The sequence below is a fragment of the Dickeya undicola genome, from assembly GCF_000784735.1.
Lineage (GTDB): Bacteria > Pseudomonadota > Gammaproteobacteria > Enterobacterales > Enterobacteriaceae > Dickeya > Dickeya undicola.
Genome location: NZ_JSYG01000004.1, coordinates 173,015 through 230,685, shown reverse-complemented (window position 1 = coordinate 230,685; position 57,671 = coordinate 173,015). Strand labels below are relative to the sequence as shown.

General features: G+C 50.8%; 53 protein-coding genes, 5 tRNA genes and 2 pseudogenes (2 of these 60 running past the window's edge). 38 read left to right on the top strand and 22 right to left on the bottom strand.

Going from position 1 to position 57,671, the window contains the following annotated elements:
• Nucleotides 1-2,129, top strand: the 3' portion of a protein-coding gene (locus tag OB87_RS01930) for a nitrate reductase (RefSeq protein ID WP_033567741.1). 520 nt of this gene lie to the left of the window's left edge; 2,129 of the gene's 2,649 nt are visible here — the last part of the coding sequence; the start codon falls outside the window, past its left edge; its stop codon occupies nucleotides 2,127-2,129.
• A 27-nt stretch (nucleotides 2,130-2,156) separates the two neighbouring features.
• Nucleotides 2,157-2,987 carry a uroporphyrinogen-III C-methyltransferase gene (cobA, locus tag OB87_RS01925; RefSeq protein ID WP_033567740.1) on the top strand — a complete coding sequence of 277 codons (831 nt, stop codon included), beginning with the start codon at nucleotides 2,157-2,159 and terminating at the stop codon, nucleotides 2,985-2,987.
• A 42-nt stretch (nucleotides 2,988-3,029) separates the two neighbouring features.
• On the opposite strand, the gene OB87_RS01920 is transcribed toward cobA, so the two are convergent.
• From OB87_RS01920 to OB87_RS01910, 3 genes are all read right to left on the bottom strand, one after another.
• Entirely contained in the window at nucleotides 3,030-3,575 is a 546-nt protein-coding gene (locus OB87_RS01920; protein WP_033567739.1) for an NADPH-dependent FMN reductase, read from the bottom strand.
• A 315-nt stretch (nucleotides 3,576-3,890) separates the two neighbouring features.
• A complete protein-coding gene (locus tag OB87_RS01915) occupies nucleotides 3,891-4,667 on the bottom strand; it encodes an ABC transporter substrate-binding protein (RefSeq protein WP_033567738.1) in 777 nt (258 codons plus the stop codon).
• Nucleotides 4,668-4,764: 97 nt separating this feature from the next.
• On the bottom strand, nucleotides 4,765-5,937 hold the full coding sequence (locus OB87_RS01910) for a pyridoxal phosphate-dependent aminotransferase (protein ID WP_033567737.1): 1,173 nt from the start codon (nucleotides 5,935-5,937) through the stop codon (nucleotides 4,765-4,767).
• A gap of 346 nt (nucleotides 5,938-6,283) precedes the next feature.
• On the opposite strand from OB87_RS01910, the gene OB87_RS01905 reads away from it, so the two are divergent.
• Nucleotides 6,284-7,180 (top strand): LysR substrate-binding domain-containing protein, encoded by an 897-nt coding sequence (locus OB87_RS01905; protein ID WP_033567963.1) that lies wholly within the window; start codon nucleotides 6,284-6,286, stop codon nucleotides 7,178-7,180.
• Here the strand turns inward: OB87_RS01905 and OB87_RS01900 are convergent.
• Nucleotides 7,171-8,187, bottom strand: coding sequence for a S66 family peptidase (locus tag OB87_RS01900; protein ID WP_033567736.1), 1,017 nt, complete (start codon nucleotides 8,185-8,187; stop codon nucleotides 7,171-7,173). The two genes, OB87_RS01905 and OB87_RS01900, sit on opposite strands and share 10 nt — an antisense overlap.
• A gap of 452 nt (nucleotides 8,188-8,639) precedes the next feature.
• Between OB87_RS01900 and OB87_RS01895 the strand changes: the two genes are divergently transcribed.
• Entirely contained in the window at nucleotides 8,640-10,241 is a 1,602-nt protein-coding gene (locus OB87_RS01895) for a methyl-accepting chemotaxis protein (RefSeq protein WP_033567735.1), read from the top strand.
• Between the two features lie 116 nt (nucleotides 10,242-10,357).
• Here the strand turns inward: OB87_RS01895 and ggt are convergent, their stop codons facing one another.
• The 3 genes from ggt to OB87_RS01880 all read right to left on the bottom strand — a co-directional run bounded on the left by ggt (nucleotide 10,358) and on the right by OB87_RS01880 (nucleotide 14,652).
• The gene (gene ggt / locus OB87_RS01890) at nucleotides 10,358-12,121 is read right to left on the bottom strand and encodes a gamma-glutamyltransferase (RefSeq protein WP_033567734.1); all 1,764 of its coding nucleotides are present in this window, start codon (nucleotides 12,119-12,121) and stop codon (nucleotides 10,358-10,360) included.
• A gap of 436 nt (nucleotides 12,122-12,557) precedes the next feature.
• A complete protein-coding gene (locus OB87_RS01885) occupies nucleotides 12,558-13,805 on the bottom strand; it encodes a glycosyltransferase (RefSeq protein ID WP_033567733.1) in 1,248 nt (415 codons plus the stop codon).
• 771 nt (nucleotides 13,806-14,576) lie between these two features.
• A tRNA-Asn gene (locus OB87_RS01880) sits at nucleotides 14,577-14,652 on the bottom strand.
• A 384-nt stretch (nucleotides 14,653-15,036) separates the two neighbouring features.
• On the opposite strand from OB87_RS01880, the pseudogene OB87_RS01875 reads away from it, so the two are divergent.
• Nucleotides 15,037-15,303, top strand: a pseudogene (locus OB87_RS01875) (LysR family transcriptional regulator); the annotation flags it as partial.
• 63 nt (nucleotides 15,304-15,366) lie between these two features.
• Here OB87_RS01875 and cycA read toward each other — a convergent pair.
• Nucleotides 15,367-16,770 (bottom strand): D-serine/D-alanine/glycine transporter, encoded by a 1,404-nt coding sequence (gene cycA / locus OB87_RS01870; RefSeq protein WP_033567732.1) that lies wholly within the window; start codon nucleotides 16,768-16,770, stop codon nucleotides 15,367-15,369.
• Nucleotides 16,771-17,096: 326 nt separating this feature from the next.
• Between cycA and OB87_RS01865 the strand changes: the two genes are divergently transcribed.
• Nucleotides 17,097-17,172: transfer RNA gene (locus tag OB87_RS01865), tRNA-Lys, on the top strand.
• Nucleotides 17,173-17,471: 299 nt separating this feature from the next.
• Here the strand turns inward: OB87_RS01865 and OB87_RS01860 are convergent.
• Nucleotides 17,472-17,696, bottom strand: coding sequence for a DUF2594 family protein (locus OB87_RS01860; protein ID WP_033567731.1), 225 nt, complete (start codon nucleotides 17,694-17,696; stop codon nucleotides 17,472-17,474).
• 649 nt (nucleotides 17,697-18,345) lie between these two features.
• On the opposite strand from OB87_RS01860, the gene uvrY reads away from it, so the two are divergent.
• From uvrY to OB87_RS01830, 6 genes are all read left to right on the top strand, one after another.
• Entirely contained in the window at nucleotides 18,346-19,002 is a 657-nt protein-coding gene (gene uvrY / locus OB87_RS01855) for a UvrY/SirA/GacA family response regulator transcription factor (protein WP_033567730.1), read from the top strand.
• Complete coding sequence (uvrC, locus tag OB87_RS01850) at nucleotides 18,995-20,827, top strand: excinuclease ABC subunit UvrC (protein ID WP_033567729.1); 1,833 nt, start codon at nucleotides 18,995-18,997, stop codon at nucleotides 20,825-20,827. Before uvrY ends, uvrC begins: the two co-directional genes overlap by 8 nt.
• A 57-nt stretch (nucleotides 20,828-20,884) precedes the next feature.
• Nucleotides 20,885-21,433: a CDP-diacylglycerol--glycerol-3-phosphate 3-phosphatidyltransferase gene (gene pgsA / locus OB87_RS01845; protein WP_033567728.1), complete on the top strand. Its 549-nt coding sequence runs from the start codon at nucleotides 20,885-20,887 to the stop codon at nucleotides 21,431-21,433.
• 141 nt (nucleotides 21,434-21,574) lie between these two features.
• Nucleotides 21,575-21,650, top strand: a tRNA-Gly gene (locus tag OB87_RS01840).
• Nucleotides 21,651-21,675: 25 nt separating this feature from the next.
• A tRNA-Cys gene (locus OB87_RS01835) sits at nucleotides 21,676-21,749 on the top strand.
• 8 nt (nucleotides 21,750-21,757) lie between these two features.
• Nucleotides 21,758-21,844: transfer RNA gene (locus tag OB87_RS01830), tRNA-Leu, on the top strand.
• Between the two features lie 209 nt (nucleotides 21,845-22,053).
• On the opposite strand, the gene OB87_RS01825 is transcribed toward OB87_RS01830, so the two are convergent.
• The 5 genes from OB87_RS01825 to OB87_RS01810 all read right to left on the bottom strand — a co-directional run bounded on the left by OB87_RS01825 (nucleotide 22,054) and on the right by OB87_RS01810 (nucleotide 23,972).
• Complete coding sequence (locus tag OB87_RS01825; protein WP_033567727.1) at nucleotides 22,054-22,350, bottom strand: TM2 domain-containing protein; 297 nt, start codon at nucleotides 22,348-22,350, stop codon at nucleotides 22,054-22,056.
• A 259-nt stretch (nucleotides 22,351-22,609) separates the two neighbouring features.
• Nucleotides 22,610-22,861, bottom strand: coding sequence for an Rz1-like lysis system protein LysC (gene lysC / locus OB87_RS20950; protein WP_235425225.1), 252 nt, complete (start codon nucleotides 22,859-22,861; stop codon nucleotides 22,610-22,612).
• Entirely contained in the window at nucleotides 22,746-23,186 is a 441-nt protein-coding gene (lysB, locus tag OB87_RS01820; RefSeq protein WP_033567726.1) for an Rz-like lysis system protein LysB, read from the bottom strand. Before lysB ends, lysC begins: the two co-directional genes overlap by 116 nt.
• On the bottom strand, nucleotides 23,183-23,671 hold the full coding sequence (locus tag OB87_RS01815) for a glycoside hydrolase family 24 protein (RefSeq protein WP_033567725.1): 489 nt from the start codon (nucleotides 23,669-23,671) through the stop codon (nucleotides 23,183-23,185). Before OB87_RS01815 ends, lysB begins: the two co-directional genes overlap by 4 nt.
• Nucleotides 23,661-23,972: a phage holin family protein gene (locus OB87_RS01810; RefSeq protein ID WP_033567724.1), complete on the bottom strand. Its 312-nt coding sequence runs from the start codon at nucleotides 23,970-23,972 to the stop codon at nucleotides 23,661-23,663. The genes OB87_RS01815 and OB87_RS01810 overlap by 11 nt, the downstream gene beginning before the upstream one ends.
• Nucleotides 23,973-24,662: 690 nt before the next feature.
• Here OB87_RS01810 and pelL point away from each other — a divergent pair.
• Complete coding sequence (gene pelL / locus OB87_RS01805) at nucleotides 24,663-25,940, top strand: pectate lyase PelL (protein WP_033567723.1); 1,278 nt, start codon at nucleotides 24,663-24,665, stop codon at nucleotides 25,938-25,940.
• Nucleotides 25,941-26,007: 67 nt separating this feature from the next.
• Here pelL and OB87_RS01800 read toward each other — a convergent pair whose 3' ends face one another.
• From OB87_RS01800 to OB87_RS01790, 3 genes are all read right to left on the bottom strand, one after another.
• Entirely contained in the window at nucleotides 26,008-27,288 is a 1,281-nt protein-coding gene (locus OB87_RS01800) for a cellulase family glycosylhydrolase (protein WP_033567722.1), read from the bottom strand.
• A 396-nt stretch (nucleotides 27,289-27,684) separates the two neighbouring features.
• Entirely contained in the window at nucleotides 27,685-28,062 is a 378-nt protein-coding gene (locus OB87_RS01795; protein WP_033567721.1) for a cytochrome b562, read from the bottom strand.
• Nucleotides 28,063-28,299: 237 nt separating this feature from the next.
• Complete coding sequence (locus tag OB87_RS01790) at nucleotides 28,300-29,736, bottom strand: EmmdR/YeeO family multidrug/toxin efflux MATE transporter (RefSeq protein WP_033567720.1); 1,437 nt, start codon at nucleotides 29,734-29,736, stop codon at nucleotides 28,300-28,302.
• Nucleotides 29,737-30,154: 418 nt separating this feature from the next.
• Between OB87_RS01790 and OB87_RS01785 the strand changes: the two genes are divergently transcribed.
• Nucleotides 30,155-30,640 carry an anti-virulence regulator CigR family protein gene (locus tag OB87_RS01785; protein ID WP_033567719.1) on the top strand — a complete coding sequence of 162 codons (486 nt, stop codon included), beginning with the start codon at nucleotides 30,155-30,157 and terminating at the stop codon, nucleotides 30,638-30,640.
• Between the two features lie 256 nt (nucleotides 30,641-30,896).
• Nucleotides 30,897-31,097 (top strand): protein DsrB, encoded by a 201-nt coding sequence (dsrB, locus tag OB87_RS01780; RefSeq protein ID WP_033567962.1) that lies wholly within the window; start codon nucleotides 30,897-30,899, stop codon nucleotides 31,095-31,097.
• A 40-nt stretch (nucleotides 31,098-31,137) separates the two neighbouring features.
• On the opposite strand, the gene OB87_RS01775 is transcribed toward dsrB, so the two are convergent.
• Both OB87_RS01775 and OB87_RS21130 read right to left on the bottom strand, forming a co-directional pair.
• On the bottom strand, nucleotides 31,138-32,865 hold the full coding sequence (locus OB87_RS01775) for a methyl-accepting chemotaxis protein (protein ID WP_033567718.1): 1,728 nt from the start codon (nucleotides 32,863-32,865) through the stop codon (nucleotides 31,138-31,140).
• Nucleotides 32,866-33,306: 441 nt separating this feature from the next.
• A pseudogene (locus tag OB87_RS21130) lies at nucleotides 33,307-33,417 on the bottom strand (iron-containing alcohol dehydrogenase); the annotation flags it as partial.
• Nucleotides 33,418-34,221: 804 nt separating this feature from the next.
• On the opposite strand from OB87_RS21130, the gene flhD reads away from it, so the two are divergent.
• The 14 genes from flhD to OB87_RS19580 all read left to right on the top strand — a co-directional run bounded on the left by flhD (nucleotide 34,222) and on the right by OB87_RS19580 (nucleotide 49,304).
• Nucleotides 34,222-34,572, top strand: a complete 351-nt coding sequence (flhD, locus tag OB87_RS01770; protein WP_033567717.1) for a flagellar transcriptional regulator FlhD — start codon at nucleotides 34,222-34,224, stop codon at nucleotides 34,570-34,572.
• A gap of 2 nt (nucleotides 34,573-34,574) precedes the next feature.
• Complete coding sequence (gene flhC, locus OB87_RS01765; RefSeq protein ID WP_033567961.1) at nucleotides 34,575-35,153, top strand: flagellar transcriptional regulator FlhC; 579 nt, start codon at nucleotides 34,575-34,577, stop codon at nucleotides 35,151-35,153.
• A 133-nt stretch (nucleotides 35,154-35,286) separates the two neighbouring features.
• Nucleotides 35,287-36,174 (top strand): flagellar motor stator protein MotA, encoded by an 888-nt coding sequence (gene motA / locus OB87_RS01760; protein ID WP_033567716.1) that lies wholly within the window; start codon nucleotides 35,287-35,289, stop codon nucleotides 36,172-36,174.
• Complete coding sequence (gene motB, locus OB87_RS01755) at nucleotides 36,171-37,307, top strand: flagellar motor protein MotB (protein WP_033567715.1); 1,137 nt, start codon at nucleotides 36,171-36,173, stop codon at nucleotides 37,305-37,307. Before motA ends, motB begins: the two co-directional genes overlap by 4 nt.
• A 17-nt stretch (nucleotides 37,308-37,324) precedes the next feature.
• On the top strand, nucleotides 37,325-39,355 hold the full coding sequence (gene cheA / locus OB87_RS01750; protein WP_200884265.1) for a chemotaxis protein CheA: 2,031 nt from the start codon (nucleotides 37,325-37,327) through the stop codon (nucleotides 39,353-39,355).
• 35 nt (nucleotides 39,356-39,390) lie between these two features.
• The gene (gene cheW / locus OB87_RS01745) at nucleotides 39,391-39,888 is read left to right on the top strand and encodes a chemotaxis protein CheW (protein WP_013318523.1); all 498 of its coding nucleotides are present in this window, start codon (nucleotides 39,391-39,393) and stop codon (nucleotides 39,886-39,888) included.
• A 118-nt stretch (nucleotides 39,889-40,006) separates the two neighbouring features.
• Nucleotides 40,007-41,710: a methyl-accepting chemotaxis protein gene (locus tag OB87_RS01740; RefSeq protein ID WP_033567713.1), complete on the top strand. Its 1,704-nt coding sequence runs from the start codon at nucleotides 40,007-40,009 to the stop codon at nucleotides 41,708-41,710.
• A gap of 711 nt (nucleotides 41,711-42,421) precedes the next feature.
• Entirely contained in the window at nucleotides 42,422-43,294 is an 873-nt protein-coding gene (gene cheR / locus OB87_RS01735) for a protein-glutamate O-methyltransferase CheR (RefSeq protein WP_033567712.1), read from the top strand.
• Nucleotides 43,294-44,346: a protein-glutamate methylesterase/protein-glutamine glutaminase gene (locus tag OB87_RS01730; RefSeq protein WP_013318520.1), complete on the top strand. Its 1,053-nt coding sequence runs from the start codon at nucleotides 43,294-43,296 to the stop codon at nucleotides 44,344-44,346. The genes cheR and OB87_RS01730 overlap by 1 nt, the downstream gene beginning before the upstream one ends.
• 34 nt (nucleotides 44,347-44,380) lie before the next feature.
• The gene (gene cheY, locus OB87_RS01725; RefSeq protein ID WP_012884205.1) at nucleotides 44,381-44,770 is read left to right on the top strand and encodes a chemotaxis response regulator CheY; all 390 of its coding nucleotides are present in this window, start codon (nucleotides 44,381-44,383) and stop codon (nucleotides 44,768-44,770) included.
• Nucleotides 44,771-44,779: 9 nt separating this feature from the next.
• Nucleotides 44,780-45,424, top strand: coding sequence for a protein phosphatase CheZ (gene cheZ, locus OB87_RS01720; protein ID WP_022634093.1), 645 nt, complete (start codon nucleotides 44,780-44,782; stop codon nucleotides 45,422-45,424).
• Nucleotides 45,425-45,650: 226 nt separating this feature from the next.
• Nucleotides 45,651-46,802: a flagellar biosynthesis protein FlhB gene (gene flhB / locus OB87_RS01715; RefSeq protein ID WP_033567711.1), complete on the top strand. Its 1,152-nt coding sequence runs from the start codon at nucleotides 45,651-45,653 to the stop codon at nucleotides 46,800-46,802.
• The gene (gene flhA, locus OB87_RS01710) at nucleotides 46,795-48,882 is read left to right on the top strand and encodes a flagellar biosynthesis protein FlhA (RefSeq protein WP_033567710.1); all 2,088 of its coding nucleotides are present in this window, start codon (nucleotides 46,795-46,797) and stop codon (nucleotides 48,880-48,882) included. Before flhB ends, flhA begins: the two co-directional genes overlap by 8 nt.
• Entirely contained in the window at nucleotides 48,879-49,304 is a 426-nt protein-coding gene (locus OB87_RS19580; RefSeq protein WP_235425218.1) for a flagellar protein FlhE, read from the top strand. Before flhA ends, OB87_RS19580 begins: the two co-directional genes overlap by 4 nt.
• Nucleotides 49,305-49,367: 63 nt before the next feature.
• Here OB87_RS19580 and OB87_RS01705 read toward each other — a convergent pair whose 3' ends face one another.
• The 3 genes from OB87_RS01705 to flgA all read right to left on the bottom strand — a co-directional run bounded on the left by OB87_RS01705 (nucleotide 49,368) and on the right by flgA (nucleotide 50,922).
• Nucleotides 49,368-49,805: a flagella synthesis protein FlgN gene (locus OB87_RS01705; protein WP_033567709.1), complete on the bottom strand. Its 438-nt coding sequence runs from the start codon at nucleotides 49,803-49,805 to the stop codon at nucleotides 49,368-49,370.
• 4 nt (nucleotides 49,806-49,809) lie between these two features.
• Entirely contained in the window at nucleotides 49,810-50,109 is a 300-nt protein-coding gene (gene flgM / locus OB87_RS01700; protein WP_033567708.1) for a flagellar biosynthesis anti-sigma factor FlgM, read from the bottom strand.
• Between the two features lie 144 nt (nucleotides 50,110-50,253).
• On the bottom strand, nucleotides 50,254-50,922 hold the full coding sequence (flgA, locus tag OB87_RS01695; RefSeq protein ID WP_033567707.1) for a flagellar basal body P-ring formation chaperone FlgA: 669 nt from the start codon (nucleotides 50,920-50,922) through the stop codon (nucleotides 50,254-50,256).
• Nucleotides 50,923-51,088: 166 nt separating this feature from the next.
• Here flgA and flgB point away from each other — a divergent pair, with 166 nt between their 5' ends.
• The 9 genes from flgB to flgJ all read left to right on the top strand — a co-directional run.
• Entirely contained in the window at nucleotides 51,089-51,508 is a 420-nt protein-coding gene (flgB, locus tag OB87_RS01690) for a flagellar basal body rod protein FlgB (protein WP_033567706.1), read from the top strand.
• Between the two features lie 33 nt (nucleotides 51,509-51,541).
• Nucleotides 51,542-51,946, top strand: coding sequence for a flagellar basal body rod protein FlgC (gene flgC / locus OB87_RS01685; protein ID WP_012769280.1), 405 nt, complete (start codon nucleotides 51,542-51,544; stop codon nucleotides 51,944-51,946).
• A gap of 12 nt (nucleotides 51,947-51,958) precedes the next feature.
• The gene (flgD, locus tag OB87_RS01680; RefSeq protein WP_033567705.1) at nucleotides 51,959-52,630 is read left to right on the top strand and encodes a flagellar hook assembly protein FlgD; all 672 of its coding nucleotides are present in this window, start codon (nucleotides 51,959-51,961) and stop codon (nucleotides 52,628-52,630) included.
• Nucleotides 52,631-52,696: 66 nt separating this feature from the next.
• Nucleotides 52,697-53,896 carry a flagellar hook protein FlgE gene (gene flgE, locus OB87_RS01675; RefSeq protein WP_033567704.1) on the top strand — a complete coding sequence of 400 codons (1,200 nt, stop codon included), beginning with the start codon at nucleotides 52,697-52,699 and terminating at the stop codon, nucleotides 53,894-53,896.
• A 21-nt stretch (nucleotides 53,897-53,917) separates the two neighbouring features.
• Nucleotides 53,918-54,673, top strand: a complete 756-nt coding sequence (locus OB87_RS01670; RefSeq protein WP_033567703.1) for a flagellar basal body rod protein FlgF — start codon at nucleotides 53,918-53,920, stop codon at nucleotides 54,671-54,673.
• Nucleotides 54,674-54,699: 26 nt separating this feature from the next.
• On the top strand, nucleotides 54,700-55,482 hold the full coding sequence (gene flgG, locus OB87_RS01665; RefSeq protein ID WP_033567702.1) for a flagellar basal-body rod protein FlgG: 783 nt from the start codon (nucleotides 54,700-54,702) through the stop codon (nucleotides 55,480-55,482).
• A gap of 133 nt (nucleotides 55,483-55,615) precedes the next feature.
• Nucleotides 55,616-56,332 carry a flagellar basal body L-ring protein FlgH gene (flgH, locus tag OB87_RS01660; RefSeq protein WP_033567960.1) on the top strand — a complete coding sequence of 239 codons (717 nt, stop codon included), beginning with the start codon at nucleotides 55,616-55,618 and terminating at the stop codon, nucleotides 56,330-56,332.
• A gap of 16 nt (nucleotides 56,333-56,348) precedes the next feature.
• Nucleotides 56,349-57,458 carry a flagellar basal body P-ring protein FlgI gene (locus tag OB87_RS01655; protein WP_033567701.1) on the top strand — a complete coding sequence of 370 codons (1,110 nt, stop codon included), beginning with the start codon at nucleotides 56,349-56,351 and terminating at the stop codon, nucleotides 57,456-57,458.
• Nucleotides 57,458-57,671, top strand: the 5' portion of a protein-coding gene (gene flgJ / locus OB87_RS01650; RefSeq protein WP_033567700.1) for a flagellar assembly peptidoglycan hydrolase FlgJ. The gene runs 737 nt beyond the window's last position; 214 of the gene's 951 nt are visible here — the first part of the coding sequence; the start codon lies at nucleotides 57,458-57,460; its stop codon lies beyond the right edge, outside the window. Before OB87_RS01655 ends, flgJ begins: the two co-directional genes overlap by 1 nt.

Below are 57,671 nucleotides of genomic sequence, written 5' to 3'. Positions count from 1 at the left end.
TGTATCAGCGGCTGATGCAGGCCAAACAGCAGCGCCCGCACATGCGGGTGGTGGTGATCGATCCGCGTCAGACCGCGACCTGCGATGCAGCAGAGCTGCACTTGCCCTTAGCCCCCGGCAGTGATGCCGGGTTGTTCAACGGGCTGCTGCGCTGGCTGGCGCAGCGGAACGCGCCGGTTCCCGATGGGCTTTCCGGCATCGAGGCGGCGCTGGCGGCTGCCGATGACTGGACGGTGGAGCGGGTAGCGGAATTCTGCCAACTGGACCGCGAGGACGTCGCCTGTTTTTACCAGTGGTTTAGCGACACCGATAACGTGGTGACGCTCTACTCACAGGGTATCAACCAGTCCGCGTCCGGTAGCGACAAATGCAACGCCATCATCAACGTACATCTGTTCAGCGGCCGCATCGGCCGGACCGGGTGCGGCCCCTTTTCGATTACCGGTCAACCGAATGCGATGGGCGGGCGTGAAGTGGGCGGGCTGGCGAATCAGCTGGCGGCGCACATGGGCTTCAGCCCACAGGAGGTGGACCGGGTTGGCCGTTTCTGGGGCAGCGAACGGGTGGCATCGGCACCGGGTTTGATGGCGGTGGATCTGTTCCGTGCGATTGAAGCCGGACAGGTTAAAGCCGTGTGGATCATGGGCACCAACCCGGTGGTGTCGATGCCGGAGGCGGATCGGGTGCGGCAGGCGCTGTTGCGCTGCCCGCTGGTGATCGTCTCCGACGTGATGCGCCACACCGATACCGCCGATTGTGCACATGTCTTGCTGCCAGCGCTGGCGTGGGGAGAAAAGGACGGCACGGTTACCAATTCCGAGCGCCGCGTTTCTCGCCAGCGCGCCTTTCTGCCCGCACCGGGTGAAGCGAAAGCCGACTGGTGGATCCTGTCGCAGGTGGCGCAGCGCATGGGGTTTGGCGCCGCGTTTGATTATCGCCACCCGGCGCAGATCTTCCGCGAGCACGCCGCCTTGTCCGGGTTCGAGAATCAGGGGCAACGCGCGTTCAACATCAGCGCGCTGGCAACGCTCAGCAATCAACAATGGCAGCAACTGACGCCGGTGCAATGGCCGGTGACCGACGTGCTGCGCGAAGGCACCGCGCGGTTGTATACCGATGGTCGCTGTTGGCATCCCGATGGCAAGGCGCGCTTGCTGGCGATCACGCCGCAACGGCCCGCCAATCCGCCGTCGCCCGCGTATCCGCTGGTGCTCAATACCGGCCGGGTACGCGACCAGTGGCACACCATGACCCGTACCGGCAAGGCAGCACGCCTGATGCGCCATCTGTCGGAACCCTATTGCGACCTTCATCCGCAGGATGCACTTAATGCTGGTGTTCACGACGGTGAACTGGTGCGCATCAGCGCCGGGTCGGGCTGGATGTTGGCACGAGCGCAAGTCCAGCGCGGCCAGCAGCGCGGCAGCATTTTTGTTCCTATGCACTGGAACCGGCAGTTTAGCGCACAAGCGCGGGTGGATAGCCTGGTGGCGGCGGTGACTGACCCTTATTCCGGCCAGCCGGAAAGTAAGCAGGCGCGGGTGCGTATCCAGCGCTGGCCCGCCGCCTGGCTTGGCGAATTATTTATACGCGGCGAGGTGGCCGCACCAGATTGCGGCTACTGGAGCCGTATTACCGCCGATGGGGTGTCTCATTACACCATCGCCGACGTTCAGACGCCGACACACTGGCTTGACTGGCTGACCCGACAATATGACCTGAACGGTGTCGAGTACCAGCAGGCACAAGGTGACGATGGCTTGTTTCACACCATCGGTTGGCAGGGGGATCGTGTAGTGGTGGCGCTGTATACCGGGGTACATCGACCACAATTGGCTCGGGAGGCGATTCTGGCGGCATTTGCTTCGCCACCGCAACAGACGTCGGACCGGCTGGCGTTGCTGGCCGGGTGTACACTACAGAACCAAACCCCACAAGGGGCGACCATCTGTAGCTGTTTTGCAGTGGGCGAACAGCGGATTATCGGCGCCATCCGTCAGGGCTGCCACAGTGTGGCGCAACTGGGTGAACAACTGCAATGTGGGACCAATTGCGGCTCCTGCGTACCGGAACTGAAGGCGTTGCTGCAACAGTATGCCACGCCGGACACATTACGCCGGGCGGGCTGAGCCGCGCCTGGATAAGGAGTCATCAACATGAACCCTATTCTGAATACGCTGATGGCGCAGGGCCATCAACGCCAGCCGTTACGGGCAGGCGAGGTCTGGCTGGTGGGCGCGGGGCCGGGCGACGCCGAACTGCTGACGGTTAAGGCACTGCGGGCGATGCAGCAGGCAGATGTGGTGGTGCATGACCGGCTGGTTTCCGCCGATATTATGGCGTTGGTGCCGCCGGAAGCGTTGCGCATCGACGTCGGCAAGCAGCAGGGGCACCACGCGCTGCCGCAACCGCAAATTAACCAGTTGTTAATGGAGCTGGCGCAAGCCGGGCAACGGGTGGTACGGCTGAAAGGCGGCGATCCGTTTATTTTCGGTCGCGGCGGCGAGGAAATGGATTATCTACAGCAACAGGGCGTGACCTGCCATGTGGTGCCCGGTATCACGGCTGCCACCGGCTGTGCAGCGGCGGTAGGGTTGCCATTAACCCATCGTGACTGCGCCCAGTCGGTGCGTTTTATCACCGGTCATGCCCGCGATGGCGAACCGCAACTGGATTGGGAAACACTCGGCACCGGTCAGCAGACGTTGGTGTTTTACATGGGGTTAAGCCATGCCAGCCGCCTGTGTCAGCAGCTTATTGCTCATGGTTTACCCGCCAGTACGCCGCTGGCGATTATCGAGCGCGGCACCCAGCCGGAACAACGTTTGCTGACCGCTACGCTGGCGACCCTGCCAACCCTGATGGCGCGCTATCAGCCGCAGTCACCCAGCTTGCTGGTGGTGGGAGAGGTGGTGCGTTTCTGTCGTCATCCGGCGCTGACGGTTGCCTGCGAGGCGATGAGGAAGGTGGGAACGGTGGCGGCGTGAGTGACTGCCGCTCAATCACGAGCGGCAGCGTGCAGGCGAGGCTTATTTTCTGCGTGCAATCGCATCGGCGAGCGCGTTCATTTGATCGGCGATCAGCGCGGTGATTTTTTCATCTTTCAGGTTGCCCTGATCGTCAAAACCACCCGCAAAGGCGTTGGCGAACACTTCCGGTTTATTCAGCGGATGGATATTCAGGTAGACACAGCTCTGCCGCAAGTGGTACTGGGCGCGGGAGGTGCCCATACCACCGCCAGCACCCATCAGCGCGGCCGGTTTGTCGTTCAAAATGGTGGTATCTGGCAGACGGGAGATCCAGTCAAGAATGTTTTTCAGCGCCGGTGCCATCGAATAGTTGTATTCCGTACAGGCGAAGACGAAGCCATCCGCTTCGCTGGCCTGACGCGCGATGCGTTGTACCGATTCCGGCACCTCGGTCAAATCGGCATTGTAAAACGGCACATCCAGCAGGTCGGCAATCTCAAGCGTGACGCCCGCTGGCAGCACTGACTGCGCGGCACGCAGCAATCCCCGGTTGGCAGAGGCTTTACGCAGGCTGCCAGCAATACCTAACAGTTTGATATGACTCATGGTGTTGTCCTTTTTGTATGAAAAGAAAATCACCGGGAAAACGTCGGCGCACACCGCGTCACCGTTTCCCCTGACTCGTCATAGCATAGAGTGTGGGGAGGAAAATGCCATGATAAGGCAAGGGTTGTTACGCGAGGATAATGACGCCTCGGGATATCGTCAAACAGCACCCCGGTCGGCTGAAGGATTTGCCGTTGCCGTAACAGGTGTTTCCCCGGCTAATCGCTTTGCCAAAAACAAGGCCCGTCGCTATCTGGCGCGGGCCTTGTCATTTCTTTGCCGCCGTTCAGGATGCGGAGCGGCGAGAAGCGTCGGTTACTGCACCCGCACGTCAAAACCGGGGAAGTATTTTTTCGCCAGTTGCTCGACGGTGCCGTCGTCCTTCACCTGTTTGATGGCTTTATCCAGCTCGGCTTTCAGCGCGGAGTCGCTTTTGCGCAGACCAAAACCGATACCACTGCCCAAAATGGCGGCGTCGTCCACCGCCTTGCCGATAAAGGCGAAACCCTTGCCTTCCGGTTTATCCAGGAAACCGGACTGACCGGCCGCCGCCATCACCAGCGTACCGTCCAGACGGCCTGCCGCCAGGTCGTCATACGCCAGATTCTGGTCTTTGTAAGAGGTCACGGTGACACCTTTCGGCTCCCAATGTGCCTTGGCGTACACTTCCTGAATCGACCCCTGCAACACGCCGATGTTCTTGCCTTTCAGCGCTTCCGGCGTCGGCGCCAGACCGGTGTCCGGCTTGCCGACCAGTTGGGTCGGAATGCGGTAGATAGGCGCGGTAAAGTCGATGGCTTCCTTACGTTTTTCGGTGATGTTCATCGCGGAGTTGATGGCGTCGAACTTTTTGGCCTGCAACGCCGGAATCAGGGCATCAAACGAGGTTTCAACCCAGGAGCATTTGAAATTGCCTGCTTTACAAATGGCGTTGCCCAGGTCGATATCGAATCCTTCCAACTGGCCCTTGGCGTTTTTGCTTTCAAACGGCGGGTATTCTGCTTCCAGCCCAAAACGCAGTTCAGTCTGCGCCAGTGCGACGGAGGAGGACAGTAAACCCAGCGACAACATCAACATGCTTAATTTTTTCATATCGGGAACGATCTCCGGTAAATCAATGAGTAGTCTTTAAACGGCAATCAACATCACACAGTAACAGCCATCACACACAAATCGAGCGCAACTGCATTTATCGGCGCTCCGCAGCCTGACACAGGGCTTTCGCGCCAGCCAGCAGCGTCTCGTCATCTTTGGAGAACGACAGACGAATCAGTTTATTGTCGGTGCCGTCGGTGTAAAACGCCGACAGCGGAATGGTCGCCACACCGTGGTCGACAATCAGCCGTTTAACCATATCGCTGTCGCTTTCGTCGCTAAAGTGCGCAAAGCTCGCCAGCATGAAGAACGAACCGGCGGAGGGCAACAGTTCAAACGGTCCGTCCTGTAAGGAGCTCGCCAGCAGGTCGCGTTTATGCTGATAGAACTGGCCGAGCGACAGGTAGGTCGCCGGGTCCGCCATGTAGTCGGCAAAGGCGTACTGCATCGGCGTGTCGGCGGAGAACATCATAAACTGGTGGATTTTGAGGATCTCGTCCATCAGCGCTGCTGGGGCCAGGCAGTAACCGACGCGCCAGCCAGTGACATGAAAGGTTTTGCCGAACGATGAGACAATCACGCTGCGTGCCGCCAGCTCGCTGTGGGTCGCCATGCTGTGATGGCGCTGGCCGTCAAATACCACGTGCTCGTAGACTTCGTCAGACAAGATCACGATATCGGTGTTGCGCGTCAGGCGTGCCAACTGCGCCAGATCGTCGGCGCTCAGCACCTGACCACTGGGGTTATGCGGCGAGTTGATGATGATCATGCGGGTGCGCGACGTGATGGCCGCCTGTACTTCGTCCCAGTTGATGGCAAAGCTCGGCACGGCGAGTTTCAACGCCACCGGCGTTGCGCCCTGTAGCCGGACGATAGGCGCATAGCTGTCGAACGACGGCTCAAAATAGATAACCTCGTCACCTGGATGCACCAGCGCGGAAATGGCGGAATACAGCCCTTCACTGGCGCTGGCAGTGATAGTGACTTCCTTTCCGGCGTCGTAGTGCTGGCCGTACAGGCGTTTGACCTTCTCCGCCACCACCTCTTTGAGTGACACCAGCCCGGACATCGACGCGTACTGGTTATGACCTTCGGTCATGGCGCGTGTCACCCCGGCGATAAGCTCAGGGGAGCAGGGAAAGCTGGGCGCGCCCTGAGACAGGTTGATGGCGTTGTGCTGGCTGGATAGCTGACCGATAACGGTAAAAATAGTCGTGCCCACATCCGGTAATTTGGAACTGAACCGCACCGGGGTTTGAATCGGCATGAGGAGTCTCCGTTGAGTGCCGCAGCAGACCTGCACACTGATGAGCGGTCCCGTCTGCTGAAATTTATTGGTTATAGATGAATAACTATTCATGCATTAGACGTTGCTGTTGGTAGTACTACAATCGAATTGTTGTCATAATAGCCATGAGAAAAACGCATGGCTTGCAGCAGTTATTTATCGCAAAAGAGCAATAAGATGTGGTGATGGCAGCCACTGCTTGCCGGGAAACGGATATTGACGATACCGTTTTCAGCAGTAAGCGATACTCAGGTTCGCGCCGTTTTTTCTGCATAGTTATGTAATTCATTTTCTTATGACTGCCTGACGGAGGTTGCCTATGACCATGAATAACCGCATTCCGCCGCTGAATGCGTTGCACGCTTTTGTGGTAACCGCCCGTCATCTCAATTTCACCCGGGCGGCGGCGGAGCTGTTTGTCACCCAGGGGGCGGTCAGTCGACAGGTTGCATCGCTGGAAGCCTGGCTGGGTTTCGCGTTGTTCCAGCGCCATGCCCGTGGGTTGCGGTTGACGCCGCAGGGCAGTCAGCTGCTGCCGGAGGTTCGCGAGGTGTTTGACCAACTGTTTCGGGTGACGAACCGGGTGCGCGAAGGACGTTCCATTCGCATGAAGGCACCGACCTGCGCCATGCGCTGGCTGGTGGCGCACCTGATGACGCTGGAGCAGCGGCGGCCGGATATTCATGTCTCGCTAACGACAACGACCGAACACGGCGTCGATTTTCGTCACGAAGATTTCGATGTGGCGGTGGTATTTGCGGCGGATGCTGCGCCGCGCCAACATGACGGCAAGTTATTCGATGAGGTGCTGTCGCCGGTGCTGGCACCGCATCTGCTGCCTGCCGGGCAAGCGGCGTTGTCGCCGGAGCAACTGACGCGTCTGACACTGTTGCATCCGACCCACGACCAGCGGGACTGGAAGTTGTGGCTGAAGACCCACGGCATCGGCGAGCAGGTGATGCGCCGTAATCAGCAGTTCGACACCATGGATCTCGCCATCAGCGCCGCCATTCAGGGTTTTGGCGTCGCGATGGCGGATGTGACGCTGGTGGCGGAAGATATCCGGCGACAACGGCTGGTGATGCCGTTCACCGAAACGGCGAAAACCGGCGCGGCTTATTACCTGGTACACCGGCCAGGGTTGGACGGACATGCGCAGGCAGAATGGCTGACGGATTTTCTTGCCAGCTTTACCGATTGCCTGCCATCCGGTCAGGACTGACGCAGCCAGGGGGTGTTCAATGCAACGCGTCCGGCGTCAAAATCGACCGTAATACGCACACCGAGCGGCAGGGTCAGCATCGGGTGAGTATGGCAGCAATCAAAATCCGCCAGCACCGCCAGTGGTTGTCCGTTAAGCACTTCGCGCAGTACGGTGAGCGAATCACGGCCGGTGCCTTTATCATCGAACTGTTCATGCTTGCCCAGTATCACCGCCGCGACCCGATCAAACACGCCGCATAGCTTCAGGTGGGCAAACGCGCGCTCCACGGTGGCGATGTCTTTCAGCGAGTCTTCCAGCAGCAAAATATCGCCGTTTTCAATCGTCGGCATAAACGGACTGCCCCAGATCCCTGCCATAGTATTGAGGTTGCCGCCGATAAGCCTCCCCTGATAAACACCGCTGCCGTCAAAGCGCCATTGGTTGGGATGGGTGATTTTGGCGCGCGATTGTTGATTCCAGTCCAGCCGTTCGTCGGTCCATCCCGATGGCATCTGATAAGTGTGTTCAGACTTGGCCGCGCTGGTCAGTGAGGTGAAGCCGGTGAAGGTGTCGTCCACCAATGGCGAGAATTCGCCAAACGACGCCACCAGCGCCGGGCCGTAAAAGGTCACGAGCCCGGTGCGAGCATAAATGCCCAGCAAGAGCGCGGTGACGTCGGAATAGCCGATGATGATTTTGGGGTCGCGGCGCAGGGCGTCGTAGTCGATATACGGCAGCAGCGAATTACTGTTGCTGCCGCCGATGGTTGACATGATGCAGCGTATGGCTGGGTTGCGAATGAGCGTATTCAGTTCGTCAACACGCGCAGCGATGCTGCCGGAGCGGTAATGGTCGGTTTTGCCGGTCAGTGACCCAGCATGGAGCTGGTAGCCGTGCTGCTCCAGAAAAATTTTCGCCCGCTCAAAACGTGCCGGGGCAAAGTGCGTCGCGGGCGAGGACGGCGAGAAAAAGCCGATGGTGTCGCCCGGTTGTAACGGTGGAGGCAATAACAGTGCATGGGACATCGCTCTTTTTCTCCTGGCTGGAAGATGCGGTAGCACTCATCTTATTAAGGATCTTGCACTTGCCATTAGCGCCTTGGCCGTGCTCGACATCATCACTGAATCATAAGAATTTCTTTTTAATCGACTGGCAACATAAAAAATTATTTTCGGCACATTTTTATAAATGGCTGCGAATAACAATGCCAGTAACGTTTCGCAGGCTGAATAGAGACGTAAGCCATTAGTTTCTTCTTATGAAACTCCGTTTCATTCTATTTTATCCGTTCGGCGTAAAAATCGCTAACCTTCTGTCTAACCTTGAGTTTCTATATAGTTTTTCTCCTCTTTCGATGCCTGCGTCGCCGATTATCACGCCGAGTGCGTCCATGGCAGATCGTCTTTTCAGGCAGGACATAACAGTTTCAGACACAACATAACGACAGACGACATCACACAGGACAGGGTTTACAGCAATGAAGATTTCGACACGATTATGGAGTTTCACCGGGATGCTGTCGTTGGGCATTCTGATCATGGGCGCGATTGGTATGTTTACCGCCGAAAAAGCGAATCGGTCATTACAGACCGTGTATGAAGACCGCACGGTGGTGCTGGCGCAACTGGAGCAACTGGAATGGTTGGTGCAGCGTAACCGGGTGCTGATCATGGATATGTTGTTATTGCCGGAGGCGGCAAATAAGCAACAGCGGGTTGACGAACTACGCCAGAATCTCAACCGGATCGATCGGGTGTGGACCGACTACCGTGCAACCTACCTGACACCGGAAGAGACACAACTGGCGGACCAGTTTGCCGACAGCCTGCAGCGCTATAACCGCGAAGGCGTGCAGCCGACCGATGCGGCGATCCGGTCCGGACAGATGGAACAGGCAATACGTCTTTATGATGAGAAGGTCAGCACGCTGGAAAAACAGGGCCATGCGCTGCTCAGTCAACTGGTGACGTTGCAGGTCAACGTGGCTAAAGACGAATACACCGGTTCGGTGCAACGTTACCAGTGGCTGAAAGCGCTGGCGATGATGGCGGTGCTGGCGGGGATTTTCGGCGCGGCGTTATTTGGCTGGATGATGGTGCGCAGTATTGTCCGCAGTTTGGCGCAGGCGCAGGCGGCGGCTGAAGCGGTGGCGGATGGCGATCTGACGTATCCGATCAACGCCAGCGGACGCGATGAGATTACCTCCGTGCTCAATGCGTTGTCGCATATGCAGTCGAGCCTGATTCGTATCGTGACGCAGGTTCGGCAGGGTGCCGAGTCGGTAGGCGTGGCTAGCGGTGAAATTGCCCACGGCAACCATGATTTGTCTGCGCGTACTGAATCTCAAGCCAGCGCGCTGGAGCAGACCGCCGCGTCAATGGAGCAACTCTCCGCAACGGTGAAACAGAACGCCGACAACGCCCAACAGGCCAACCACCTGGCCCAGACTGCCAGCCAGGTGGCGGAGCAGGGTGGCGAGGTGGTAACGCAGGTGGTGGGCACCATGCGGGAAATCAACGACAGCGCCCAACGCATTGCCGATATTATCGGTGTGATCGATGGCATCGCCTTCCAGACCAATATTCTGGCACTGAATGCTGCCGTGGAAGCAGCCCGCGCGGGTGAACAGGGGCGTGGGTTTTCCGTGGTGGCCGGTGAAGTGCGCGCATTGGCGCAGCGCAGCGCGGAGTCGGCCCGCGAGATCAAAGCGCTGATTTCCGCAAGCGTAGGGCGAATCGAAAGCGGCAGCGCGTTGGCGGATACGGCCGGGCACACCATGCAAGAAGTGGTTGATAGCATTCGCCGAGTGACCGATATCATGGGCGAAATCAGTGTCGCCAGCGGCGAGCAGAGCAGTGGGGTGTCGCAGGTGGGCGAAGCAGTATCGGGCATGGAGCGTACCACCCAACAAAACGCGGCGCTGGTAGAGGAAATGGCCGCCGCTGCGGGCAGCCTTAATAGTCAGGCAGAAGAGCTGGTACAAGCGGTGGGCGTGTTCCGGCTATCAGGTAAAACGCCCAGTGTGCAACCGGGCACCCGTATGGACGAACGCGAACTGTTACTGGGGTATAGCCGCTAAACGCAGGTCAGCGGCAGAAAGAAGCACCCCGGCCATTGGACTGTAGGTGTGGCGGGGTGCTCTTGCTCTGCCGGATACCGCGCTCAGTCGGTATCCGTGCACGCTGCGGGGAGCGATCAGTAACCGATGGCCGCACCCGCCGGACGGCGTGAGTCGTTGGCACCGTACAGATAGCCTTCGCGCACCTTACCGGATACCGCCGAGTCATTGCCGGAGTTGGCCGGGATCACCCCTTCCACACCGGGCAACCCGACCATAATCAGTTCGGTTGCGCCCCATGGTGTTTGTTCCACCATCTTATAACCGCGTTCTTTCAGTAGTTTGAGGGTATCGGCGGACAGGCCGCGTTGTTCGTAATACACCTCATCCGGCAACCATTGATGATGGATGCGCGGTGCATCGACCGCTTCCTGCGGCAGCATACCGAAGTCGAGAATATTCAGTGCGCTTTGCAGCGTGATACTGATGATGCGTGAGCCGCCCGGTGAACCCAGTACCAGGAAGATCTTGCCGTCTTTGGTCACCAGCGACGGGCTCATCGACGACAATGGGCGTTTGCCCGGCGCAATCGCGTTACGCTCGCCCTGCACCAGTCCGTAGAGGTTTTTCTCACCCACTTTGACGGTAAAGTCATCCATCTCATCGTTCAGGAAGAACCCGGTGCCGGGAGCGATCACCACCGCGCCGAAGCGGCCGTTCACCGTGTACGTGGTGGAGACGGCATTGCCCAGGCTATCGACGATCGAATAATGGGTGGTTTCCGGTTTTTCATGCGGTTCCATGCCGGGTTTCACCTGCTCGGACGGCGTGGCGTTAGTGTCGTCGATTTTCTTACGGATCTCCGCTGCGTAATCTTTGCTCAGCAGCCGGTCGACCGGGTTTTTGACAAATGCCGGGTCACCCAGAAAGGTATTACGATCCATGTAGGCGTGGCGCATGGCTTCCGTCATAACATGGATTGCCTGTGCCGAGTTGAATCCCATGCTTTTCAGGTCATAGCCTTCAAGAATATTCAACGTTTCACACATCGTGATCCCACCGGAGCTGGGGGGCGGTGATGAAATGAACTGGTAGCCACGATAGTTACAGGTGATCGGCTGGGTTTCGGTGACACGATAGTTGGCAAAGTCCGCCGCCGTCAGGATACCACCACCTTTTTGGGACGCCTCCTCGATGATTTTCGGAAGTGTGCCGTGGTAGAACGCGTCTGGCCCTTTATCCGCGATCGCCTGTAGCGTGTTCGCCAGATCGGTTTGCACCAGACGGTCGCCCGGTTGCAGCGCCGAGCCGTCCGGGCGCAGGAAGATACGAGCGGATTCCGGGTCCTGCTTAAAGCGTTTGACGGTGGTGTCAAGAATATCGGTATCGCCACGGGTCAGAATAAAACCTTCCCGCGCCAGCTTGATAGCGGGGGTCATGACCTGTTCACGGGTCAGCTTGCCGTATTTCTCGCGTGCGGTTTCCAGCCCGAGTACCGTACCGGGCACGCCCGCCGCCAGGTAGCCATACAGGCTGGCGTCTTTTTTAACTTTACCTTCCGCATCCAGATACATATTGGCGGATGCGGCAGCCGGTGCGGTTTCACGGAAGTTGATGAAGGTATCTTTGCCATCCGCCAAATGGATGGTCATGAACCCGCCGCCTCCAATGTTACCGCAGCAAGGATTGACCACCGCCTGGGCGTAACCGACCGCTACCGCGGCATCAATGGCGTTACCCCCCATTTTCAGGATATCGACGCCGATCTGTGAAGCCAGGTGTTGCGAGCTGACCACCATGCCGTTCTTTGCTTCCACTGCTGGTATGGAAACCGCGTGGACTGCACCGCTGACCAGCAATGCAGTCAGACTTAACGGCAGCAGCCATTTTCCCGATGCCATAAAACCCCCTTGTTGTGTTATTGGCATTGTTGTTATTGATGTTTGTCTGTCGCGTTTTTCTATGCATAGCACGTGCCATTGTTTACGTTGGATAACATGGCGTTATCAGTGTAAACGCTATGGTCTGTCATGCCTGAAAAATCATCAGGATTGTGATCCAAAAAAGCTTATTCCGTTTTGGCATTGTCCGTATCTGATGGTTCTGACACGGGCGGGCTGCTGCCACGCTGAACCATAGACTGTTATGGGTTAGAGATAACCCATTGTATTGATAATCTTTTCTGTATCCCTGTTTAACGCATCCTCCCTTTTCTGCCTACTGTTCAGGAGAATACGTGGATGAGTGAGAAAAACAGTTGGCCGAGGTGGTGCGTGGCTCGCGCTTGGTGCACCACCTTGTCAGCCATGATAGATGACTGTGCGTTTGGCCTAGGTATCAACCTCCGGCCATGTGCCTGGCGTAGGCCTCACGCACGGTATCAACGATTTGGTCGCAGACCGCTTGTTCGGAAGGAAACTGTTGGCGGATTCGCTGACAGTGTTCCGCGATATCAGGGTCATTCAACAAACGCTGCAGTTTATTTTCCAGCTTGTCCATGTCGCTTTCCTGCAACCATTCTCCACATTTCATGGCTGTTACCCGACGGGCGTTATCGAACTGGTCAAAGGCGCTGGGTATCACCAATTGAGGGATCCCGGCCGCGAAAGCTTGCGCCATCGTGCCAATGCCGCCGTGATGGATAATGGCGGCGCATCGATGCAGGTATTGACCCAGATTAATATGGTTCTCGGCGCGAACGCCCGTATCGCTCTCCAGCTCAGGGTACGGCTTGCCGACGATCAGACATTGGTAACCGCGTTGGCGGATTTTTTTTACCAGCGAGATTGCCAGTGGGCGTTTGGTGCTGAGTGCCCAACTGGGCATAAAAATCACCGTGCGTTCACGCGCGATAAATTGAGCCAGGTCGTCGTCCTGCTGATTGTCCAGCAGGTTAAACAACGGAAAACCAACCTGACGCACATGGGCAGGCCAGTCTGGCAATGGCGAGGCGAACCATTGCGGAAACAGGCACAGCAACGCCGCATCGGTACGGTGCGTCCATGACGTCAGGACGCGCTCGATACGCGGTAAACCCAGTCGGATTCTGAAAGCATTAATAGACGGTGCCAGTTGGCGGTCGGCCAGATATTTCTCGACGAGATACAAAAACAGGCGACGCAGGCGTACGGGTAAGCGACGAATCCACATCAGTTGCCGATGGTAGGGCGGATCGTAGCTGGAGATAAATGTCGATGGCGTAACGCGGACCGGAATGACACAGCACCCATGGGTTTCGCTGAACATTTTTGCGGTAAAGGACCACAGCGAGGTAAGAATGACGCAGGTGTGATCTACCCAAGGGGCCAGCGCGTCATAGGCGAGTTGTTGCTGTGCATTCATGAAATTAACCATTTCACTGAAGGCGGAGCGGTGATGCCATAAGCGTTGTGAATTGACAGCCTGTAAATAATCTTCACTGGTGCCAACTGAAATAAAATTAAGCCCTCTTTCTTTTGCGGTTTTTTCAAAATACGAGTTGGTACAAAGATAAACATCCATTCCGGCATTCTTCAATGCTTCACCTATTTTGATGAAGGGATAAACATCCCCGGCGGAGCCAAGTGTGGACAAAAATACCCTCATGATTTCCTCCCTGAATCCAGAAATAACGGGTGTGCTCTTATCCTTGAGCAGGATCTATACCCAAACTAATTCAAGTTGCAGATACATTAATTTTCCTATTCTTGAATTATTTAGGGCTATAACAGTCATTGATGGTAATACTGATTAACGTTTTTTAACTTTTATCCATTGGTGAACATCCTTGTTATATGAGATTGCAGCTGCGCTGTAGGCACGCGCCACGTCCGGCACCATGTCGCACTGCGGTTTTGCCGTCAGACAGCAGTAATAAACATTGGTTGAGTCGAGTATTCTGGGAAGTATAGGGGAGTCAATGGATGCCTGTACAGGCATTATTTTTGCGTGCGTTTTTAATATCAGTCACCTGTCAGAAGTTATTTATATAGGGAAATAAAATAGCAGATTGATAAATAACACCGATATATTATCACGTTGATTTTTTATTATTAGATATACCCGTCATACTTCAACGTGCAGAGATGCTCGCAGTGTTACAAGACCCTAATGGGCCAACGAAACTCAAATTATTTTGGGTTATAGAGAGGGGATAACTAATCGGATGACTATTATCTGGTTTCATCATGCACGATGGTGGAAAGCCGTTATGACTCGGCTACATCATGCTTAACCGTCCGGTGCGGTGATCTTAATATCTTGCGCCGTTACGTGTTGGTTTGTCGTCAACACGGACTCGTGAGGTTCACGCTCCGTGGGGCGCGTTGCATAAAGAAAAACGCCTCGCGATTCTTTCGAATCGCAAGGCGTTGAATTTGGCTCCTCTGACTGGACTCGAACCAGTGACATACGGATTAACAGTCCGCCGTTCTACCGACTGAACTACAGAGGAATCGCTAAGTGGTGTGGATAATAGCGATAGCCTGATAGCTTGTCAAAGCATGTTAATGTCAGGCACGACTGTTTGCTGAACTTATGAACAACTGATTGAAATTGCTGCGGTAGTCGGTGCGTCTCATGTCTGTTGAGTGATGGAGCTTGTGAGCGGGTGCACTTTCAGATAGCAAGAGTTGCACTGTTTTGGTGCGTGAGAATTCTGGCGACAGGATACGGCGGACAGCGATAGAGAGATTAGTATTGTTACTTTCGCCGCTATCGCCATTGCTTTTACTTATTTTTAAGCGGGTTAAGCCATCGCCACACTTTTTTTTATGATAGTGAAATGATCTGGCGCGCTTCTTGCTACTACTTAGCCGTAACTATTCAGGAGGTACACATGAATCTGAGACGGCTCAAATACTTTGTGAAAATCGTTGATATTGGCAGCCTGACCCAGGCCGCTGAGATGTTGCATATCGCGCAACCCGCGCTGAGCCAGCAAGTTGCCACGCTTGAAAGCGAAATGGAGAAGCAACTGCTGGTCCGTAGTCGTCGTGGCGTAACGCCGACTGAAGCGGGCAAAATTCTATATTCTCATGCACAAACTATTTTGAATCAGTGCGAACAAGCTAAACATGCGGTGAATGGTGTACGACAAACGGTAAGTGTCTAATCAGGTACGGTCAGCTACGTCATCGGGCGTAGCTGACCGTATTGGCCTGATGCGTCACGCCAGGGCGTTGACTCTACGACGGCGAATAAACTGATAGGCGATAGCCAGAGCTACAAACCACACTGGCGTGACCATCAGCGCCTGCAAGGTATCCGGCTGCAATGTCAGCAGTACCATCACGAAAGCAAAGAAAGCCAGACATACCCAGCTCATTACTATTCCCCATGGCATTTTGTATGACGATGCCTGGTGCAGTTGCGGCCGATTTCGGCGGTACACCAGATAGGAACACAAAATGATACTCCACACGAACATAAACAGAATGGCGGATACGGTGGTGACCAATGTGAAGACTGTCATCACGTTAGGGATTAAATAGATCAGTACGACACCGGAAAGCAGGCATAGGCAAGAGAAAAGCAGCCCTGCTGAAGGCACCGCCCGTTTTGACAACTGCCCGAAGCGCGCTGGCGCATCACCTTGCCTGGCCAGCCCAAACAGCATTCTGCTGGTCGAAAACACCCCACTGTTGGCGGATGAGGCAGCAGAAGTCAGCACCACAAAATTAATGATGCTGGCAGCGGCTGGCAAGCCAACCAACACAAACATCTCCACAAAGGGACTACGGTCTGCCGCGATGTGGCTCCATGGCGTAACCGACATAATCATCATCAGTGCAAATACATAAAACATAATGATACGTATTGGTATGGCATTGATGGCACGTGGCAGAACCACTGTTGGGTTTTTGGTTTCTGCTGCCGTGGTGCCGACCAACTCAATACCAACAAAAGCAAACACAGCTATCTGAAAACCGGCGAAAAAGCCGCTGATCCCTTTCGGAAACATACCGCCGTCTTGCCAGAGATTGGTCACGGAGGCTACCGCGCCGGAGGGGGATGTAAATTGCATGATAACCAGTACTGCACCAATCACGATCAGCGCGACGATGGCGACAATCTTGATCATGGCGAACCAGAACTCCATTTCGCCAAACAGTTTAACCGTAGCCAGATTTAAGGTGAGCAGCAGCAGAACGCATAACAGGGAACTGATCCACTGCGATAAATCTGGAAACCAGAATTGTGCATAAGCGCTGATGGCAACGACATCAGCAATACCGGTCACCACCCAGCAAAACCAGTAAGTCCAGCCAGTAAAAAAACCGGCCCACGGCCCCAGCAGGTCGGCGGCAAAGTCGCTGAACGATTTGTAATTGAGGTTAGAAAGGAGTAACTCGCCCATCGCGCGCATAACGAAAAACAGCATGAACCCGATGATCATGTAAACGAAAATAATCGAAGGACCCGCAAGGCTGATGGTTTTTCCTGACCCCATAAACAAGCCAGTGCCGATAGCACCGCCGATGGCAATTAATTGAATATGACGGTTGGTTAGATTGCGCCGCAGGTCGCTATGTCCAGTGGTGTCTGGGACGTGGTGCGTTTGTTCTGTCATGTAATGTGATTTCCGGATTGTGTCTGCCAGGGTGAGGGCGCTCATCAGACCTCGCCAGCTCCCCATGTGATATAAGAAGTTAGAATGGTTAATAGTAACACGGTATTCTTCGTATGATGAGCGAGGCGTAATACCGGTAATGCCGGTACATTCTTCAGCCGGTGGTGAGTTTATATCCAGGAATCAATGAGAGGGAAGTTGGTTGTTAATGAGAGGGAACAAAATAGTGATAGGTTACAACATGTTCGCCGATTTCCTTGTAGGATGAAAAAATAAGATGAACCATTTGACAGATGACGCTAAGAAGAGAATAATCCGTCCCCGTTGGGTCGTTAGCTCAGTTGGTAGAGCAGTTGACTCTTAATCAATTGGTCATAGGTTCGAGCCCTATACGACCCACCAACACTTACTCTTCATTGTTTTCAATTTATTTCCTCAGAAACGTTCCCTCATCATTTAATTCTCTTTCTGGTTGTTTTGTTAATATTTCTCTGGTCAAAAAATGCCAGTCAGCAATGGCCATAGCCATTAAGTTATTATCTTTTCATTTATTAGCTAATAGCCTGCTTTGTTGACGAAATATAAGTCATAATGCCAACCTTTTTGCATCGTGGCATTTATTTTTGCTTGTTTACTGTACGATAACAGTGGGTGTACCCATCGGACTGTCATCTATTGCACTGACGTCCGATGAGTTTTGATTAGCGGCGATAGACTGTTTTGATTTGCTTAATAGTGGTACTAAATATTTCCGCCTGAGCAGGGTCTTCCAGTTGGGCAATATATTTTTCCATGCTGACGATGACCTTTCCTGCATCAGCCTGACCAATGGATTTCAGCATCAACGTCATCAGCACTTTCAGGCAGCTGACTTCATGTGCCAACGTTTCGGGTGTGGAGGCTGTCGGAAAGTCGTTGTTGTTCATAGTGTCTCCTGTAACAAACGGAAGCCGACGTGGTGGAGCCAGACACGGGTTCTGCGCAGCCACACACCTCGGCGACATAAAAAAATTTGGCTTTATTATACCATAGATGTGAATACATCTGGTCAGGAAAATAACCATTCTGCCCTATTAAGTTGTATTCTTTTTATCTGTTTATGCCACATTCTGCCTATATTTTGTTAACGTGTTTTTGGCTTTTAAATGCGTTTGATTAGATACATTGCAACTTTTATATGGATATTTTGGGGCAGGTGTATTATTTGTAGTAAACAGTCGGTGCGGCAACGTGACAAGACAGTTACAATGATGGAAAAGAAAGCAATCGTGCACCCAATTGCCTGTACTTACAAAACTTGATAATCTATTGATTAAATTTAGATTTTGACATTTTTTAGACAGTAGAATCTGTCTGTTTCTCTAAAAAACCAGGTTGGAAATATGAATACTGTGATGGAAGTGAGTTCCACGTTTGATACACAGTCGCTATCATTCAGGAACTTAGAGAATAACACCACATGGTAGAATAAAAAATACATTTTTAATTTAAAAGTGTATTCATTTTTTCTAAACCACGTAGTACCACCTGCAACAAACTCGTCTGTAAGTGTTACTCTTTTTGGAGAATTGTTCTTTGATTAGCGTTTTTCTTGTTGATGACCATGAACTGGTGCGAGCAGGGATACGGCGCATTCTTGACGATATTAAAGGCCTCAAGGTTGTTGGTGAGGCGCAGTGCGGTGAAGATGCGGTCAGATGGTGCCGTAATAACAGTGTGGACGTTGTGCTGATGGACATGAACATGCCGGGAATCGGCGGTCTTGAAGCAACGCGCAAAATTGTACGATTTTCCCCTGAAATTAAAGTTATAATGCTAACGATTTACACAGAGAACCCGTTGCCTGCTAAAGTGATGCAGGCCGGGGCTGCGGGTTACCTTAGTAAAGGTGCTACGCCGGAAGAGGTGATCTGCGCCATCCGCTCTGTTCATGCTGGCAAACGATATATTGCGTCGGATATCGCCCAGCAAATGGCGTTAAGCCAGTTGGAACCGCAGACGGAGACACCGCTGGAGTGTCTGTCTGAACGCGAATTGCAGATCATGATGATGATCACCAAAGGGCAAAAAGTGACGGAGATCTCTGATCAACTCAACCTTAGCCCGAAAACGGTTAATAGCTACCGTTACCGAATGTTCAGCAAGCTGAATATTAATGGTGATGTTGAGCTGACGCATCTGGCGATTCGTCACGGGTTATTTAGTGCGGAGACATTGATTAGTAGTGACTGAACGTTTTGATGCCCAGGCTTTTCTGAAGACCGTAACCAGTCAGCCTGGGGTTTATCGTATGTATGATGCCAGCGACACGGTTATCTACGTCGGTAAAGCTAAAGATCTGAAGAAACGCCTTTCCAGTTATTTTCGTGCTCATGTCGCTAGCCGTAAAACAGAGGCTTTGGTGAAAAGTATCCGGCAGATCGATGTAACGATCACGCATACTGAAACCGAAGCGCTGTTGCTTGAGCACAACTATATCAAGCGCTACCAGCCGCGCTACAATGTGTTGCTGCGTGACGATAAGTCCTACCCCATGATATTCCTCAGCGGGGATACACATCCTCGCCTGTCCGTTCACCGTGGTGCCAAACATGCCAAGGGCGAATACTTTGGCCCGTTCCCTAATGGCAACGCTGTGCGTGAAACTCTGATGCTGCTGCAAAAGCTGTTCCCCATTCGTCAGTGTGAAAATAGCGTCTATCGCAACCGTTCACGCCCTTGCCTGCAGTATCAGATCGGCCGTTGTCTGGGGCCGTGTGTGAGCAGTCTGGTTAGTGAGGACGAGTATCAGCGCCAGGTCGACTATGTACGCCTTTTTCTGTCAGGCAAAGATCAACAGGTGCTGACCCGCCTGATTGAGCGTATGGAAGCGGCAAGCAAGGAATTGAGGTTTGAGGAAGCGGCACGTATCCGCGATCAGATCCAGGCGGTACGGCGGGTGACCGAAAAGCAGTTTGTTTCCGGTGATGGCGATGACCTTGACGTCATTGGTGTGGCGTTTGAAGCCGGTATGGCGTGTGTGCACGTGCTCTTTATCCGTCAGGGGAAAGTGTTGGGCAGTCGCAGTTATTTCCCCAAGGTTCCGGGTGGAACAGATCTGGCTGAAGTGGTGCAGACATTTGTTGGCCAGTTCTATCTGCAAGGCAGTGTTTCCCGCACCTTGCCATCAGACATCCTGCTGGATTTTTCGCTGCCGGAACATCAGTTACTGGCTGAATCGCTGACCGAACAGGCGGGTCGCAAAATTCAGATTCAAACCCGGCCACGTGGCGACCGCGCGCGCTATCTTAAACTGGCGCGTACCAATGCCCAGACAGCATTGACGACAAAGCTGTCGCAGCAATCGACAATTCAACAGCGCCTGGTTGCACTGGCATCGGTTCTTGAGATTGAAAAAATCAACCGCATGGAGTGTTTCGATATCAGCCATACCATGGGGGAACAGACTGTAGCATCCTGTGTCGTGTTCAATGCAGATGGACCGCTGCGCTCGGAGTATCGTCGCTACAATATCGCGGGTATCACGCCGGGGGACGATTATGCAGCCATGAATCAGGTGCTTCGGCGCCGGTATGGCAAGTCGATTGATGAAGGCAAGATACCCGATGTCATCGTGATCGACGGTGGTAAAGGGCAACTGGCCCAGGCAAAGGATGTCTTTGCGTCATTGCAAGTACCTTGGGACAAATCACGGCCTTTATTACTGGGCGTTGCAAAGGGTAGCGATCGCAAGGCTGGTCTGGAGACACTGTTCTTCGAAGCGACAGGCGAGGGGATCGCGTTGCCTGCTGATTCACCGGCCTTGCACGTCATTCAGCATATTCGTGACGATTCACATAACCATGCCATCAGTGGTCACCGTAAACAGCGTGCTAAAGTGAAAAGCACCAGTTCACTGGAGACTATCGAAGGGGTGGGGCCGAAGCGGCGGCAGATGTTATTGAAATACATGGGCGGATTACAACCGCTAATGAATGCCAGCGTGGAAGATATCGCTAACGTGCCGGGAATTTCGTATGCGCTGGCAGAAAAAATCTTTCATGCATTGAAACACTAGAGGCAATGTAGCAACATAACCCTATTATCTTTCTGGCCAGGCAGTTACCCAGACGCTATGCGATTTAATATTCCTACGTGGCTTACCCTGTTTCGTGTTGTGCTAATCCCATTCTTTGTGTTGGCGTTTTACCTGCCATTCGACTGGGCACCAATGGTATGTGCAGGCATTTTTGTCTTTGCAGCGGTGACAGACTGGTTTGACGGTTTTCTTGCCCGTCGGTGGAAACAAACCACACGGTTTGGTGCCTTTCTGGATCCGGTGGCTGACAAGGTCATGGTGGCCGTTGCGCTAGTGCTGGTGGCTGAGCATTATCATTCCTGGTGGATCACGTTGCCTGCCGCCACAATGATTGCGCGGGAGATTATCATTTCCGCATTGCGCGAATGGATGGCGGAACTGGGCAAACGCAGCAGTGTGGCGGTGTCCTGGATTGGTAAAATCAAAACCACGGCACAGATGGTGGCGTTGGTCGGTTTATTGTGGCGGCCAGAACGCATGGTCGAAGCTGCTGGTGTGGCGGCGCTCTATGTGGCGGCTGTGCTAACCTTTTGGTCGATGTTTCAGTATCTGAGCGCTGCCTGGCGCGATTTGCTTGAACATTGATCGCCTCGGTTTAAAAAACAGCAAACGATCCTAGTGGGATGATAATTTTATTGACTCACTGCGTCAGGTAAGTAGAATGCACCGCATCGACAGCGACACGGTTTATTGAAAATACTTGATAAACAAAGTGTTCTGTAGGATGCGGGAATAGCTCAGTTGGTAGAGCACGACCTTGCCAAGGTCGGGGTCGCGAGTTCGAGTCTCGTTTCCCGCTCCAAATAGATTTAGCAGTATCAAGGTAAGGCGCGTTGGCAGAGTGGCCATGCAGCGGATTGCAAATCCGTCCACCTCGGTTCGACTCCGGGACGCGCCTCCAAAATCTGAGCCCAGATGGTGGAATCGGTAGACACAAGGGATTTAAAATCCCTCGGCGTTCGCGCTGTGCGGGTTCAAGTCCCGCTCTGGGCACCATGTGCTAACGCCTTGTAAGATAAGAAAATAATTTAAAGAACATGACCGCCATGAGGCGGTTTTTTTGTGCCTGTAATTTGGCAAGTGGCGACAGCGCTTTTCAGGTACAAAAAAGCGGCTTTCAATCAGCCGCTACTGTTAATTATGGCTAAAGTAACCAAGGTGAAAAAACCAATGCTATTGCTGGTTTTTCCCTCTATATGCTTCTTTTAGCCATATTTTCTTGCAAAGTCTTCGTCTGAATTACAGAGATATATGATGAACTCAATGAAGGCGATTAATGACGGGATAAACGTCCAGCAAAAAATAAGATACAAGAAGCCTTGACCAATTTTCCCCAGGTAAAACTTATGGACACCCAGTCCTCCTAAGAAAAAGGCCAATAATGCAGCGGCAATACGGCTCTTGGTGCCAGCGATCCCTTGAGTAGCTCCACATTGCGGGCAAGCTTTCGCAGTACTGTGAATTTCCTTACCACACCCCCGACAAAAAACCATGTCAGCCATACTAACTCCTATTAATTTTGGTTTTGTTTTGATTTTTTAAAAAAACGGAAAAATCCTATACACATTCTATTGTGAATGCAAACTTAACTAAGTCATGGCACTCATGTGGATTTGGTAACACGTTCGGATGAACAAAGTTAACGAGCATCCTCTGCTATTAAGCGCGTAACTTGTACCGACGGCCATTAGTTGAAACCCGCGGCCATTGCTGGACGCGGGCTACTTCTCACTATCTGATTACCGAGTGTTTGCGTTGCTTTTATTCTTGCCTGGTTTTCAATGCGGGCACGGTTGCCGTGATGGTATCGCTTTGGTTTTGACAGGCAATAATGGTATCTACTTGATCGGCGCAACTTGCCAGCGCAGCTTCAGTTTCATCCAGCAAACTGTTTAGTTCACCGTTGGTTTGCGGACTGGCCGCTGGGAAGCGGCAGGGCGTTAGCCTGGGACAACCATTCACGGTAAGCACGGCCACCGGTGAAGGCGGGGTGCTGGCGCAGCCGGATAATATCAGTAGGCAAATCAGTATCAGCCCAGCGTTTAAGCGCTTCATTTTCATGTTGTAACCTCATCACCACTTTTTGCCGTTCAGAGAGTGCAGCCTGAGTCTCGGCAGCCATGTCACGCAGTCGTGCCTGTTCAAGGTTGTTGCGTTCAGCCTGTTCGGATAATGTTTTCAGCTGGCTGGATTTTTCATCCAGCGCTGTCTGTTGTAATGACAATGTCTGTGCTTGCTGTTCGGTTAACTGACGGGCGTTGTGCAGCCGCCAGGACTGCACGCCCACTCCTGCGCCAAGCGCCATCATGATGGCCGCGATGATTATGGCGCTTTTCATGCCAGTTTCCCGCCCGCTTGCTGGTACACGGCGACCAACCGCTCGGTGTTATGCTCGCGCTGACCGTAGCCTGCTCCTGGTAGTGAGGCCCAGATATTGTTGCACCGGGTAATGGCACTGGTAAGCCGACCTTGCGTGATGTCGTCCAATGCGCGTTGTTCCCGAATCAGCTGGATGGCCAATGTATCCTGTGAGTCGGGACCGAAATCCGGCAGTGCGAGCTGTGTTTTGTAGGCAGGCCAATAGCGATAAAGCTGCTGATAACGTCCGGCAGCGGTGGAGCGCTGTCCCTGTTTGTTGAAGATTTTTCCTGGGCGGCCATTGGCGAATGGATGGTCGTGGTAGTCGGTGAAGATCTCCGGTTTGCCGTCAATCCCGGTCACAATCACATCGTAGCCACGATTACGGGTGAGCGGGTGTGTCGCGGTTCCTTCGGAAAAGGCTAACATGTCCAAAAATGCAATGAGATTCGGGTTATTGAGCATCGTTATGTTTCTCCGGTGTGTTTTTTTTCCCCAGTTGGCGAACACGGCGTTGAATAAGCAGTTCAATCGTCTGGTAGCCAGCGATGCCCAGTGCGGCACCGATGCCGTTGATAGCGACGGGGGATAGGTCGGGGAACTGCACTAGAGCGATGCCCGCCATCATTGAGACAAAACCTCCCAGCATCACGCGACCAATAAATAACCGCAGTGTGATGGGCTCACTGCTCGCCAGCACTTTGCCGACGGCAATGAGTGTGCCGATGATAAATAGAGAGACGATGCTTTTATCTGTTTCATTCATGTGTGAGTCCAGTCATTGGTTTTTCAGGCAGAGTAATAACGGCGGAGATAACAGGATGTTTTCACGCGTTGTCTCGCGCTATATGCAGGTCATTAAACCAGTTGACGTATGGTGATGGCAGCGATGGGTGATGGTTCAGTTATCAGCAAACAGGAACGTGCTGGATGCACGAGTAGGGGAATGCGCAGTCGATGTTGTCGGTCACGGTGAGGATAAAGCATCCGTGTAGGTATACTTGCTGTTAAATATAATGGTTATCTTATTCACATATATAGCGGTGCTCTCAATTCTGAATTAATACACTAATAATGTTATTTTTATTTAGACAAGTGACAAATGTCTTTTTTTGTTTTTTATTTGATTTTTTATCGTGAGAAGTGAGTTGTGAGTGGCATATACATCTTTAACAATCGAGGTCCTCCCTTGATAGTCAGTATTCATATATTGTAAACATAGTATACTTAGACTACCTCAATATGCAGGATGCAATGTACTCAGAACAGCTTCTGTTCAAGGAAAACCGAAGGAATGGTACTTTTCCAACGTAATTTTCACCGTGACAGGCTGACTCATTGGCTATCGATTTTAGATGTAGTGGATCGCAGCCTTTTCCCCTCCTGACGACATTTGCCAATGTATGCATCTTGAGGACGATGGATGGATGATTTTTACAACATCATGAGGCAAAGGATGAAATATTTAAATTGTTTTATCAGTACCGGGTTAGCGGCATTCTTTCTGGTAAATAGCACATCAGTTCTGGCAGCAGATTGTAGTTCTGATCTTACCAGTGGGATTAGCACTAAGCGTATTTATTATGTTGCACCGAATGGTAATAGCAGTAATAACGGCAATAGCTTTAATTCGCCAATGAATTTTTCTGCTGCCATGGCAGCGGTTAACCCCGGCGAATTGATTCTGCTGAAACCAGGAACCTATACTATTCCCTATACACAGGGGAAAGGGAATACGATTACATTCAATAAATCCGGAAAAGAGGGTTCGCCGATTTATGTGGCCGCCGCTAATTGTGGTCGGGCTGTATTTGACTTCTCATTCCCGGACAGCCAATGGGTACAGGCGTCTTACGGGTTTTATGTGACTGGCGATTACTGGTATTTCAAAGGTGTAGAGGTAACCCGAGCCGGATATCAAGGGGCTTATGTTATTGGTAGCCATAATACTTTTGAGAATACAGCATTCCATCATAACCGTAATACCGGACTTGAAATCAATAACGGTGGCTCATATAACACGGTCATTAATTCAGATGCTTACCGTAACTATGATCCTAAGAAGAACGGTAGTATGGCCGATGGTTTTGGGCCGAAACAAAAGCAAGGACCGGGTAACCGTTTCGTCGGTTGCCGGGCTTGGGAAAACTCGGATGATGGATTCGACTTATTTGACAGCCCACAGAAAGTGGTGATCGAAGATAGTTGGGCCTTCCGTAATGGTGTTAATTATTGGAATGACAGCGCGTTCGCTGGTAATGGCAACGGGTTTAAGCTGGGGGGGAATCAGGCGGTTGGTAATCATCGTATTACCCGTTCTGTCGCGTTTGGTAATGTGAGCAAAGGTTTTGACCAGAATAATAATGCTGGCGGTGTTACTGTGATAAATAACACGTCATATAAAAACGGTATTAATTATGGTTTTGGGAGCAAAGTACAGTCAGGTCAGAAACATTACTTCCGTAATAACGTGTCACTGTCTGCTTCTGTAACGGTCAGTAATGCGGATGCGAAGGCTAATTCATGGGATACGGGACCGGCGGCTTCTGCTTCCGATTTCGTCAGCCTGGACACGTCTCTTGCGACCGTATCTCGTGATAATGACGGTACGCTGCCGGAAACGTCATTATTCCGTTTGTCGGCTAACTCAAAGCTGATTAATGCGGGTACAAAAGAGAGCGGTATCAGCTATTCAGGTAGCGCACCGGATTTGGGCGCATTTGAACGCAATTAAGTAGTGGGTGTTGATATCAGGGCTGCAATCATGCAGCCCTGTTTCTGGGGTGAAAAAATTTAATCAATCAGTTACAGCTACCAACCTGCGCCCAGGATGCATCGCTACCCGGAACGGATGAGGTGTACCAGTTTGCGGTGTAAAGGTTGCCTTTATAGATAATTGATTGGCCCGCTTCATTATGGTTGGGCTGCCCGCCTGCCCAGTCTTTACTAACCCAGTTGGGGTAAACGTTGACATTGGTACAATCGGCAGTCGCCGGAGTATCGGTAGTCGTAGGTTCATCAACTACAGGCGTTGTAGTGGTATCCGTTGATGGTTCGGTTGTTTCGCTGGCGGCATTGCTCACTTTATATGGCCAGCTTTGAATGATCGATTTTACTTTTTTCCCAGATTCAGTCAGGTTTGTAGAGTCCGGATAATAGGTTGAGGCCCCCTCGTTTTTATCATTTAACGCCCAGTTTGCGTTGCTGATATTGTTATCTCGCATAAACGTTACCCAGGCATCAGTTTCTGTCTGATTCACACCACCATTACCATCAGCGTTAACTGCACCCCACTCAGTGACAAAAAGTGCAATACCGTTATTTAATGCCTGACGTGCTTTATCACGTAATGATGCCCCATGAGTTCCGGCGTAGAAATGTAGCGTATAGGCGATGTTCTTGCCGTTGATCGGATCTCGTGAGGCTTCATCAACGTTTTGCGACCAACTGGGTGTCCCGACAATAATGAGGTTGTCTGGGTCAATGGCACGAATGGCGGAAATAACTGCTTCGGCATAAGGCTTAATGGTGTTACTCCATGATACCTGTAGCGGCTCGTTATAAATTTCATAAATAACATTCGGCTTGTTACCATATTTTCGTGCCATTTCCTGGAAGAAGCTAATGGCTTCACTGCGATTGTTTTCTGCAGAATGCGAGTGCCAGTCAATAATGACATACATATCGTTGGCAATGGCAGCATCCACGACTTTTTCTACTTTGGCTTTGTTGCCAGCGGGGTCCTGAAGATAACCACCGCTGTCCTGAACACCCATCGCCGCCCGAACAATGCTGGATTTCCAGTCTTTTTTCAGCGAAGCAACGGTATCTGCCGTGTAGAACTTCTCACCACCCCAGCCATTATTACTCCAGAACAAGCTGTTGCCAGCAAAGCTCTTGGCTTTTTCACCTGCATAGATTTTATTGCCGTTGACGGATAATGGTTCAACACTTGCCCAGACATTACTGGAAAGGCAGGCAAGACCGAATCCTAAACAGGCGAAAGATATAAACAATTTTTTACGGGGGGTATCTTTTTTGCTATTGATGGATGTATTGCTATCCAAATAAGAGAGAGGCATAAATGAATCTCCATTTCATATGACACTGTGTCAGTGTTAACTGTAAATAGAATATGTGGTTGGTTTTATTCTATTCAGTCGGTGCGTTCATCAATATACCAATACCGCATATGATGAAACTCACTAGGTTATAGTGGATTTTCTACAGTAGATCCAGATGCCCGGCTCATTCTCGGAATTTTCAATACAATCTTTGCCGATGATGTTAGTCATCATGAAAATGCGCAGTTGTATTTTTTTGATGGTGCCTGTGGTTTCCTAATATGCTCACGATGAGGAATAATCTGACGATATAAAGCGATGAAAAGACGTCGTTATGCGGTTTTATTAATGCCGGATAGGAAAGAAGGAAGGCCGCAGCAGAGATAAGGAGCCAACTGCTGCGGTGCGGGTGAATTATACGCCCAGTTTTTTGTGGTACTCGGCGCGGGTTTTCTTCAATTCATCGGTGGCGGTTTTGGCTTCTTGCAGTTTGCCTGCATCAACCAGGGCGATAGCTGCGTCGATTTGTTTGAGCAGTTTATCCAGGCCTTCGTTAAACACGGCGCTGTTCGGGCCTTTGTTAAACTCCGGGTCTGCTTTGGCCTTGGTCGCATGGGCTTTCAGGTTCAACAAGTCTGCTTTTAGCGTAGCGGCATCATTGGCACTGGAAGCACTCTTGTAGCTCTTTGCCATTGCACCCATTTCGTCTTTGACGGCAGCCTGACTCGTCAATGGCAGGGCTACCGTAGATGCCGCGATTGCCAGGCCGATAGCCATAATAGTTTTTTTCATTGCTCACTCCTGTTAGTTAGCCAGATGGCAGGTATCTCTCTTTATTAGTTTTCGGCAGTATTCACGACCCAATATGTATGGTCAAATGGATTTTATATTGCAGGATAATGATAATTATTAAAAATAAAGGGAATTGAGACGCACTTCGGATTAAATGATTAGCCACCGTGATGATTCTGTTCTTATGGAAACAGTGAACGGCGCGCTCCTAAATATGTTTTGAGAATGCTGATTTTCTTACCTGTTTTGATTAACCGTCGGTTTGTAGCGCCACAACCATTTGCCGCTGACCATACGGTGATAAAACAGTGCACCACGGACGATCCAGTCAAAAAACATTCCCATCCAGACGCCGATTACCCCAAATCCTAGCATAATGCCCAGAATATAACCGGCGACCACCCGGCAACCCCACATACCTGCCAGCGCAACCCACATAGTATAGCTGGCATCTTTAGCTCCTTTCAGGCCGGCGGGTAGCACCCAGGAAGCCGCCCACGCGGGCATGAACAACGCATTAAGCCAGATCAACTGCTTAACCACGGTAATCACATCGGGTTCGTTGGTATACATTGAGGCCATCAATCCAGCCGTCGGTACAGAGAGCAATGCCAATGCACATAAACCAACATTAGAAAGCCAGAAAATATACTTCAACTGCCGTTCCGGTTGCATACGCTGCCCTTTACCCAGGCGTGATCCGACAATGATGGTCGAGGTTGAACCCAGTGCGTTACCTGGCAGGTTAATCAGTGCGACAATTGAAAAGGCAATAAAGTTGCCTGCAATGACCTCGGTTCCCATGCCAGCGACAAATCGCTGGGTGATCAATTTCCCCACATTAAACATGACCGATTCAATGCTGGCCGGAATGCCGATGCTGAGCACCTCATAGAGAATGGTGGTGGTGAATGGTGCGAAATAGCTCTGAAACGGGATGCGCAGCGCACTGTTGAAGCCTTTGGTCAGCGCGAGCACGACACATAACGCGCCCAGATAACGCGAGAGCGTGATCCCCAGCCCTGCGCCAATGAACCCCACGCCTTGCCATGAAGCCACGCCATAAATCAATACGCCGCTGAGCAGAATGTTCAGGATATTCATCCCGATATTGATGATCATTGGCAAACGGGTGTTACCAGCACCGCGCAATGCGCCACAGCCGACCAGCGTGATAGCCAACGCCGGGTAACCCCATACGGTAAGGCGCAGGAATGTCAGCGCCAGAGATTTCACGGCCGGTTCGGCATTATAGGCAATCAGGTCGATGATGACTTGACCAGCAAACTCCACCAGCACCACCAGTAGTAGGGAGATCAGCACCAATAATGAGATCGATTGCCGTGCGGCTTGCCGGGCCTGTTTACGATTACGCTGACCCAGACTAAACGCCACCACAACGGCAGTCCCGAGCGCGACTGCGGTGAAAAACGCAATAATCAGCATGTTAAAACTGTCCGCCAATCCCACGGCGGCCATGGCCTCTTTGCCCAGCCAGCTAACCAGAAAAGTGCTGAATATTCCCATCAACACCACACACAGCCCTTCGATAAAGATGGGAACCGCTAATGGTGTAATTTCACGCCAGAACAAAACTCGGTTGGAATGACGTTTCTTGTACCAGGAGGTGTTTCTCAGAGTATTCAACAGCTGCTTGGCTGTATTCAAAATCATGTTATCTATCTTCGTATCACAGACTGAAGGAGGACAAGTGTCACAAACCTTTTTTATTACGAACTGAGCATATTCTTTATCTAAACCAGAGTGCCGTAACCAACAAACGCAAACTGAGGTCAGACTGGCGTTGTGTTATACCTGAACACAGCGGCTGAATTACATGTTCATAAAACTATTCACCGTGGTGATTATAAAAGCATGTAGAGCAAGGTGGAGGCGATGATATCAGAAAAACAGCAATTCAGATGAAACGGTGTTTTAAAAGTATGCGGCGATATATTCATCTGCCAGTGACATGAATGCAGCGCTGATGTGCCATGTACGCCGATAGACAAAAACTGAGAAATTCCCTATTTGTCCTGATATTCGCGCTATATATATTCCTTATGGTTTCCATTCATAATAAGGTCGCATTATGTCTACATCCTCTTTTTCAGTGCTGGCAATAGTGCTGGCTACCTCTGTGGTTTTGACTTCTGTTCCAGTATTGGCTGAGCCTGGAGGGAAGGGGCAGGGCAATGGTGGAGCCGATTATCAATGGCAACGTGATAATCCTCGTCATCAGGAAGGGCACCCAGGCACTGCGCGGTCATCCATGCCTGATGATGGCGGGCGATCGCCGGATCATAATCGTTTCTCATATTCATATAATGATGCGCGGCGTCTTGCCGTCGATCATGGCTTTACCGGTTATCGCGGGCTTCCTCCTGGCGTTGCGAAGAATCTGGCCAGAGGGAAACCTCTGCCGCCGGGGATTGCTCGCCGTGCCGTACCGCCTGAAATGCTGCGGGGGTTGCCGTCTTATCCTGGGTATGAGTGGCGAATTGTCGGTAAGGATCTGGTATTAATTGCGATCAGCACGGCGGTCGTGACCACCATTATCAACGGTGTGTTTGACTGATGGTTGTGTCTGAAGCATGAACGTGGAGTCGCAATAAAGAAAAAGATGTTCAGTCACCTCGTCCTCTGTGCCTGGGGTATCGACCTTATGTGCTGCTTCTATGCTGTTATTCTGAGGAAACGTGGGTTTGTCCCGGTTGAGGAGGAACCCGGCGGCCCGGCAGTTGGAGTTTGACAATACCGTCGGTAGATTGGCATAAGTGGTTTCGTCCGGGCTGTACGGCAGCGTCGGGATGAAAAGAAGAAGAGGTGAACGATTGAACGTAAATGATATGGTGACAGTAAAGACCGATGGCGAGGTGCGCAGAGAAGGAGTCATTCTGGCGGTGGAACCGTTTCAAGAGGGAACCATGTACCTAATTGCATTGGAGGAGTACCCCGAGGGGATCTGGTTCTTCAACGAGCTTAACAGCCCAGAAGGCGTCTTTGTCGAACGGCGTCAATCAGCGGAAAAATAAACAGGCCGATACCGTTGTTAACCGTATCGGCCTGCCCACATCAGAAGGTTTCCCAGTTATCACTGCCCGATTTAGTGCTGGAAGAAGAACTCAGCGCCGCAGTTGATGTAGCCAATTGCGGTTTTGGCGCAAGAGGAGCCGGTGTGTACCCTTTATCCTGATGATGGCCGATAAGTTTGAAGGCGGATACCGCACGGGTCAGCACCATCGCCTGTTCTTCGAGCGATGAGGCAGCAGCAGAAGCCTGTTGCACCAGTGCGGCGTTTTGCTGTGTGACGCTATCCATTTCGGAAATCGCCTGCCCAACCTGAGTGATACCACGGCTCTGTTCATCCGAGGCAGAGGCGATTTCATTCATAATATCGGTCACGCTGCTTACGGCCTGAACGATTTCATGCATGGTCTGCCCTGCTTTGTCTACCAGTTCTGAGCCACTATGAACCAGAGACACGGATTCGGAGATCAGGCCTTCAATTTCCTTGGCCGCTTGAGCACTGCGTTGTGCCAGGCTGCGTACTTCTCCTGCCACCACTGCGAATCCACGCCCTTGCTCGCCCGCACGGGCCGCTTCTACTGCGGCGTTCAATGCCAGGATGTTGGTCTGGAAGGCGATACTGTTGATCACGTTGGTGATTTCAGAAATTTTCCGTGAGCTGCCGGAAATACTGTTCATGGTGTTAACCACATTCTCGACGATTTCGCCCCCTTGTTTCGCCTTGCCTGAAGCGTTAGACGCAAGCTGGCTGGCATGGTGCGCGTTGTCGGAGTTCTGTTTTACGGTTGCAGTCAACTGTTCCATGCTGGCGGCGGTTTCTTCAATCGCTGCCGCTTGTTGTTCGGTGCGGGAAGAGAGGTCGCTATTACCAGCCGAGATCTCAGTGGTTCCCTGATAAATGGAGTCTGCACTGTCGCGCACGGTGGAAACCGTATGTACCAACGATGCCTGCATCTGCTGGATGTTCTGGCTCAGAATACCGATTTCATTTTTGCCATAGGTTTCGTTAGGCTGGGTCAGATCGCCCTGAGCAATACGTTGAATACGCTGTACCAGACGGTTCATCGGCTTAATCAGCGTACCGCGTAAGAACAGGAAGGTCAGCAGGGTCATGGCGATGGCAATCGCGAAGCTGACAGCCATCAACGTGTAACCCATCATGGCCTGATACTGTGCGTTGCTATTAAGCGCTTTGGCTCGTTCGGTACGGAAGGCAATCGCTTTCAGTAATGGCTTATTGTAGGCTTCGTCCAGCACACGAACCTCTTCCGATTCGTGCGTCAGTATTTCTTCGAAGTAACCATCTTTCGCCGCTTTAAGCATCGGCATGATGCCTTTTTCAACGTAGTCGTTGTAGGCCTTGTTCAGTTCTGGTTCCAATGCCAGGTCCGTGTCGGTTTTGACAGCACGGTTCTCATACACTTTGAAGGCGTCTTTTGAGGAGGCAATACGCTGTTCCGCCTGCTTCAGGTTGTTATTGAATACCTCCGTGTCACCGACGCGAACCGCGGCACCAGCCTGGATAATGAGCAGGCGAGCGGTTCTGAGATGGTTGGAACTGTTTGACAGCCCGAGGCGGACGTCAATTTCCTGAGTAACGTAATCCAGGCTCTGATTGGCGCGCACTAAAAAGTAACTGGCGGTGCCGATGGCCAGGGCGAATAACAGCATGATCCCGCCCAGAATGATGACAAATAACGGCACCAGTCCAAGATTACCCAATATGCCGGTTTTACCCTGTTGTTCAGACTTTGACATCATTTTCATATCCATTCGCTCATTTTCAGGAAAAATATATGTACATCAACCGTACTACGCGCAGGTGTAGTTTGGGCGTTTTTTGGTTTCTGGAAACAGCTGTGTGGCGATCCGTACTCAAATACCAACATAATCTAACATCGGCATATAATGTGAAACATTCATGAATTTCAATGCGATGTCGATCACGAATCTGGCGGCAGAGGCATATCAAATCCTGTTATTTATATATTTCAATTATTAGGCAATTAGTCCGCGTGATGGATGTCTAAAAACGGGAAGGCGTGTACCTGGAAATGGCATATGGACATGGCGCATTGGCTTACTGTGTCTGAGTAGCAAGGCCGGGGTTTAATCACGCTGACGTAGGACCCCTGCTTAGTGCCTGTGGCGGTATCAGTCCGGAATAATTTGAAAACCAGAACCTCGCTTAGGGCTGTGTCCACAGTACGTGGGTATGATCAAACCACCACCTATCGCTAATAATGAATCAATCTTATTCGCTTTCACAGCGTCGACTGCTCGTATCAACGTCTCATATTGTGGGTTAGGTTCAATACCGTCGAATTTGAAGCAGGTATAATGAAGTAATATCCGTCAAATTTTATCCAGCGAGCGTATTTCATGGCGTTATTTACACCATAAGTTATTAGTATGCAGGCATTTTCCGGAACGTATTTGACAATCCCAGTCAGTTTACCTGGTCCAATCAGGGTCCTTGCTGGGTTGAAATACTCACCGTCCAGCATGAAAATAGCGCCAGTGTATTGCTATACGGATATTCATTACACTAATGAAATAGTAACTAATGTGATAAAATTAAAAATATTAATGTAAATCAAAGTGGTTGTAGACGCGGGGTTTAATCTGATAAGTAGATGTGCCAGTTTTTTACTTTTAAAATCAATTGATTGGATTTATCTTGTCGGGCGAAATTCTACGGTGAGGAGTTTTTTTCTCCTGTTGTGATCATATTGTGTTCAGGAAAATTTCACAGCAGGGCAAAAATCAGTGAAATATTATGTTTTGCCTCTTTCATTTTTGTGATAGAGGTCACATAATTATCAAAATGCTGATATGCCTGCGTTGTATGAGTCAGGTCGAAGGCGGTACAGTGGCGGAGGATTAGGATTAATCCTACGTTCTATGTTGGACGCAATACAGAGAAAGGATGAGCCTGGAGTTATGAAGAGATGGAGCCTCAGACGCATCAATGTTGATGCTGTATTTTTCGTCATATTAGAAGATTATAAAGTAGTAGAATTGTCTGGCACCGATAGTTTTCATGCCACCTATGGAGAGTGATTGTTTAGCGGGTGAGCAGTCTATCACCTAACTTATGTTTGAAACATAGTCTGTCGGGATGGGAATATGGGTACCTCTGAATTGCTCAAGCACATATATGACATCAATTTGTCTTATTTGTTACTGGCTCAGCGATTAATAAACGACGAAAAAGCATCAGCGATGTTCCGGTTAGGTATCAATGAAGAAATGGCTGAGACATTGATGCAGCTGACTTTGCCGCAAATGGTAAAGCTCGCTGAAACCAACCAGCTAATATGTCATTTCCGCTTCAGTGATCACAATACGATTAAGTTATTAACACAAGAATCCCGGGTTGATGATCTGCAACAGATTCATACCGGTATTTTGTTGTCGAGTCATTTATTACAAGAGCTGTCTTCAAAAGAAGAAGGCTTGCCTAAGAAAAGGGCATAATGATGGCGGAGAAAAGTATTGTTCAGGAAGCTAAGGATATCCAACTGGCGATGGAGCTCATTTCACTGGGTGCACGCCTGCAAATGTTGGAAAGCGAGACACAATTAAGTCGTGGTCGTTTGATCAAGCTGTATAAAGAATTGCGAGGTAGCCCTCCGCCCAAAGGGATGCTGCCGTTTTCTACCGACTGGTTCATGACATGGGAACAGAATATTCATTCTTCCATGTTCTATAATGCCTATCTGTTTTTGCTCAAAAACGGACAATGCACCGGTGTCGAGGCCGTAATCAAAGCTTATCGTCTTTACCTCGAACAATGTGCTCCTCAAAGCGATGTGCCTTTGTTGGCGTTGACCCGCGCCTGGACATTGGTTCGTTTTGTGGATAGCGGCATGTTGCAACTGTCCGCTTGTAATTGCTGCAAGGGTATGTTTATTACCCATGCGCATCAGCCCAAGAATAGTTTTGTCTGCAGTTTATGCCAGCCACCCTCCAGAGCAGTAAAAAGACGTAAACTTTCGCCGAATGTTGCCGATATGATACCTCAACTGCTGGACGAACAGGTTAAACATGCAGTCTGAGCCTGATGGCGATTTTGTGGTTCTGTCATCGCGCGTTCATTGCCCGATGGCAGTATTCCCTCCAAATAAGTCGTTGGTAAGACTGCATTTATAACTCTCTCCGCCACCCTTTTACTATCTATAAGGAATTCTTGTGCTGGTTATATTGGGTTATCTTGTCACTATAGGCTCCATACTTGGCGGTTATCTTATCGTGGGTGGCGAGTTGGGGGCGTTGTATCAGCCTTCAGAGCTGTTGATTATTGGTGGCGCGGCTGCTGGTGCGTTTATTGTTGGTAACAACGGCAAAGCGATTAAGGCGACGCTGAAAGCGCTTCCCACGCTGTTGAAAGGTTCGAAATACACCAAAGCCGTATATATGGATCTGATGGCGGTATTATTTCGGCTGATGGCTAAGTCCCGTCAACAGGGGATGCTCTCGCTGGAGTTTGATATCGACAACCCAAAAGAGAGTGAGATCTTCTCTAATTATCCCCGCATCCTTTCTGATGACTATATCGTAGAATTTGTCACGGACTATCTACGACTGATGGTTAGCGGCAACATGAATGCGTTTGAAATTGAAACGCTGATGGATGAAGAGATCGAAACTGTCGAGCATGAAGTTGAAGTGCCTGCCACCAGTCTGAACCTGATGGGGGATGGGTTGCCCGCATTCGGTATCGTGGCAGCAGTCATGGGGGTGGTGCATTCACTGGCGTTTGTTGATCGTCCTGCTGCAGAGTTGGGAATGATGATCGCCCACGCAATGGTGGGGACGTTCCTGGGGATTTTGCTGGCATATGGTTTTGTATCACCATTGGCGTCGCTGTTACGTCAGAAGAATTCAGAGAAAATCAAGGTTCTCCAGTGCATCAAGGTTACACTGTTATCCAGCCTGAATGGTTATGCGCCGCAAATTGCTGTTGAATTCGGTCGTAAAACGCTTTACTCAACAGTGCGTCCTTCATTTACTGAAATGGAAGAGCATATTCGTAATGTGAAGGCACCGGCGCAGCAGGCATCGGAAAATGACTCATGAAACACCAGCACCCCATAATTCGCAAAAAACGTAAATCGGGACATGCCGCTCATCATGGTGGTTCATGGAAGATTGCTTATGCCGACTTCATGACCGCTATGATGGCTCTCTTCCTGGTCATGTGGCTGATTGCTATTTCCTCACCCTCCCAGTTGGCCCAGATTGCTGAATACTTTCGTACACCATTAAAGATTGCTATCACGTCTGGTCCAAAGATGAGTGATGCCTCCAACCCTATTCCTGGCGGTGGTTCGGACCCGACTCAGCAAGAGGGTGATGTGAAACGGCAAATTGACACGATGGATGGCCGTCTTGAGGAAATTAAACTGAATAAACTGCGGGAGCGGCTCGATCAGTTGATTGAGGCTGATCCCCGCCTTAAAGCACTACGCCCGCACCTGCTGATTGAAATGGTGGATGAAGGCCTACGTATTCAGATTATTGACAGCAACAATCGTCCAATGTTTAAAACTGGTAGTGCCCAGGTTGAGCCGTACATGAGCGATATTTTGCGAGCCATCGCGCCTATTTTGAATGATATTCCCAATAAAATCAGTTTATCGGGCCATACTGATGATGCACAGTATGCAATGGGTGAGCGCGGTTATAGCAACTGGGAATTGTCGGCCGACCGTGCTAATGCTTCCCGGCGCGAACTGATTATCGGTGGATTGGCTGAGGGTAAGGTTTTACGCGTAGTTGGCATGGCTGACACGATGAATTTAAAGCAGGCTAAAGGGGGCAGTGATGCCATCAACCGGCGAATCAGTCTGGTTGTCCTGAATAAGCAGGCGCAGGAAAACATCGAGCGTGAAAATGCTGAAAGCAGTGCAGTAAACATTGATAAAATAGAGAATTTACAGAACATGGGGATGGATAAGACCAAGCCTGCTGCCGCGCCTGCGGACAACGGTAGCAGTACGGTTACACCACAACCCGAAAATAATGGGACGCCTGCATCTGGCTCAACTGTGGCTCCTGCGCCTGCTCAGGCACCGGCAACGACGGTGCCGACATCCGGAGCGAATGGCGCGTCGACGACAGGACGTCGGCAGCCTACTACAGCCTTGCCAGCAGCACCTGATAGCCAGGCGACACCTTCTTCAACAAGCCGCGATTCACAGCAGAGGTGACCCACGTGAGCATGGACATGAGTGCTTTTTATCAAACATTTTTTGATGAAGCAGATGAATTGTTGGCGGACATGGAGCAGCATTTATTGCAACTTGATCCGTTAGCGCCTGATACGGAACAAATGAATGCCATCTTTCGCGCTGCTCACTCGATTAAAGGGGGCGCGGGAACATTCGGTTTCACGGTATTACAGGAAACCACTCATATACTAGAAAACCTGTTGGATGGTGCCAGACGCGGTGAAATGCGATTGAGCACTGATATTATCAACCTGTTTTTGGAAACCAAAGATATCATGCAGGATCAGTTGGATGCTTACAAAACCACACAAGAGCCCAACGCTGAAAGCTTTGAGTATATCTGTCAGGCTTTGCGCCAGCTTGCTCTGGAGTCCAAAGATGAGGGTGCTGCCGGAGCCGCCTCTGCCAAGGTAGTCGAGGCTGTACAACCGGTTTCCGCGTCCCCTGCACCGACTTCCGTCGGCGGTCATTCGGGATTGCGTATTGCCCTTACTAATCTTAAAGAGTCAGATATCCCTCAGTTGCTTGAAGAACTGGGTAATCTTGGTACGGTGAAAGATACGGCGCAGACTAGCAACAGTGTCGAGTTAACGCTGGATACGTCAGCTAGTGAAGACGATATTAGTGCGGTACTGTGTTTTGTGTTGGAACCAGACCAAATCAGCTTCAAAGCGGCTGCTGAGGCGATGCCTGCTGATGCTGCTCCGTCAGTGGCTGAGGTGGCCGAGCCGGCAGAACCAGAGCCTACTGCACCCGTTCAGTCGGTTGCACCAGTAGCGGCAGCGCCGGCAGCTAAGCCTGCAGGCGGCAATGACGCAGCCAAGGGCAGACAAAAAACTGGTGATACCAGCATTCGTGTGGCGGTAGAAAAAGTTGACCAGCTCATTAACCTGGTCGGTGAACTGGTGATTACTCAGTCCATGCTGGCTCAGCGTTCCAGTGCGTTGGACCCGGTCGCACATGGTGACCTGCTTAATAGTATGGGGCAGTTGGAAAGAAATGCGCGTGACCTGCAAGAGTCCGTAATGTCCATCCGTATGATGCCGATGGAATATGTCTTTAGCCGTTTTCCACGTCTGGTTCGCGACTTGGCTGCCAAGCTGGGTAAAGAAGTTGAACTGACTCAGTTGGGAAGTTCAACAGAACTGGATAAGAGCCTGATTGAGCGCATCATCGACCCTCTGACTCACCTTGTGCGTAACAGTCTCGACCATGGTATTGAGTCACCGGAAAAGCGTCTCGAAGCCGGTAAATCGGCTGTAGGGAATTTGACACTGTCTGCGGAACACCAGGGTGGCAACATCTGCATCGAGGTGATCGACGACGGTGCGGGTCTAAACCGTGAGCGTATCCTGGCCAAAGCCCTGTCACAGGGAATGGCGGTGAGCGATAGTATGACTGACGAAGAAGTCGGTATGCTGATTTTTGCTCCCGGTTTTTCCACGGCTGAAAAAGTGACCGATGTGTCAGGGCGCGGTGTCGGCATGGATGTGGTGAAACGGAACATTCAGGAGATGGGTGGGCATGTTGAAATTCATTTCGTGAAAGGAAAGGGAACGACTATCCGTATTCTTCTACCGTTGACACTGGCCATCCTGGATGGGATGTCAGTCAAGGTTAATAATGAAGTCTTTATCCTGCCGCTTAACGCGGTTATGGAATCTTTGCAGCCGCAGTCCGAGGATTTGTATCCTTTGGCCGGAGGGGAGCGTGTACTGCAGGTTCGTGGCGAATATCTGCCACTGGTTGAGCTGTACCAGGTATTCGAGGTTGCCGGAGCAAAAACGGATGCCACTCAGGGGATTGTGGTGATCCTGCAGAGTGCCGGCCGTCGCTATGCCTTGCTGGTTGACCAGTTGATTGGTCAGCATCAGGTCGTTGTGAAAAACCTGGAAAGCAATTATCGCAAGGTGCCAGGCGTTTCAGCCGCAACTATTTTGGGTGATGGTAGCGTAGCGCTGATTGTGGATGTTTCTGCGTTGCAAGCGCTTTATCGGGAAAAGCGTGTGGTTGAAACCGCAGCTTAACAGCATATTACAGCTATAGATTAAAGGTGAAAAACATGACTGGACTTGCAAATGTCACAAAATTAGCAGGCGAGACAGTAGGTCAGGAATTTTTGATTTTCACGCTGGGTGACGAAGAGTACGGCGTGGACATTTTGAAGGTTCAAGAGATTCGTGGTTACGATCAGGTCACGCGTATTGCTAACACGCCGAGCTTTATTAAAGGTGTGACCAACCTTCGTGGTGTTATCGTTCCGATTGTCGATTTACGCATCAAATTCATGCAGCAGGAAGTCGACTACGACGACAATACGGTCGTCATTGTTTTGAATCTGGGACAGCGTGTAGTAGGTATTGTGGTTGATGGTGTGTCGGATGTGTTATCACTGACCGCTGACCAAATTCGTCCGGCTCCGGAATTCGCGGTGACCTTATCGACGGAATACCTCACCGGGCTGGGTTCTCTGGGCGAACGTATGCTGATTTTGGTTGATATTGAGAAACTACTCAGCAGCGAGGAAATGGCGCTGGTTGATAGTGTCATGAAGGTTTAATAAACCAGCCATACTGGGCCACTTCGGTGGCCCATGTCATTTGATACCCTCATTTTCTGGCATTTAAAAAGTTATAGAGATGCACAAGCATCAGTGATTGTTGTTATTAAGGCTTAATATGCTGAATCGTGTAAAAGTTGTTACCGGGATCATTACCGTTCTTGGACTATTTATTGCTCTTCAAATCATTTCTGGTGGGCTGTTTTTTAATGCACTGAAGTCGGATAGAGATATCTTCACGACGACACGAATTATTAATCAGCAGAAATCAGAACTGGAATCTACCTGGTCTTATTTATTGCAGACACGTAATACGCTGAACCGCGCAGGAACCCGTTATGCGATGGATGTCTCGGGTGGGACCTCTGGCGGTGTGTCAGCCAAAGAGCTGATTGAAATGGCGAAGAAGCAGCTTGTTATCGCCAATACTCACTTCGCTAACTATGAAAAGATCCCTTATACCAGTCAGCAAGACCCTGTTGTGGGCCAGGCGGTGAAAGATAATTACACCGCATTGAATAGCGCATTAAGTGATCTGATCGTTTTTATTTCTAACGGCAAATTGAAAGAGTTTTTTGATCAGCCGACTCAAAGTTTTCAGGACAAGTTCGAGAAGGCCTATTATTCTTACAAAGATTCTTACGACAAAGTTTATGCCAATGCCGTAGAAGAAAATAATGCATCATATTCAACGGCGTTATGGCTGTTGATATCGGTAGCGATACTGGTTGTCGCGATGGCACTGCTCGTTTGGCTGGGTATCAACCGTTCGCTTATTCAGCCATTAACTAATCTTATTGAACATATCCGGCATATGGCGAAAGGCGACCTGACTACCCGGATTGATGTCCATGGCACGAATGAAATGGGGAGTCTGGCCGATAGCCTGCGCCATATGCAGACAGAGTTCTTCACGACGGTCAGCGCGGTTCGGCAGGGGGCGGAAGCCATTTATACCGGTGCAGCAGAAATCAGTGCAGGTAACAGTGATCTGTCATCACGAACCGAGCAGCAGGCTGCGGCACTGGAAGAAACCGCAGCCAGTATGGAGCAGTTAACATCCACCGTGAAGCAGAACGCTGAGAATGCGCGGCAGGCAAGCCAACTGGCATTGAGTGCCTCTGAAACCGCACAGAAAGGCGGCAAGGTTGTCGATAACGTGGTGAAAACCATGCATAACATTGCTGGCAGTTCGCAGAAAATTGCCGATATCACTAGCGTAATCGACGGTATCGCGTTTCAGACCAATATCCTGGCGCTGAATGCGGCTGTCGAAGCTGCCAGAGCTGGAGAGCAGGGTAGAGGTTTTGCTGTGGTGGCAGGAGAGGTTCGTAATCTGGCCCAACGCAGTGCTCAGGCAGCAAAAGAGATCAAATCGCTGATTGAGGATTCGGTAAACAGGGTTGGGGAAGGTTCTGCACTGGTTGAAAGTGCAGGAGAAACCATGGGCGAGATCGTGGGTGCTGTGACACGTGTGACCGACATCATGGGCGAAATCGCTTCTGCGTCCGAAGAGCAAAGCCGCGGTATCGATCAGGTCGGTCTGGCTGTGACCGAAATGGACCGTGTTACCCAGCAGAACGCCTCGCTGGTGGAAGAGTCGGCTTCTGCTGCTAATGCGCTGGAAGAGCAGGTTCGGGTACTGAATCAGGCGGTAGCTGTATTCCGGTTGTCCGACGATTCGATGGCGACGGGACGCCCCGCGACGATTACTCAGCGGAGCCCGGCTTCCAAACCGGCTCTCCTGGCGACACCTGCTTCTGCAGAGAAAGAGAAAAAAGCCCGAGCCAGTAAAACCACCGATAACTGGGAAACTTTTTAATTGAGGCGCTGGATGGGCTGAGTTATCGGCCCATCTGGTAAATGAGCAATTAATGATAGAAATTTATCCTGAGCAGTAATAGTAATGCTGAGTATAAATTTTCATTTGGTTGTTTTTTCGGCTTTCTTTTTTATCACTGATGAAAACTGTATCACAGAACCCAAAAATGGCCGGGAGACGCTATATTGGATGATGTTTACTTAAGATATTTTTAAGGGATTCTGTGCCTTAATGTTATGCAGGCGGTACTGATACTGCTGTGGTTTTGAGACGAGGGTTGCAGTTTTAATTTTTGTTACCGTTATGACGCTTCTTTAGTTAAAGAAAGGTTTAATGCGGCCGATTGATATAAGTAATGCCTGTTGTATAGGTACATTTTAACGGCATTCTGAGCGTAACGGTTAGTGAGATGTGTGTGGGTCGGCAGTGCTCAGGAGCGTATGGTGACGATAAAGGTTGCACTATTTTCGATGCGTAATCTTTACGATGAACAGTATCGCAAAGGCATCAATGCAAACCATCGCATGATTATCGCTATTAATCCGTCGGAGAAGGGCTGATAAAAGCATTCCTCCCGCTGGTACTCTGGGTAGTGCCCGGTTCATCGCATGAGAAGACGCCGGAGATTAAAGCATGAAACCTGTAATAGCTATAATGGGAAGTCTGATTGGAAAACAATAAAATCATCTATCCATTTTCGGGCGGTCAGATATGAAAAATACACCATCGCCAAATCGTTCAGGTTCCACATCTATTTTGAGTCAGATGGTTGAACGGTTGCCGCTGTCTGATGTTCATTTCCGGAGAATCAGCCAGCTTATCTATCAGCGCGCCGGTATTGTGCTGGCTGACCATAAACGTGAGATGGTCTATAACCGTCTGGTCAGACGGCTGCGTTTACTGGGAATCAACGATTTTGGTCAGTACCTTGCTTTGCTGGAATCAGATCCGAACAGTGCCGAATGGCAGGCATTTATTAATGCGTTAACAACCAATCTGACAGCGTTTTTTCGTGAGGCGCACCATTTCCCTATTCTTGCAGATCACGCCCGTAAACGGCCTGGTGGGTACAGTATTTGGTGTACTGCTGCATCGACGGGAGAGGAGCCTTATTCATTGGCGATGACCCTGGCTGAAGTCTATGGTGATCGTGCCAGCAACTGTCAGATCGTCGCCAGCGATATTGATACACAGGTTTTAGAGAAAGCGTCTGCTGGTATTTACCGGCAGGAAGATTTGCGTTCGCTTTCTCCACAACAGATGCAGCGTTTCTTTTTGCGGGGAACCGGGCCACACAGTGGATTGGTCCGTGTTCGGCCAGACCTGGCGAACATGATACATTTTCAGCAAGTGAATCTGTTGGCTCCCGAGTGGTCACTGCCAGCGCCTTTTGATGCGATATTTTGTCGTAACGTGATGATTTATTTTGATAAAGAGACTCAAGAGCGCATTTTACGTCGTTTTGTTCCGCTGCTTAAACCGGGCGGATTATTGTTTGCCGGGCATTCAGAGAACTTCAGTCAGATCAGCAAGGAATTTTACTTGCGCGGACAGACTGTTTATGGGCTGGCTAAGGAAAGATAATGAGCAAAATAAAAGTATTATGTGTTGATGATTCGGCGCTAATGCGTCAGATCATGACCGAAATCATTAATAGTCATCCCGATATGGAGGTGGTTGCCACTGCACCTGATCCTTTAGTGGCTCGCGATTTAATCAAGAAGTTTAATCCTCAGGTGTTGACGCTCGATGTGGAAATGCCTCGGATGGACGGTCTTGATTTTCTTGAAAAGTTAATGCGACTTCGCCCGATGCCAGTTGTGATGGTGTCTTCGCTGACGGGAAAAGGTTCAGAAATTACGTTGCGGGCGCTTGAACTCGGGGCGATCGATTTTGTTACCAAGCCTCAGTTAGGTATTCGCGAAGGGATGTTGGCATACAGCGAGTTGATCGCGGAAAAAATCCGTATGGCGGCCAAGGCGCGTTTGCCTCAGCGCAACGCGGCACCTGCACCCACGGTGTTGATCCCCAGTACACCGTTGCTCAGTAGTGAAAAACTGATCGCAATTGGTGCCTCAACCGGCGGCACCGAGGCGATCAGACATGTTTTACAGCCGTTACCGCCGACCAGCCCGGCGCTGCTGATTACTCAGCATATGCCACCGGGATTTACCAAGTCCTTCGCTGAACGGCTGAATAAACTGTGTCAGATTACAGTAAAAGAGGCTGAAGATGGTGAACGTGTCCTACCTGGACACGCATATATTGCGCCTGGTGCTCGTCATCTTGAGTTGGCGCGTAGCGGTGCAAACTATCAGGTTAAATTGCATGATGGTCCGCCGGTTAATCGTCATCGTCCTTCTGTTGACGTACTGTTCCACTCTGTTGCACAGTACGCCGGACGAAATGCGGTAGGAGTAATCCTAACTGGCATGGGAAATGATGGGGCCGCGGGAATGCTGGAACTTCATAAAGCGGGAGCTTATACAATCGCGCAAAATGAAGCCAGTTGTGTGGTATTCGGTATGCCGCGAGAGGCTATTGCACTCGGTGGTGTCGATGAGGTGGTGGATTTGCACCAGGTGAGTCAGCGGATGCTGGCACAAGTTTCTGCCGGACAGGCATTACGTATATAGCAGCTCCGGGTGAGCAATAATATTAGGAGTAGGTATGGCTGATAAAGAACTCAGATTTTTAGTAGTGGATGATTTTTCGACGATGCGTCGTATTGTTCGAAATCTACTAAAAGAGCTGGGCTTCAACAATGTGGAAGAAGCGGAAGATGGCGCTGATGCTCTGAACAAGCTCCGTTCAGGCGGTTTCGATTTTGTCATTTCTGACTGGAACATGCCTAATATGGATGGACTTGAACTGTTGCAGGCTATCCGTGCCGATGGCGCGCTTTCCAAGCTTCCTGTTCTGATGGTAACCGCTGAGGCAAAGAAAGAGAATATTATTGCTGCAGCACAGGCTGGTGCCAGTGGTTATGTTGTTAAACCGTTTACTGCCGCTACGCTTGAAGAAAAACTGAGTAAGATTTTCGAAAAGCTTGGTATGTAAGGAGATGCCATGAATCCACATCCGATGCCCATTAACGATCATGCGTCTGCCACAGAGATTATTTCTCGTATCGGGCAATTGACACGTATGCTGCGTGATAGCCTGAAAGAGCTTGGTTTGGATCAGGCGATCACAGAAGCGGCGGAAGCGATTCCTGATGCTCGCGATCGTCTTGATTATGTTGTTCAGATGACCGCACAAGCGGCAGAGCGTGCGTTGAGTTGTGTTGAAGCCGCCCAGCCGCGCCAGAATCAATTGGAAGAGGAATCTAAATCCCTGAAGGTTCGCTGGGATCAGTGGTTTGAGAATCCGATTGAACTGTCGGAGGCACGAGAACTGGTTACCGATACGCGTAGCTACCTCGAATCCGTCCCCGACCATACTGCATTTACCAATGCTCAGTTACTGGAGATCATGATGGCTCAGGATTTCCAGGATTTAACCGGGCAAGTAATTAAGCGCATGATGGATGTTGTTCAGGAAATTGAAAAACAACTGCTGATGGTCCTGTTGGAAAACATTCCAGAAAAACCATCTGAAACCCGTCGTGCGAATGAGGGCCTGCTTAATGGACCTCAGGTTGATAAAACTGCTGCAGGTATTGTTTCTAACCAGGATCAGGTTGATGACCTGTTGGATAGCCTGGGCTTCTGATTTTTCCCCGACACCCATTGCATCTGTATGAGTGGGCATCGTGGCGTAAGGTATGTGGATGTTTACGATCGGGCATGTCCCGATCGTAAATTCCTGCGCCCCATCTTATGCAATAAAATAAATAGCCGCTTATTTTCTCCTTTTTTCTACCCATCATGATTTGCCAGATTTGTCATGCTAGCGGTGTATAACTTTATGTCAGTGAGTATTAACAGGAGCGGCTGTAGTGGCAGACGATAGCGATCTGGAGAAAACAGAAGCTCCCACCCCCCAACGAACGGAAAAAGCGCGCGAAGAAGGCCAGATTCCCCGATCGCGAGAATTGACGTCGGTACTTATGTTGATTGCTGGCCTGGCTATTTTGTGGGGAAGTGGTTCCGGTATGGCTGCCAAACTGACTGATATGATGGCCAAGGGGCTGAGCTTCGATCATAACTTCATTAGTGATGAACGGTTAATCATTTCCCATGTCGGTTCGCTTATCGAGCAGGCGGTAATGGCGCTTGTCCCCATTTTATTCGGCCTGGTGCTGGTTGCCCTGGCTGCACCGATATTGCTGGGGGGATTGATTTTCAGTACCAAGGCAATCAGTTTCAATTTTGGTAAAATGAATCCGTTATCCGGGTTGAAGCGTATGTTTTCAACTCAGGTATTGGCCGAATTATTTAAAGCCATTCTCAAAGCCGTTATTGTCGGCTGCATTGCTTGCTGGTTTCTCCTGCATAACTGGAATAGCATGTTGCACCTTGTGTCAGAGCCATTGGGAATCGCAATAAAGGATGCACTGAATATTGCTTTCCTATGCTGCTTTTGGGTGATTTTGGGGCTCTTTCCTATGGTGGCGTTTGATGTTGGCTGGCAGATATGGAGCCATATCAAGCGGTTGCGTATGAGTAAGCAGGAAATCCGCGACGAATACAAAGAACATGAAGGGGATCCGCATATCAAGGGGCGTATTCGCCAGCAGCAGCGTGCGATTGCTCAGCGTCGAATGATGGCGGATGTACCGAAAGCGGATGTCATTGTTACTAACCCGACCCACTATGCTGTTGCATTGAAGTATGATGAGAAGAAAATGCACGCGCCTAAGGTGTTGGCGAAAGGGGCCAATCAGATAGCACTACGTATTCGCGAACTGGGATCAGAACATCGTATCCCGATTCTGGAAGCACCGCCGCTGGCGCGTGCTCTTTACCGTCATACTGAGATAGGGCATCCGATTCCTACCGGATTATATGCCGCGGTTGCTGAAGTGCTTTCCTGGGTCTACCAGCTCAAGCGCTGGAAACGTGAAGGCGGTTTGATACCGCGTAAACCTAAAAACTTACCTGTGCCGGATGCACTGGATTTTGCTAAAGAGAAAATAACCGATGGCTAATCTGGCCTCTTTGCTTCGCCTACCAGGCAATATGAAAGGCTCACAATGGCAGATTCTGGCAGGACCTGTTCTGATATTGCTCATCTTGTCGATGATGGTTCTGCCGTTGCCACCGTTTATTCTGGACTTGTTGTTTACGTTTAACATCGCACTGTCCATTATGGTGCTGCTGGTCGCTATGTTTACGCAGCGCACACTCGATTTTGCCGCCTTTCCTACCATTCTGTTGTTTTCCACTCTGTTGCGTCTGTCGCTCAACGTGGCATCGACACGCATCATTCTGATGGAAGGGCATACCGGTGCCTCCGCTGCCGGGCGTGTGGTCGAAGCATTCGGGCACTTTCTGGTTGGCGGCAATTTTGCCATCGGTATTGTCGTGTTCATTATCCTGGTCCTGATCAACTTCATGGTCATCACAAAGGGTGCTGGCCGTATCGCTGAAGTTGGCGCACGCTTTACGTTGGATGGTATGCCCGGTAAGCAAATGGCGATTGACGCTGACTTGAATGCCGGGTTGATTGGTGAGGATGAAGCCAAAAAACGACGCTCTGAAGTAACCCAGGAAGCCGATTTCTACGGGTCTATGGATGGTGCCAGTAAGTTCGTGCGGGGTGACGCCATCGCCGGGCTGATGATTATGGCGATTAACGTTATCGGTGGGTTACTGGTAGGTATTGTTCAGCATGACATGGTGCTGGGACAAGCGGTTGAGAACTACACGCTGTTGACTATCGGTGATGGTCTGGTGGCGCAAATCCCCGCCTTGGTGATTTCAACTGCGGCTGGTGTGATCGTAACCAGGGTTAGTACCGATCAAGACGTTGGTCAGCAGATGGTGACCCAACTGTTCAATAACCCGCGTGTCATGGTCCTGAGCGCCGGGGTATTGGGGTTGGTTGGTTTGGTCCCCGGTATGCCTAACTTTGTTTTCCTGCTTTTCACCAGTGCATTGCTTGGGCTGGCCTGGTGGATGAGAAAAGGAGAAAGCAAAGCAGAGTTTGCAGCGAATGAAGCCGCAGCGGCAGCACCAACCACACCGCAGGTGGTGGAAGCCAGTTGGTCTGATGTGCAATTGGAAGATCCGCTTGGTATGGAAGTCGGGTATCGCCTGATTCCTATGGTTGATTTTCAGCAAAATGGCGAATTGCTCGGGCGTATTCGCAGTATCCGAAAGAAATTTGCTCAGGAAATGGGCTTTTTGCCCCCGGTTGTCCACATTCGAGACAATCTGGACCTACAACCAGCCAGCTATCGTATTCTGATGAAAGGGGTTGAAATCGGCAGCGGTGAAGCTCATCCAGGGCGCTGGATGGCGATTAACCCTGGCAATGCGGTAGGTACTTTACCGGGGGATTTGACTAAAGACCCTGCTTTTGGCCTGCCTGCGATCTGGATTGAAAGTGCGCTGAAAGAGCAGGCACAAACACAAGGGTACACCGTAGTTGAAGCCAGCACGGTCGTGGCTACGCACCTGAATCATTTACTCAGCCTTCATGCCAGTGAGTTGTTCGGCCGTCAGGAAGCACAGCAATTGATGGATCGCGTGTCTCAGGAAATGCCGAAGCTGACCGAAGATTTTATTCCGGGTGTCGTGACCTTAACAACTCTGCACAAGGTGCTGCAGAATTTGTTAAGCGAACAGGTTTCGATTCGGGATATGCGCACGGTTATTGAGACACTGGCGGAGCACGCAGCGGTGCAAACCGATCCCTATGAGCTGACGACTGCTGTGCGTATTGCGCTAGGTCGAGCTATCACACAGCAGTGGTTCCCAGGTGATACGGAGCTGCAGGTGATTGGTCTTGACAGTGCGCTGGAGCGTTTGTTATTACAGGCGCTTCAAGGTGGTGGTGGCTTGGAACCTGGGCTGAGCGACAGATTGCTGGAACAGTCAAAACAGGCATTACAGCGGCAGGAAATGCTGGGAGCCCCGCCGGTATTGCTGGTTAATCATGCATTACGTGGGTTATTGTCACGTTTCTTACGTCGCAGCTTGCCGCAAATTGCCGTATTGTCGAATCTCGAAATCAGCGATAGTCGGCAGATCAGAATGACGTCGATGATTGGTGAATCTTCATGATGAAGGGCGTATTGATAGCCTGTTTGTTTAGTTTAGCGGCAGGGACGTTTTCATCCGATGCTCACGCTCAGCAAGGTGGATGGAATACAAGTGTGGCTGGGCCATCATTTCAATACAAGGGAATACTGGCCTCTTCATCTGCGTTACTTCCTCCATCTGGATTGGGGGTGACGGCCGCCCAATCTGTGACGGTAATTTACTGGCGATATCAACTGAGATCGCCTGCACCGATAGATCTCGCCGTCAAGCTCTGTGCTGCTAATCGTTGCGTCAATCTGGATGGTGCCAGCGGACAGACTCGTGGATTGGAAGGGGTGCCTGCCAACAGCGAGTTCAGGATGTTGTTTTATGTGCCTGGAAACGGGCGGATGGCTACGTCAGTAGATGTGGCATCTAATGAAATATCAGTGAACTATAAATAGGACATTGATAGCATTTGCACTGATGATGCTAGAAACAGCAGTGGACCAAGCAGAACGACCAGGTCAGATACTGATTCGTCGGCCGGAAATGGCATTGCTGCGTGATTGACCGTCTGGTCCGTACAGTGATTGGGCATGACGAGGTTTCAGCACAGCCAGCGCTTTTTCATTGTGATCGAGATGATAGCCAAGCAATAAGCCGTTATGCTGATTTTTATCACGTAGTGATTCACTTAATGTGGAGATCTGCTGCCAGAGATCGGTAAGAACATCATGGCTGGAGTAAGGGGCTTTTACACGTAGCACCGACTCTCCCTGCAGACGAATCTTGTCCAGATGCTGGACAGTCGATAGCAAAGAACTTTTTTTATCAGTAATCACTTGCAGGGCTGGCCCATCGACATGGCCTGCGCAGAGCAACAACTGCTCATCAGACAGTACGGCTTCAAGTTCACGCATGTTGAACAGAAGTTGCTCCAGCAGCTTTACAAGCTTTTCCATAGGGTTAGTCGCCTGAAATTAAGTCCTGAGCATCTTTAATCAATGCATCAGCAATTTTACCGACGTTCATTTTTAATGAACCGTCACGAATAGCCTGCTTCAGGGTTTCTACGCGCTGCATATCGATGTCCTGTGATGATGGTTGCATCAATTTGGACTGCGCGTCGCTCAGTTTCACCTGAGTGCCGGTTACACTGCTTTGTTGTCCGGTTTCTTCCTTCCGCTTCAATTTTGCTACGTCACCGGTATCCCGAGGTTGAACCTGGCTTACCGGTTTGACTGACTGGGTCCGATCAATGCTCATGGTAGTGTGCTCGTGTCATGAAAAGTGTAAATGATGATAATCAACGAGATAGATAACTCTATCCACAGCTGGCATTGATTTAACCAGTATATCATCAGCGACTATGTACATCATATCGGCAGCATTGAGCATTACTTTAGCAAATTATTGTGAGATCAGAATAATCCCATCATCAGTTGCGATGCCAGATACAACCTGCCCTGAAGCTGTCCGAGCTCTGGCAGATTGGCCTGAGGCGGCATTGTTCATAGCCTTTCCTTCACTGCGTACGCTAAAGCCATTCCCCTGGGCCAGAATTTGCACGTTTTGCCCGGCGCGGATCACCCAGGGTTTTCTAATCATCACCTGAGTGATTGCCTGACCTGGCGCGATATCCCGCAATGCCACCGCACCTTGGGCATCTTCCAGAGTGAACAAGGCGCGGGGAGGAAGTTGATCAATCCTGCCACGGATGGTTCGAATATCGCTGGAAGTCAGTTCTGTTCCCCGGCTGATCGGAGCCGCGGCTACCACATAATTTCCAGTCACCTGAACTTCAACCTGAACAAAACGCCGCTCTTGGTTACAACGTACAGACACCGAAAGGTTGCCCCACATCCTGGCGTTTCCCGGCAGTGAAATCTGCGGGTTTTCACAAACAGGCCATTGAGCCTCAGGCGTTTTTACCACCACATTAATCGTACTGGATGAACCTTTAAAATTATCCGAAAAAAAACGGGAAAGTTGTGACGCAAGATCGGCAGCATTCACCAGTATTGGAGCAAACAAGACACCCAAAATCGATAACTGTATGTATTTTCTGATTTCCGGCATCAGTTTTACGCTCTCCAAAGCCCGGTTAATTTCACGGTGTCAGTGTAACGGTACTTGCTTACAGTTAAGGCAATAAATAGCGCTTCATTTTATGTCTATTCTTGCGATGATTTTTACAGGATGAGAATTATCCTACCAGCACTAAAGTTTAAATTGCGGAGGGAACATGCTCGATAAATTGGATGCCGCGCTACGGTTTCAGCAAGAAGCATTGAATCTCCGTGCCCAGCGTCAGGAGATTTTGGCTGCCAATATCGCCAACGCGGATACTCCTGGTTATCAGGCGCGTGACATTGATTTTGCCAGCGAACTGAACAAGGTCATGGAGCAAGGGCGTGCCAGCGGTCAGTCTGTGTCGCTGAGTTTGACGTCTGCACGCCATATTCCTGCTCAGACAGTGCAGCCGCCTGAACTGGACTTGCTCTATCGTGTTCCGACTCAGCCAGCTCTAGATGGAAACACGGTCGACATGGATCGCGAGCGTACCAACTTCGCGGACAACAGTCTCAAGTATCAGAGCAGCCTGACGCTCATCGGCGGGCAGATTAAAGGGATGATGTCGGTACTTCAGTCCGGCTCATCATAACAGCATTGGCGACAGATATAAGGTTGATGTCTCATGTCGTTACTTAATATTTTCGATATTTCCGGCTCGGCGCTTTCTGCCCAGTCTCAGCGCCTAAACGTCAGTGCCAGTAACCTGGCCAACGCTGACAGCGTTACGGGGCCAGATGGTCAGCCTTATCGTGCCAAGCAGGTGGTGTTTGAGGTCGATGCTGCTCCGGGACAGGCGACTGGCGGTGTGAAGGTCGCCAAGGTGGTTGAAGACCCTTCTCCGGAAAAACTGGTTTATCAGCCGGGAAATCCGCTGGCCGATGCCAAAGGCTATGTCCGCATGCCGAATGTGGATCCCGTCAATGAAATGGTTAACACCATTTCGGCGTCCCGAAGCTATCAGGCGAACGTGGAAGTATTGAATACCACCAAATCGATGATGCTGAAGACATTAACCATTGGTCAGTAATCTGGAGAATTCATGGCTACCACATCTTCTGTCAGTGACGTCCAAAGTACTACATCCACGACGTCGACATCGTCTATCAGCGGAAGTACCAGTGCTGACTTACAGAATAGTTTCCTGACTCTGCTGGTTGCACAGCTGAAAAATCAGGATCCGACTAACCCGATGGATAATAACCAACTGGTTTCTCAGCTAGCTCAGCTAAACACAGTGAGCGGTATTGAGAAGCTGAACACTACGTTGGGGTCTATTTCCACACAAATCAACAGCAACCAGTCTATTCAAGCGGCATCGTTAATTGGTCATGGTGTGTTGGTGCCGGGTACAAAAGTGCTGGTTGGCAATGAAACGACCACTCCGTTTGGCGTCGAGCTAGAAAATGCCGCGGAGAACGTTACCGTCAATATCACCGACAGTTCCGGCAAAGTGGTTCGCAGTATGGAACTGGGTTCACTGAGTGCTGGGGTTCATGCCTATTCTTGGGATGGTAAGGCCTCCGACGGTACGGCCGCACCAGATGGTGCTTATACAATTTCGGTTTCTGCTACCTCAAACGGTACTCAACAGGTAGTAGAAGCGTTGAACTACGCGTACGTGAATGGTGTGGTCACCAATAGTAGTGGTGCATTACTGGACCTGGGCCTGAGCGGGCAGTCCACATTGGATAACGTACGTCAGATTTTGTAGCAGTTACGGATATAACGCGCGTCACTTTTTAGTGAATAACAGTTCATCAATATTCAGGAGAGCACTATGAGCTTTTCTCAGGCGGTCAGTGGCTTAAACGCTGCCTCTAACAATCTGGACGTGATTGGTAACAACATTGCCAACTCCGCTACCGTTGGTTTTAAGGCCAGCAACATCTCTTTTGCCGATATGTATGCCGGCTCCAACGTAGGTCTGGGGACCCGAGTTGCATCCGTACTGCAGGACTTTAGCAATGGTTCGATCACCAGTACTTCTCGTTCGCTGGATGTGGCCATTAACGGGAATGGTTTCTATCGCCTGCTAAACAGTAACGGCAGTGTGGTTTACAGCCGTAATGGTCAGTTCACGTTAGATAGCAGCCGTAATATCGTTAACGCGCAGGGGCTGCAGTTGACAGGGTATCCCGCCACCGGTACGCCGCCGACCATTCAGCAAGGTGCTGACCCGGTAGCATTGAGTATTCCGGAAACCACGATGTCGGCTAGTGCGACGACCACCGCATCGATTATTGCCAACCTGAACTCATCGGATAGCACCAATACCTGGGACGCGACCGATCCGACCAACACCTCAAACTATAAAGGTTCTATCACTACCTACGATAGTCTGGGTAACGAGCATAACTTTGCGCTTTATTTTGTGAAGACTGCTGCTAACAGTTGGGATGTATATGCTCAGGATACCAGCATTACCGGTGCAGGTTTCCAGGGGCCGAACACGTTGTCCTTTAATAACAGCGGTGCGTTGACAACGACGACACCGGTGACGTTGAACATGGCGACGTTGAATGGTTCTGCTGCCAGTACCTTCACGCTGTCGTTTACTGGCACAGTACAGCAGAACAGCGGTTCCAATAGCACCAAGACACCAACACAGAATGGTTATGCTCCTGGTGAACTGACCGGTTACAGCATCAGCAACGATGGTACAGTTGTCGGCTCTTATTCCAACTCGAAAACCCAACTGCTCGGTCAGATTGCGCTGGCTAACTTCGCTAACCCGGAAGGGTTGTCTCCCCAGGGGGATAACGTTTGGGCGGCAACCAGTAATTCTGGTCAGGCTGTTGTAGGTCTTGCTGGTTCTGGCAACCTTGGCAAATTGGTTGGTAAAGCCACAGAAAGCTCCAACGTCGATATGAGTAAGGAACTGGTTAACATGATCGTTGCCCAGCGTAACTACCAGTCGAACGCGCAGACCATCAAAACGCAGGATCAGATTCTCAACACATTGGTTAACCTGCGTTAATTATCATAACGGGGATATTGCATGGATCACGCTATCTATACAGCGATGGGCGCAGCAAGCCAGACGCTGGAGCAACAGGCCATTACGTCGAACAACATGGCCAACGCCTCGACGCCGGGTTTTCGCGCCCAGCTGGCTGCGATGCGTGCTGTGCCAATCCAAGGGGTTACCAACGAGACGCGTACGCTGGTGATCTCGTCAACACCTGGGGCGGATACTACCCCAGGTTCGATGGACTATACCGGGCGTTCGATGGATGTTGCTTTATCGCAGGATGGTTGGCTGGCAGTCCGCTCGGCGGACGGCAGTGAAGCCTATACCCGTAACGGCAACATGGAGATCAACGCCAACGGGCAGTTGACTATTCAGGGTAATCTGGTAATGGGCGACGGCGGCCCGATTGACGTTCCGCCTCAGACGCAACTTACCATCGGTCCTGATGGTACTATCAACGCGTTGAACCCTAGTGATGCCGCGAATACGGTTACCCAGATTGGGCGCCTGAAGCTGGTTAAAGCGACGGGAAACGAAGTAACTCGTGGTGACGATGGATTTTTCCGTGTGTCTCCAGCTGCACAGCAGCAGCGTGGTGCGGTATTACAGAATGACGCAACGGTCAGGGTAATGCCTGGGGTACTGGAAGGCAGTAACGTTAATACGGTTGAATCGATGGTGGAGATGATTTCCAACTCGCGCCGTTTTGAGATGCAGATGAAAGTGATCAGCAGCGTTGATGATAATACGCAACGTGCTAATCAGATACTTGCAATGAATTAAGTGCCCTTGCGCACAGGAGTGACTCGATGATCCGTTCTTTATGGATTGCCAAAACCGGTCTGAACGCCCAGCAAACCAATATGGATGTCATATCCAACAACCTGGCGAACGTCAGCACCAATGGTTTTAAGCGTCAGCGTGCTGTATTTGAGGACCTGATGTACCAGACCGTTCGTCAACCAGGGGCCCAGTCTTCAGAACAGACCACGCTGCCGTCAGGTCTGCAACTGGGGACGGGGGTGCGTCCGGTGGCTACTGAGCGCATTCATACGCAAGGCTCCTTTTCCGAAACCGGTAATGTGAAGGATCTGGCGATCAAGGGTGCCGGTTTCTTTCAGGTGCTGATGCCAGATGGAACCACGTCGTATACTCGTGATGGATCTTTCCAGCAAGATTCCAACGGTCAGCTGGTGACCTCCAGTGGTTTTCAGGTCCAACCGGCGATCACTATCCCGGCAAACTCCAGCAACCTGACAGTTGGCCGTGATGGGGTGGTTACCGTGACTCAGCAGGGGCAGACGGCACCGGTGCAGATCGGGCAGCTTAACCTGGCCATGTTCATCAACGAAGCTGGCCTGGAGAACCTGGGCGAAAATCTGTATGCGGAAACCGCCAGCTCTGGTGCGCCGACGCAGAGTACGCCTGGTCTGAATGGCGCGGGCTTGATTTATCAGAAGTACGTTGAAACATCAAACGTGAACGTCGCCGAAGAGTTAGTGTCAATGATCCAGACTCAGCGTGCGTATGAAATCAACAGCAAGGCGATTTCTTCCACTGACCAGATGCTACAGAAACTGACCCAGCTGTAATCTTTCCTGGGTAGTCCTTGTCAAAATAGGGTGGCTTTTTACTGATTTGCGGCTGGAATGCAAAGGGGTAAGTGGCCACCTTGATGCAATATGTGGATAGATTACTGAAAGTAAGGCGATATCCGTAGTGATGATGAATACGAAGTCGGTTGCAGCGTTGCAGCCATGTCGGCCCCGTCTGCTGGCATACGTGATGATGTTAACACTGTCCGGTTGCGCCTATATACCTCATGACAAGGTGGTGACTGGGCCAACGACAGCGCAGCCTGCACCGCCTTTACAGGCTATTCCCAATGGTTCTATTTTCCAAACCGGGCAGGCGATGAACTACGGTTATCAACCGATGTTTGAGGATCGTCGTCCAAGGAATGTCGGGGATACGCTTACCATTGTGTTGCAGGAAAACGTCAGTGCGAGCAAGAGTTCGTCGGCAAATGCCAGTCGTGACGCTTCTGGTTCGTTCGGTATGACTACGACACCGCGTCTGCTGGAAGGTCCGCTAGGGAATAACCGTGCTGCGTTGGATGCAACCGGAAAGAATGATTTCACCGGCAAAGGTGGAGCCAATGCCAACAATACATTCACTGGTACAATTACGGTTACCGTGGATCAGGTGTTGACGAATGGTAATTTACATGTTGTTGGCGAAAAACAAATCGCTGTTAATCAGGGAACCGAGTTTATCCGTTTCTCAGGGGTGGTGAACCCAAGAACTATCAGCGGCAGCAACACTGTACCGTCGACTCAAGTGGCGGATGCGCGTATGGAATATGTGGGTAACGGCTATATTAATGAAACGCAGAACATGGGCTGGCTGCAGCGGTTCTTCCTTAATGTTTCGCCGTTCTAAATTGATGAGGCATATAATGCGGATCACTTCACTCTTCACCGTTTTTCTTGCTCTGTTGATGGCTGTGGCGATGCCCGCATCAGCCGAGCGTATCCGCGATCTGGTGAGTATTCAGGGCGTGCGCGATAACGCCCTCATTGGCTATGGTCTGGTGGTGGGATTGGATGGTACAGGTGACCAAACCACGCAGACACCCTTTACCACACAAAGTTTGAATAACATGTTGTCTCAGTTGGGGATCACGGTTCCGGCTGGTACTAATATGCAGTTGAAAAACGTGGCTGCGGTTATGGTGACGGCAAAATTACCGGCCTTTGCCCGAGCAGGGCAACCGGTAGACGTTGTCGTTTCTTCGATGGGTAATGCCAAGAGTTTGCGCGGCGGTACACTGCTGATGACCCCGCTGAAAGGGGTGGATAATCAGATCTATGCTATCGCGCAGGGGAACGTATTAATCGGCGGTGCTGGCGCGTCTGCGGGCGGCAGCAGCGTGCAGGTCAACCAACTGTCGGGTGGGCGTATCAGCGGTGGTGCAATCATCGAGCGTGAACTGCCGAATACTTTTGGTACAGGCAATACCATCATACTGCAGTTAAATCAGGATGATTTCACCATGGCACAGAGCATCAGCGATGCCATCAACCGTTTTGGCCGCGGTGGTACAGCCGCTCCGCTGGATTCACGTACTGTTCGGGTTGTGGTGCCTGCAGGTAATAGCGCTCAGGTGAGATTCCTGGCCGACATGCAGAATATTGAGGTGAATGTCGGCACGTTGGACGCCAAGGTTATCATTAACTCCCGTACCGGTTCGGTAGTCATGAACCGCAATGTTCAACTGGAAAACTGCGCGATCGCTCAGGGTAACTTGTCCGTTACCATCAATCAGCAGAATGTGGTCAGTCAGCCGAATACGCCGTTAGCTGGTGGGCAAACGGTCGTGACCCCGCAGACGGAAATCTCCATGCGTCAGGAAGGCGGCGCGCTGCAACGGGTCAACTCCAGTGCGAACCTTAACAGTGTGGTCAGAGCATTAAATTCGCTTGGTGCCACGCCGATGGATCTGATGTCAATTCTTCAGGCGATGGAAAGTGCGGGTTGCCTGAGAGCGAAGCTGGAAATTATCTGATGAGTGATATGAAGGCGTTTAACAACCCGGCTTATGAGGCACAGTCACTTAACGCGCTGAAGCGGGATGTATCCACTCATCCCCAAAGCCGGGAAGGGATCCGTGCGGTGGCTAAGCAGTTGGAAGGCGTCTTCGTTCAGATGATGATGAAGAGTATGCGTGATACGTTGCCAAAAGATGGGATTTTCAGCAGCGATCAAACCCGTATGCTCA

Coding starts and splice junctions, on each gene's coding strand:
- cobA (WP_033567740.1), top strand. CDS start 2,157: ATGAACCCTATTCTGAATACGCTGATGGCGCAGGGCCATCAACGCCAG.
- OB87_RS01920 (WP_033567739.1), bottom strand. CDS start 3,575: ATGAGTCATATCAAACTGTTAGGTATTGCTGGCAGCCTGCGTAAAGCC.
- OB87_RS01915 (WP_033567738.1), bottom strand. CDS start 4,667: ATGAAAAAATTAAGCATGTTGATGTTGTCGCTGGGTTTACTGTCCTCC.
- OB87_RS01910 (WP_033567737.1), bottom strand. CDS start 5,937: ATGCCGATTCAAACCCCGGTGCGGTTCAGTTCCAAATTACCGGATGTG.
- OB87_RS01905 (WP_033567963.1), top strand. CDS start 6,284: ATGAATAACCGCATTCCGCCGCTGAATGCGTTGCACGCTTTTGTGGTA.
- OB87_RS01900 (WP_033567736.1), bottom strand. CDS start 8,187: ATGTCCCATGCACTGTTATTGCCTCCACCGTTACAACCGGGCGACACC.
- OB87_RS01895 (WP_033567735.1), top strand. CDS start 8,640: ATGAAGATTTCGACACGATTATGGAGTTTCACCGGGATGCTGTCGTTG.
- ggt (WP_033567734.1), bottom strand. CDS start 12,121: ATGGCATCGGGAAAATGGCTGCTGCCGTTAAGTCTGACTGCATTGCTG.
- OB87_RS01885 (WP_033567733.1), bottom strand. CDS start 13,805: ATGAGGGTATTTTTGTCCACACTTGGCTCCGCCGGGGATGTTTATCCC.
- cycA (WP_033567732.1), bottom strand. CDS start 16,770: ATGACAGAACAAACGCACCACGTCCCAGACACCACTGGACATAGCGAC.
- OB87_RS01860 (WP_033567731.1), bottom strand. CDS start 17,696: ATGAACAACAACGACTTTCCGACAGCCTCCACACCCGAAACGTTGGCA.
- pgsA (WP_033567728.1), top strand. CDS start 20,885: ATGCGATTTAATATTCCTACGTGGCTTACCCTGTTTCGTGTTGTGCTA.
- OB87_RS01825 (WP_033567727.1), bottom strand. CDS start 22,350: ATGGCTGACATGGTTTTTTGTCGGGGGTGTGGTAAGGAAATTCACAGT.
- lysB (WP_033567726.1), bottom strand. CDS start 23,186: ATGAAAAGCGCCATAATCATCGCGGCCATCATGATGGCGCTTGGCGCA.
- OB87_RS01815 (WP_033567725.1), bottom strand. CDS start 23,671: ATGCTCAATAACCCGAATCTCATTGCATTTTTGGACATGTTAGCCTTT.
- OB87_RS01810 (WP_033567724.1), bottom strand. CDS start 23,972: ATGAATGAAACAGATAAAAGCATCGTCTCTCTATTTATCATCGGCACA.
- pelL (WP_033567723.1), top strand. CDS start 24,663: ATGAAATATTTAAATTGTTTTATCAGTACCGGGTTAGCGGCATTCTTT.
- OB87_RS01800 (WP_033567722.1), bottom strand. CDS start 27,288: ATGCCTCTCTCTTATTTGGATAGCAATACATCCATCAATAGCAAAAAA.
- OB87_RS01795 (WP_033567721.1), bottom strand. CDS start 28,062: ATGAAAAAAACTATTATGGCTATCGGCCTGGCAATCGCGGCATCTACG.
- OB87_RS01790 (WP_033567720.1), bottom strand. CDS start 29,736: ATGATTTTGAATACAGCCAAGCAGCTGTTGAATACTCTGAGAAACACC.
- OB87_RS01785 (WP_033567719.1), top strand. CDS start 30,155: ATGTCTACATCCTCTTTTTCAGTGCTGGCAATAGTGCTGGCTACCTCT.
- OB87_RS01775 (WP_033567718.1), bottom strand. CDS start 32,865: ATGGATATGAAAATGATGTCAAAGTCTGAACAACAGGGTAAAACCGGC.
- flhD (WP_033567717.1), top strand. CDS start 34,222: ATGGGTACCTCTGAATTGCTCAAGCACATATATGACATCAATTTGTCT.
- flhC (WP_033567961.1), top strand. CDS start 34,575: ATGGCGGAGAAAAGTATTGTTCAGGAAGCTAAGGATATCCAACTGGCG.
- motB (WP_033567715.1), top strand. CDS start 36,171: ATGAAACACCAGCACCCCATAATTCGCAAAAAACGTAAATCGGGACAT.
- cheA (WP_200884265.1), top strand. CDS start 37,325: ATGAGTGCTTTTTATCAAACATTTTTTGATGAAGCAGATGAATTGTTG.
- cheW (WP_013318523.1), top strand. CDS start 39,391: ATGACTGGACTTGCAAATGTCACAAAATTAGCAGGCGAGACAGTAGGT.
- OB87_RS01740 (WP_033567713.1), top strand. CDS start 40,007: ATGCTGAATCGTGTAAAAGTTGTTACCGGGATCATTACCGTTCTTGGA.
- cheR (WP_033567712.1), top strand. CDS start 42,422: ATGAAAAATACACCATCGCCAAATCGTTCAGGTTCCACATCTATTTTG.
- OB87_RS01730 (WP_013318520.1), top strand. CDS start 43,294: ATGAGCAAAATAAAAGTATTATGTGTTGATGATTCGGCGCTAATGCGT.
- cheY (WP_012884205.1), top strand. CDS start 44,381: ATGGCTGATAAAGAACTCAGATTTTTAGTAGTGGATGATTTTTCGACG.
- cheZ (WP_022634093.1), top strand. CDS start 44,780: ATGAATCCACATCCGATGCCCATTAACGATCATGCGTCTGCCACAGAG.
- flhA (WP_033567710.1), top strand. CDS start 46,795: ATGGCTAATCTGGCCTCTTTGCTTCGCCTACCAGGCAATATGAAAGGC.
- OB87_RS19580 (WP_235425218.1), top strand. CDS start 48,879: ATGATGAAGGGCGTATTGATAGCCTGTTTGTTTAGTTTAGCGGCAGGG.
- OB87_RS01705 (WP_033567709.1), bottom strand. CDS start 49,805: ATGGAAAAGCTTGTAAAGCTGCTGGAGCAACTTCTGTTCAACATGCGT.
- flgM (WP_033567708.1), bottom strand. CDS start 50,109: ATGAGCATTGATCGGACCCAGTCAGTCAAACCGGTAAGCCAGGTTCAA.
- flgA (WP_033567707.1), bottom strand. CDS start 50,922: ATGCCGGAAATCAGAAAATACATACAGTTATCGATTTTGGGTGTCTTG.
- flgB (WP_033567706.1), top strand. CDS start 51,089: ATGCTCGATAAATTGGATGCCGCGCTACGGTTTCAGCAAGAAGCATTG.
- flgC (WP_012769280.1), top strand. CDS start 51,542: ATGTCGTTACTTAATATTTTCGATATTTCCGGCTCGGCGCTTTCTGCC.
- flgD (WP_033567705.1), top strand. CDS start 51,959: ATGGCTACCACATCTTCTGTCAGTGACGTCCAAAGTACTACATCCACG.
- flgE (WP_033567704.1), top strand. CDS start 52,697: ATGAGCTTTTCTCAGGCGGTCAGTGGCTTAAACGCTGCCTCTAACAAT.
- OB87_RS01670 (WP_033567703.1), top strand. CDS start 53,918: ATGGATCACGCTATCTATACAGCGATGGGCGCAGCAAGCCAGACGCTG.
- flgG (WP_033567702.1), top strand. CDS start 54,700: ATGATCCGTTCTTTATGGATTGCCAAAACCGGTCTGAACGCCCAGCAA.
- flgH (WP_033567960.1), top strand. CDS start 55,616: ATGAATACGAAGTCGGTTGCAGCGTTGCAGCCATGTCGGCCCCGTCTG.
- OB87_RS01655 (WP_033567701.1), top strand. CDS start 56,349: ATGCGGATCACTTCACTCTTCACCGTTTTTCTTGCTCTGTTGATGGCT.